This window comes from Pseudazoarcus sp. NS36, assembly GCF_059703705.1.
The window spans coordinates 1-55,658 of sequence record NZ_BAAKJA010000003.1; the positions used below are offsets into that span (position 1 = coordinate 1).

Genomic DNA, 55,658 nt, shown 5'->3' on the forward strand with positions numbered 1-55,658 from the left:
GAGTTTGCCGCCAACTGGCGCGCCGGGAAGCAGCAACAAAAGGAAGAAACACTCATCTCAACCCCAGGGCCTACTAAGTAGGCAGCGGTACTAAAACTGGGGGCAGGTCAAGGGCTGCCCGAGGACTCAAAAACACTTGCGTTTGACCAAATTTGGCCCCAATTGTGCATATCCCATTACAAGGGCGAGGAGACATCTTCGTACGTCATTGAGCGCTCATTGATGCGCCCAAGGAATATGATAAAAATGTTTGCCCACGCAAAGGGTTTCGCAGCCAATCTCGCACACCAGAAAATTCAGGAGTCAGACCTTGAGAAAGGGATTCGCGCATATTCACAGGACTTGTTGGTAGAACTAGATCATGAGTTGACAGATGTATTTCCGGAATCCAAGGACTTGCTTTACCACTTCATCGACGCAAAACCACAATTGAATGCCACTGAATTATCTGAATTGATTTCGAGCGCTGGAATTGATCCTAGTGACGTGCAGAACGTAATCGATTTTCTCCTCTATTACGGAATACTTGGCATTCAAACATCGCCGGATCATGTTCATTACATTTTTAACGTCAACTATGATCTGAAGATTCTCCGCATCAGAGCTTCCCGCGCGGGGAGTGAAGCTACGTACGTGATGAACCCAGCATTCCGTCCAGCGCTGGGGATCCACGAAATCAACTGAGTACGCCAGAGCCTACACCGCCAACTCCTCCCTCACCCCATCCGCATCCATATCCTCCCCCGCCCCACGCATCACGATTTCGCCGCGCTCCATGAGCAGGTAGTGGTCCGATAGGTCGCGGGCGAAGTCGTAGTACTGCTCGACCAGCAGGATGGCCATTTCGCCAGATTCAGCGAGGGTGCGGATGGCGTTGCCGATGTCCTTGATGATGGAGGGCTGGATGCCTTCGGTGGGCTCATCCAGGATGAGCAGCTTGGGGCCGAAGGCCAGGGCGCGGCCGATGGCGAGTTGTTGTTGCTGGCCGCCGGAGAGGTCTCCGCCGCGGCGGTGCATCATCTGCTTGAGCACCGGGAACATGTCGAAGATGCGCTCGGGGATCTTGGTGCTGCCGGAGCAGGTGGCGAGGCCCATGAGCAGGTTCTCTTCGACCGTGAGGCGCGGGAAGATTTCGCGGCCTTGCGGGACGTAGCCGATGCCGGATGACACGCGTTTGTAGGACGGGGCCTTGGTGATGTCGGCGCCGTTGAGGGTGATGGCGCCTTCGGCTGAGGGGACGAGGCCCATCAACGTTTTGAGCAGTGTGGTTTTGCCGACGCCGTTGCGGCCCAGCAGGGTGGTGACTTTGCCGACGGGCACTTCAAACGACAGGCCACGCAGGATGTGGCTGCCACCGCCGTAATACTGGTGGAGGTTTTCTACTTTCAGCATGACCAGTTACCGCCCCAAATAGACTTCAATCACACGTTCATCCGCCTGCACCTCGGCCAGTGGGCCCTCGGCCAGCACGGAGCCTTCGTGCAGCACGGTGACCTTGCCGCCGAGCGCTTCGACGAAGCTCATGTCGTGCTCTACCACCACCAGCGAGTGCTCACCGGCGAGGCTGACAAAAAGCTCGGCGGTGCGTTCGGTCTCGTCATCGGTCATGCCGGCGACGGGCTCGTCGAGCAGCAGCAGCTTGGGTTCCTGCATGAGCAACATGCCGATTTCCAGCCACTGCTTTTGCCCGTGCGAGAGCAGGCCGGCCACGCGGTCTGCGGCGTCATCCAGGCGGATGCGCTTGAGGGTGTCCGCGATGCGGTCTCGCTCGGCGTCGGAGAGGCGGGCGAACAACGCGCGGCGCACCCGCTTGTCGGTTTTCATGGCGAGTTCGAGGTTTTCGAACACCGTGAGCTGCTCGAACACCGTGGGCTTCTGGAACTTGCGGCCGATGCCCATGTGGGCGATCTGTGGCTCGGTGAGCTTGGTGAGGTCGATGGTCTGGCCGAAATAGGCCTTGCCGGAGTCGGGCCGGGTCTTGCCGGTGATGACATCCATCATGGTGGTCTTGCCGGCGCCGTTGGGCCCGATGATGCAGCGCAGCTCGCCCACGTCCACCGCCAGCGACAGCTTGTTGAGCGCGCGGAAGCCGTCGAATGAAACGGTGATGTCGTCCAGGTAGAGGATGACGTTGTGCGAGAGGTCCAGCTCGCCCGGCACCACCACGTGCGGCGAGGGGCCGGTGGAGTGGCCACGCGGCTCGGAGCTGGTGCCCGCGTCGTCGCGGCCACGCAGGAAAAAGTCGGCATTCATGCGCCTGCTCCTTTCACGGCCGGGCCGCTGACGGGTTCGGAAGATTCATCGCGGGTTGCCTCGCGGGCGGCGGGCGTAGATGCCGCCGGCGCTTCAGGCTCGCTCTTGCCCTTGCGGATGCGTGCCCAGAAGCTACGCACCAGACCCACGATGCCGTTGGGCATGAACAGCGTTACCGCAATGAACAGGAAGCCGAGCACGAAGGGCCAGTATTCGGGGAAGGACACGGTGAACCAGGTCTTGGCGAAGTTCACCACGCCGGCGCCCACCACTGCGCCGACCAGCGAGCCGCGCCCGCCCACGGCCACCCACACCGCGATCTCGATGGAATTGGCCGGGCTCATTTCACTCGGGTTGATGATGCCGACCTGCGGCACGTACAGCGCGCCGGCCAGGCCGCACAGCACGGCAGATAGCGTCCAGATGAAGAGCTTGTAGTGCAACGGGTTGTAGCCGATGAACATGACGCGGCTTTCGGCATCGCGAATGGCGGCGAGCACGCGGCCGAAGCGTGAGGTGACCAGATAGCGGCCGAGCAGCAGGCAGAAGATCAGCAGCAGCGCCGACAGCGCGAACAGCACCACGCGGGTTTCCGGCGCGGTAATGGAATGGCCGAGGATGCGTTTGAAGTCGGTGAAGCCGTTGTTGCCGCCAAAGCCCGTTTCGTTGCGGAAGAACAGCAGCATGGCGGCGTAGGTGAGCGCCTGCGTGATGATCGAGAAATACACGCCCTTGATGCGCGAGCGGAAGGCAAACCAGCCGAACACGAAGGCCACCACGCCGGGCAGCGCCATGGCGAGGAAGATGGCCCAGACGAAGGAATCCGAACCCGCCCAGTACCAGGGCAGCTCCTTCCACGCGAGGAAGACCATGAAGTCGGGCAGGTCGGCGCCGTAGCTGCCGTCGCGCCCGATCTGGCGCATCAAATACATGCCGAAGGCGTAGCCGCCGAGCGCAAAGAACATGCCGTGGCCCAGGCTGAGAATGCCCGCGTAGCCCCAGATCAGGTCCATGGCCACGGCCACGACCATGTAGCACAGGATCTTGCCGAGCAGGCTGACCCAGTAGGCCGACAGGTGCAGCGCGTGATCGGCCGGCAGCCCGAGGTGCGCAAAGGGCACCCACAGGAAGGCGACCAGCGCGAACACGGCGAGCGCGATGCGGGCCGAGGCCGGCATGTTGCTGAAGAGACGGATGGTGAAAGGCGTGCGCATTGTCTTCTCTCAGTTGTCGGCGAACCGGCCCTTGAGAGCAAAGATGCCCTGAGGACGCTTCTGGATGAACATGATGATGAAAGCCAGCACCAGGATCTTGGCGATGACCGCGCCGGTCCAGCCTTCGAGCAACTTGGAGAAGATGCCCAGGCCGAAGGCCGCCGACACCGCGCCGGCGAGCTGCCCGACACCGCCGAGCACCACGACCATGAAGGAATCGACGATGTAGCCCTGCCCCATGGCCGGGCCGACGTTGGCGATCTGCGACAGCGCGAGGCCACCGAGGCCGGCCACGCCGGCGCCGATGGCAAAGGCCATGGTGTCGACCCGCGCCGTGGGCACGCCAACGCAGCCGGCCATCGGGCGGTTCTGCGTGACGGCGCGCACGAACATGCCGAGCCGCGTCTTCTGCATCATCAGCCAGATCAGCGCGAGCACGAAGAACGAGAAGCCGAGGATGAAGATGCGGTTCCACGGCAGCGACAGGCCGGCGAAGACTTCCACGCTGCCCGACATCCACGACGGGTTGGTGAGCTCGAGGTTTTGCGGGCCGAAGATCACGCGCGCGGCCTGGATCAGCACCAGCGAGATGCCCCAGGTGGCGAGCAGCGATTCGAGCGGGCGGCCGTACAAATAGCGCAGCACGGTGCGTTCCATGACGATGCCGACCGCCGCCGCGACAAAGAAGGCCACCGGCACGGCCGCCAGCACGTAGTAATCGAAGTACTCGGGAAACTGCGAGCGGAACAGGTTCTGCACCAGGAAGGTGGCGTATGCGCCGACCATCAGCAGCTCGCCGTGCGCCATGTTGATGACACCCATGACGCCGAAGGTGATGGCCAAGCCGAGTGCGGCGAGCAGCAGGATGGAGCCCAGCGACAGGCCGGAGAAGGCGGTGGCGACGTTGGCGGCAAAGGCCACGCGGCGCTCGATGGCGGTGATGGAGTCGGCCGCGGCGGCGCGCACGGCTTCGTCGGGCTCGCTCCAGGCGCCAGCGGCATCGCGCTCGACCAGCGGTGCGAGCAGCGTCAGCACGGCGCGCGAGCTTGAACTGCCCAGCGCTTCGGCCGCGGCCAGACGTTCGGCCGGGTCGGCGGAGGCGAGCTGCACGCGCGCCATGGCCTGGATGATGAGATCACGGATGGCCTCGACCTGCTCGTTTTCGACCACGCGGCGGAACAGCGGCAGCAGCGGCTCGGAAGCGTTGTTGATGAGGGTTTCGGCGGCGGCGAGGCGTTCGGCCTGGCTGCCGGATTCAAGGGTGAGACCCGCCTTGGCGGTCGCGACAGCGCGACGCAGGCGGTTATTCAGACGCAGCGGCGAGACGTCGTCCGCGGCGATTTCCAGCGTTTCTCCGGTGGCCAGATCAATCACGGCACCGTCACGCAGCAGCACGGCACGGCCATCCACGGCCGCGAAGTTGCCGGCTTCCATTGCCTCGACCACCTCGGCCCCGGTCGCACCGCCAATGGCGAGCGCCTCGATGGCGGAAATGCGGGTGGTGAAATCGGCCGAACCCAGGCCCTCGAGCACTTCGGGGGGCAGGTTGGCATGGGCCGGCGCGGCAACAAACGCGCAGACCAGGGCAAGGCGGCACAACAGCGTGCGGAACATGATCGGAACCTCGGAAAAACGGGAACGGCGGGGGACGGCCAGCGGCCGCCGCCCCGCCCGATGCAGGCTTACAGGCCCTGCTTGGACTCGTTACCGGCGATGAACGGGCTCCACGGCTGAGCGCGGATCGGCTTGTCCGTCTGCCACACCACGTCGAACTGGCCGTCTTCCGTGACTTCACCGATCAGCACCGGCTTGTGCAGGTGATGGTTGGTCTTGTCCATGGTCAGCGTGAAGCCGGACGGAGCCTTGAAGGTCTGGCCGCCCATGGCCGCGATGACCTTGTCGGTGTCGGTGGTACCGGCCTTCTCGACGGCCTGCTTCCACATGTGGATGCCGACGTAGGTGGCTTCCATCGGGTCGTTGGTGACCACGGTGTCGGCGTTCGGAACGTTGTTGGCCTTGGCCCATGCCTTGTACTTGGCGATGAAGGCCTTGTTCTCGGCATTCTCGACCGACATGAAGTAGTTCCACGCGGCGAGGTGGCCCAGCAGCGGCTTGGTATCGACGCCGCGCAGTTCCTCTTCACCCACCGAGAACGCCACCACCGGCACGTCGGTCGCCTTCAGGCCGGCGTTGCCCAGCTCGCGGTAGAACGGCACGTTGGAGTCGCCGTTGATGGTCGAGATGACCGCCGTCTTGCCACCCGCCGAGAACTTCTTGATGTTGGCGATGATGGTCTGGTAGTCGCTGTGACCGAACGGGGTGTACTCCTCCATGATGTCCTCGTCCTTCACCCCTTTGCTCTTGAGGAAGGCACGCAGAATCTTGTTGGTGGTGCGCGGATAGACGTAGTCGGTGCCCAGCAGCACGAAGCGCTTGGCGCCACCGCCTTCGGCACTCATCAGGTATTCGGTGGCCGGGATGGCCTGCTGGTTGGGCGCGGCGCCGGTGTAGAACACGTTCTTCTCGAGCTCTTCACCCTCGTACTGCACCGGGTAGAACAGCAGGCTGTTGAGTTCCTTGAACACCGGCAGCACCGACTTGCGGCTCACCGAGGTCCAGCAGCCGAACACCACCGAAACCTTGTCCTGCGAGATCAGCTGACGCGCGCGCTCTGCGAACAGCGGCCAGTTGGAAGCCGGGTCGACCACCACCGGCTCCAGCTTCTTGCCGAGCACGCCACCGGCAGCGTTGATTTCCTCGATGGTCATCAGCGCGACGTTCTTCAGCGCGGTCTCGGAAATAGCCATCGTGCCGGACAGCGAATGCAGCACGCCGACCTTGATGGTGTCAGCTGCAGAAGCCGCGATCGGCATGCCGATGGCGGCGATGGAGGCGGAAAGTACAAGTGCTTTAACGAAGGTACGACGGTTTTGCATGACGGTGTCCCCTGAACGTTGGAAATGGAGTTCGCGTGTTGCAGTGCGAGTTCAGAGTAGGTCTGCGGTGATGCAGCGGGAATACGCAACATGGCGTATGCCGGCGAGCGTGGAACGCGCGGCATGCCAGAATGACATAGTGCTATACACCCAAGTCCGCGCTTGATATATTCGCGCGCCGCCATCGTACGGCTGCCGCAATGAGCCACTGCGCGGCCAGCCACTCCACGTCATCCGCACCCGTTTCGGTTCATGAGGTACATCGAATGTCCAACACCGCCGTATCCGGCAAGAAAATCGCAGCCTTCGTTTTGTTGGCGGCATCACTGCAACTTTTCGGTTGTGCCACAGAGAGTCACCGGACCCTGGAGGTGCCCAAGGTCGCTGCGGCCGCAACGCCTTACACCGGCGAGCGCAGCCTGATCTCGGTCGGCAAGTTCGACAACCGTTCCAACTTCATGCGCGGCGTCTTTTCGGATGGGGTCGACCGCCTGGGCAGTCAGGCCAAGACGGTCCTGATGACGCACTTGCATCAGACCGGCCGTTTCAACGTGCTGGACCGCGACAACATGTCCGAGATCCGGCAGGAAGCGGCGCTCTCCGGCGCCTCGCAGCAACTGAAGGGAGCAACCTACGTCATCACTGGTGACGTAACCGAGTTCGGTCGCAAGGAGGTCGGAGACCAGCAGCTCTTCGGCATTCTCGGCCGCGGGAAGTCGCAGGTCGCCTATGCCAAGGTGAGCCTGCAGGTGGTCAACGTCAGCACCTCTGAAGTGGTGTTTTCCTCCCAGGGCGCCGGCGAGTACAGCCTGGACAACCGGGAGGTGCTCGGTTTCGGCGGGACGGCGAGTTATGACTCGACGCTGAACGGCAAGGTGCTCGACCTCGCCATTCGCGAAGCGGTGGATGGCCTTGTGTCGGGCATCCAGTCCGGCGCGTGGACGCCGGGACGCCCATGACAGCCGCAGCGCAGCAGTCCGTGCGTACGCCGTCGATCTCCCTGACCGCGAAAATGCTCGTCATCGTCGGCGCACTCTCCCTCGGGGCATGTGCGACGGCGCCTGAGCAACTGTATTACTGGGGTGACTATCAGCCGCAGGTTTACGGTCATCTGACGGGGGCCAAAGGCCCGGACGAGCAGATTGCAAACCTGGAGGCAGGGCTCGAGAAAGCCCAGGCGAAGGGCAAGCAACCGCCGCCGGGCTACTTTGCCCATCTGGGCATTCTTTACGGCGAGAAGGGCGACGGCGACAAGATGCTGCGCTATTTCGATGCCGAGAAGCAGCACTACCCGGAAAGCACCGCCTTCATCGACTTTCTGATGAAGTCCAAGAACGGAAGTGTCAATTAAATGCGCCCTTCAATGATGATCCGCTCATTTTGCAGGCGGGCCTGCCTGCTCGCCGCCGTGGCTCTGGTTGCTACGGGCTGTGCGACGCAGGCACCGTATGACTACACGGCCTTCAAACAAAGCCGCCCGACCTCCATTCTGGTGTTACCGCCGCTCAATGCCTCGCTGGACGTTCAGGCCACGAGCAGCGTTCTCTCCCAGCTCACGTACCCCCTCGCCGAATCGGGCTACTACGTGTTCCCGGTCACGCTGGTCAATGAAACATTCCGGCAAAATGGCCTGGCCAACGCAGCGGAAATTCACGACGTTGCGCCCGACAAGCTGCGTGAGATCTTCGGGGCCGATGCAGCCCTGTACATCACCGTGCAACAGTACGGAACCACATACGCCGTCATTGCAAGTGAAAGCCGTGTCACGGCCACGGCCCGCCTGGTTGATTTGCGCTCGGCAAGCGTGATCTGGTCTGGTGCCGCCACCGCTTCCAGTGCCGAAGGGCGCAGTTCCAGCGGGGGGTTGATCGGACTGCTGGTGACGGCCCTGGTGAGCCAGATCATCGAAAGCTCGACCAATCAGGCTCATCCGATTGCCGGGGTGATGAGCAGCCGGCTGCTGACCGCCGGGATGCCGAACGGCCTGCTTTACGGCCCGCGGTCACCGAAACATCTCACGGACGGAAATGTCCGGCCGTAGGCTGAAGTGACGGAGGCGCGACGGTCTGTCGGCATCCTCAGTGCTGCAGTGATTCATTGCTGAGGATTTGCGGAGAGGACTGCTGAAGACCTCCCGGACAGCCGGCCGCGATGACATTCAATCGTCGCCAGCGCCGCGTCAAGAATCTCTGGCTGCGTGGCCTGAAGACGTGAACGCAGTCTCTGCTCAAGCACTGCGAGTCGTTCTTCAACATCATCCTTGACGCACAGGTCGAGCAGAATTTCGCCAGGAGTGAGCGAGCCGGAAAGCGTGTCGGGCGTGAGAGCGCACAGGTCTGCATGGGCGGGAATCCAGCCCGAGGCGTTGGCGTCGTGCAGGCGATGCCGGACCAGCACTTCGGGAACGCAGACACGCTGATCAGCCAGCGTGGCCAGCAGGGCGAACCACAGGTCGTAGGAAAACAAGGCCACGGGCGGCGGCCCCCATTGCAGCAGAAAGTCACGGCGCAAGGCCAGCGTGTGGCCCTTGATGCAGGTGCAGGGGCCGAAGCCCAGTTCGTCGAGGTGGCCGAAGAGCGACGCAATCGCAGTACCGCCGCGGCGCGGCAGGATCTCGATGTCGTGCGAGAACAGGGCCTTGTCGCTGTCGGCAGCAAAACGCTCGATGACTTCGATCTTGTCTGCTCGCCACAGATCGTCCTGGTCACAGAACAGGACGAGGTCGCCAACGGTGAGGGACAAGCCGCCGAGAAAATTGGCGGAATAGCCGACGCGGCTGTGCTGTTCGAAGAGGCGCACTTTCAGCGTGCTGCGCCTGGCGAAACGCTGCAGCAGCTTGCGCGTATCGTCGCTGGAGCCGTCGTCCACGATGATCAATTCATCGGGTTGGCGCGTTTGTTGTTCGAGGCTGTCGAGTTGCGCGCCGATGAAGCGGGCTCCGTTGCGGGTTGCCATCACCACGCTGATGCCTATTTTCACCGGATGCAGCAGACGCGGCACCGCCGTCCGGACGGCCAGCTCCTGCAGCGTAACCTCGGGGCGAAAACGCATCGAGGAGAGCTTCGACTTGTCCTCGTGCGGATCCTGTTCGGTACCCGAGTAGCAGTTGCTGAACTCACGCAGGTCGCGCACATCCAGACCTTCGTGCTTGAGCAGCGTCGGCACGAGAATCTCGCAATGCCCACTCCATCCTGCTTGATGCGCAGCGTCGACGCGTGTCAGGGCACGCTGGCTGAAGCGACACGCGGGCAGGAAAGCCTTCCACTCCGGGATCGCCGCCTTGTCGCCGCGAGGATCGCGCAAGGAATCCCACCAGTACCAGTCCGCCCGCTGCGCGCGCGACTCCACATGACTGGCCAGCAAATCCGCCTCGCACAGCGCGAAGTCGGCAAAGAAGTCATGCCAGGGACGGGCGCACTCGACGTCAAACTCGATCAACCAGTACCACTTGTAACCGCACTTTCTGGCCAGATGCAGCACCGGATAGTGCGCGCCACCCGGCGTCAGCGAGCCGGGCTTGAGCAGGGAATAGCCCAGCTCAACCTCAAGACTCAGAGGGTCGAAGAACTCGACCGCATCGGGTATTTCCGCGCGCTCAAGCAGCTCGAGCCAGGCCTTGCGCACCGGGCCATGATCGTTCTGCAGCAACAACCGGCAGTCGCCAAAGGCGCGCGTCTCGCGGTGAAGGCGCAGGAAACGCGCGCCCAGCGAGGGGCTCCAGAGATGCGTAAGAAACAGGATCAGCGTGGCATTCACCGCCTTTTCCTGAGGTGACGGAAATGGCGCACCCATCACGTCTGAATCTGCCGTCACGCCACACTGGAGGTCTGCTCGACCTCAGCACCGTCGTCTTCGGCTTCGTCGACCAGGAAGCCGCCGCTCTGATGCGCCCAAAGGCGTGCGTAGATGCCGCCTTGCGCAAGCAGACTGCGGTGGTCGCCTTCTTCAACGATGCGACCGTGGTCAAGCACGATGAGACGGTCCATGGCGGCGATGGTGGAGAGACGGTGGGCGATGGCGACCACGGTCTTGCCTTCCATCAGGCGGTAGAGGCTGCCCTGGATGGCGGCTTCCACTTCGGAATCGAGCGCGCTGGTGGCTTCGTCCAGCAACAGGATGGGCGCGTCCTTGAGCATCACGCGGGCAATGGCGATGCGCTGACGCTGGCCGCCGGAGAGCTTCACGCCGCGCTCGCCGACGTGGGCGTCGTAGCCGTGCCGGCCCTGCAGGTCGGAAAGCCCGAGGATGAAGTCGTGCGCTTCGGCGCGTTTGGCGGCGGCGATCATCTCTTCGTCGGTGGCATCCGGGCGCCCGTACAGGATGTTGTCGCGCACCGAACGGTGCAGCAGCGAGGTGTCCTGCGTGACCATGCCGATGTGTTCGCGCAGGGAGATCTGCGTGACTTCGGAGATGTTCTGACCGTCGATCAGGATGCGGCCGGATTCGATGTCGTAGAAGCGCAGCAGCAGGTTCACGATGGTCGACTTGCCGGCGCCGGAGCGGCCGACCAGGCCGATCTTCTCGCCCGGGCGGATGCTCAGCGTCATGTCGTCGATGACCGGCTTCACCTCGGGGCCCGCGCCGTAGGAAAAGCGCACCTGCTCGAAGCGGATTTCGCCGCGCGGCACGGCCAGCGGCATTGCATCGGGCTGATCGACCACACGGCGCGGCAACGACAGGGTGTTGATGCCGTCCTGCACGGTGCCGACCTGCTCGAAGAGCTGCGCCATCTCCCACATGATCCAGTGCGACATGCCGTTGAGCCGCAGCGCCATGGCACCAGCCGCGGCCAGCGCGCCCACACCCACCTGACCCTGCGTCCACAGCCACAGCGCAACGCCGGTGGTGCTCATGATGAGCGTCATCGACAGCACGTGATTGACGATCTCGATGCCCGACACCAGCCGCATCTGCGCATGTACGGTGCTCATGAATTCCTTCATCGCGCCGCGTGCGTAGGCGGCCTCACGGCCGGCGTGCGAGAAGAGTTTGACCGTGGCGATGTTGGTGTAGGCATCGGTGATGCGGCCGGTCATCAGCGAGCGCGCATCGGCCTGCGCACGTGAAACCTTGCCGAGCTTGGGCACGAAGACCCACAAGGCGCACAGATACAGCCCCAGCCACACCAGGAAGGGCACGACCATCCACAGATCGAAGCCGCCGACGACGAAGATCATGGTGACGAAGTAGATCGTCACGAAGACCAGGATGTCGGTCAGGATCAGCACCGTGTCGCGCACCGCCAGCGCGGTCTGCATGACCTTGGCGGACACGCGCCCGGCGAATTCGTCCTGATAGAAGCTCATGCTCTGGTCGAGCATCATGCGGTGGAAATTCCAGCGCAGCCGCATCGGGAAGTTGCCCGCCAGCGCCTGATGCTTGACGGTTGTCTGCAGCGCAACCAGCGCGATGCTGGCAACGATGACGCCACCCAGAATGGCCAGCGTGCTGCCCTCTTCAGCCCACAGACTGGCCGGGTCAACCGTGGCCAGCCAGTCCACCACCTTGCCCAGCATGGCGAACAGCACAGCCTCGAAGGCTCCGATCGAGGCCGTCAGCAGGGTCAGCCCGAGCACAAACGGCCGCAAGCCCTCGGTACCAGCCCACAGGAAAGCGAAGAATCCCTTGGGCGCCGGCGCCGGCACCGTTTCGGGATAGGGATCGACACGATTTTCGAAGAAGCGGAACAAAACTTGGACGCCTTGGGGCTAGCCCGTGTGTAGCTCAGGATGGATCGGCAACTGCTGCTGCGGGCAACTCATAACTGCACACCACACGCACACGGAAATGCGACGGCATGCCGTACATGAACGTGGTGGATTCGTGCCGAATACCACCGACAGCCGGCTTGCTATGGAGTTCGCGCAGCACCTTGCTTACAAGTGCCTCCTGCAAGTTCAAGCTTGCTGATTGTGGCGCCTCCTCGGGAGCCGCACCGACAAGCGAACGCAATGCCCGTCGCAGACGGGCCAGCCGTCTGAGCGTCGGCCGCACCCGCTCCAGCCGGAGCAGGCAGCGACACCGCGCGCCATCACGTCGGGCCGCTGGCAACCACGGACCCAGCTGATCCACGTCGAAAACAATCTCGGGGAGCACGCTGCGAGGGCGTCCTGCCGCACTCTCGAACGCTGCGTCCACCAGACCGCGAAGATGCGCTCTCTGTTCCCGCGACAGATCGCCCGATATGCCCGCAATGGTCATCCAGACGTATTTCGCATAGCGATAGAAATTGTGCAGTCGGCGATTGTCGCGCTTGGACTTCAATGTGGAATAGGCGAAACGCTCATCGTCCGTATGCGCTATGGCGTCGACAAAAGTAGCGGGATACTCGCGCTCGGCGACACCGGCCAGCTGCAGGCGATCGTACAGGTCGGCGTCCTCGCCTCCCCACCCGACAAAGAACTCGTCGTAGCAGCCAATCTGCCGCCAGACCTGCGTCTGCACTACCGCCGTCCCCCAGGTCTCGTACCCCCGCTCGCCATTGATCAGGCCCGCACGGTAGAAACCTCCAGCGCCCAGATTCTCACGCATCCACTTCAGCCACCCAGCCTGGATCAGGATGTCGGCATCGATGAAGCACAGCCACTCCGCCATTACCGCCGCGGCCCCCATGTTCCGGGCTCGCGCGGCGCAGAACCCCGGATCGTCGCTCACCCGCACGAGCTTGACCTGCGGCCAATGGGCTTCGACCCAGTCACCGGTGCCCTGCGGGCAGCCGTAATCGACCACCACGATCTCGTCCACACCTTCGGCTACCCAGCGTGGCAGGGTCTGCTGCAGGTGGTGCAAACGGTTCTTGCAGGTCGTAACGAAAGCAATTCGGCTCATGACTGGGGAAGCAACGTGAATTCACAGCGGATGCGGATGCAATAGGGGCTCGGCAACCGCCCGCCCCGGCCTTCCAGCGACAACCTGACCCCGCCCGCGGGCACGGCCTGCGTGCCGTTGACGAATGGACGGATCTTGGCTTTGATTGCTCCCTCGATGGCATCCAGCGCCCCTTCGGGCACACCGCTCAAACGCGCATACACCCGGCGCCACCGACGCTGCATGCGCTCAGCGAGGCTGCGGCGATCACCGTCGCCACGGGACTTCTTCTCACGTTGCACGGCAATCGTGACCTCGCAACGCGCCCGGTCTGCCAGCGGCCCGTCCAGCCAGTCGAATCGTTCCAGTGCATACGCGATGGACGGATACGCCATCTGGTCGTCCCCGCCCCAGCGCGCGACAGATTGTTCAATCACCTCGCGCCAACGTCTGCGCAGATCGTCCGGCAATTCCCCGGTCGCCGCACCCAGCGTCAGCGCGGTCCGCTTTGCATCAAGGTAGAGCACGTTGGTGCAGACCTCGGCGAGGCGCTCCCGGGTGCTCGTGCTGGCGAAACGCTCGGCGTCGTCGTGCGCAATCGGAGTAACAAACCCGGCTGGATAACGGGCTTGCTGCCAGCCGGCACATTTGAGTCGGTAATAGAGATCGGTATCCTCGGCGCCCCAGCCACGGAAATGGGTGTCGTAGCCCGAGACGGCTTCGAAGGCCCGACTAGGCAGGATCACGGTCCCTGTTGCACTGCCATGCAAGCGTTCTGGGCGATAGAAATGGCCTTCTACCAACATCGAGCGCATCCATGCTCTCCATCCTTTCTGGATCAGGATGTCGGCATCAATGAAGCAGATCCAGTCCGCTTCGGCCACCGACGCGCCGAGGTTGCGCGCTCGTGACCGGCAGAAGCCAGGGTCGTCGGTCACGTGCAGGACCCGCACCTGCGGCCAGTTGGCTTCGACCCAGCCACCGGCACCCTGAGGGCAACCATAGTCAACCACCACGATCTCATCCGGCCCCTCGGCCACCCACAGCGGCAGGGTCTGTTGCAGATGATGCAGGCGGTTCTTGCAGGTCGTGACAAAGGCTATGCGGTTCATCTGTCTCCTCCGAAGGGTCTCTTCGGATTGTGTGCAGGGTCTGCGATACTCGCCTACAAGCCCCCTTGCGACAAGGTCCATGCGTAATTCAATACAACAACATATTCTTATTGCCGGCGCGGCCGGCTTCATCGGCTCTCACCTGAGTGAGCGTTTGCTCGCCGAAGGGCACGCGGTGTTCGGGGTGGACGACTTCTCCACCGGCAACCGGAACAACCTGCAACACCTTGTCGAGCAACCGGATTTCGAGCTGGTCGAGCACGATGTAACACGGCCGCTCGACGTTCATACCACCGCCATCTTCAACCTCGCCTGCCCCGCTGCGCCGGTGCACTATCAACGCAACCCGGTACGTACCACCGTCACCAGCGTGCAGGGTGCAATCAACCTGCTCGAACTGGCCCGTCACAACGGCGCGCGCATCCTGCAGGCCTCGACCAGTGAAGTCTATGGCGACCCACTGGTGCACCCTCAACCCGAGAGCTACTGGGGCCATGCCAATCCGATCGGCCCGCGCGCGTGCTACGACGAAGGCAAGCGCTGCGCCGAAACCCTGTTCTTTGACTACCGCCGGCAGTACGGCCTGCCGATCAAGGTCGCACGCATCTTCAACACCTACGGCCCGCGCATGCATCCCGACGACGGCCGCGTGGTGTGCAACTTCATCGTGCAGGCCCTGCGCGGTGAGCCCATCACGCTGTATGGCGACGGCCTGCAGACGCGCTCGTTCTGCTACGTGGACGATCTGGTCGACGGGCTGATACGGCTGATGGACACGCCGGACGATTTCACTGGCCCCGTGAACCTCGGCAATCCGGTGGAAATGAGCATGCTGGAACTGGCCACGCTGGTGCTCGACCTGACCGGCTCGTCCTCGCCGCTGGCATACCGCCCGCTGCCGCAGGACGACCCGCGTCAGCGCCAGCCCGACATCACGCTGGCCCGAAACGCACTCGGCTGGGAGCCGAAGGTCGAGCTGCGCGAGGGCTTGCGGCGCACGGTCGAGTACTTCGATGCGCTGCTGAGCACTTCACAGGTCTAGGGGCGAAGCTTCCAGCGACCCCGACATCACGCGGGCAGCAACGAAAACTCGCAGCACATACGCAGCCGCAACGGTTGCGGAAGGCGGGCCCCGTCACCCTCGACACGAAGCTTCAGACCGTGAGGACAAGGCGCCGCCTCATCGCCAAACCGCTTGCCGACGGCGCTCACGATCTCCGATTCGATTGCAGGCACAGCCCGCAACGGCACGCCGCGCCAACGTGCGAATGCCTTACGCACATCACGCTGAACACGGTAGCGCAGGTATTTCAACCACCCGTCACGCCTAAGGGGCTGCACTTCGACCACCAACGTCAGGGTGCACTGCGCACGGCTCCGGCAGTTCGCCGGCAGCCAGTTTCCAAGTTCACGCACCTCAAAGCGGATTTCCGGCGGAACGTGCCCGTCGCCAGCCCAGCCGCCAACCGCTTGCTGAACGGCCTGGCTGATCCGCGTGCGCTCTTCCAGTGACAGCTCGGTCTTGACCGATGCGAGGACCATCACCGCATGTTTGGCGCTGACGTAGAGCAGGTTCGCACTGAGCTGTCGCGGTCGGTCAGAAAACTGTGAATAGGTCAGGCGCTCATCATCACCATGGGTGATTGGCGAAATGAAGTCTCCGGGGTAGTCCGCCTCGGCGAGTCCGGATTTGTGCAAACGCAGGTAAAGGTCTGCGTCTTCCGCCCCCCAACCCCGAAACAGCTCGTCATAGCCACCGATACGCCGGAAGGCCTCGCGCTCGACGACGAAGGTTCCCCACAACTCCGCGTGGCGCACACCGCTCGCAGGCTCCACCCGAAAGAAGAACCCGACCCGCAACGCCCCCCGCATCCAGTGCATCCAGCCCGGCGCCACCACAATGTCTGCATCGAGAAAGCAGATCCAGTCTGCTGTCGCCGCCGCCGCGCCGATATTGCGCGCCCTGGACAGCGAAAAACCCGGGTCATCGTCCACGCGCACCACCTTCACCTCGGGGTAGTGCTCATTCACCCACGCGGCCGTGCCTTGCGGACAACCGTAGTCGACGACGATGATCTCGTCGGGCTGCTCTGCAACGAAGCGCGGCAAGGTCTGCTGCAGATGATGGAGACGACCCTTGCAGGTCGTGACGAAAGCCACCCGGTTCATTCAATACGTCTCCCCAATTGCCACCTGAAACAGCCCACCGGAACCCGCCTAACGCAGCAACACCAGCCGGGGCACCGCATCCTCACCGCACAGCACCACACCGTTCTGCCGGTGGCGCCGCCCCAAAGCTTCGACAATGGCGGGCGGACACCCCAGCGCAAGAAAACCCGGCTCCTCCATCCAGCGCCCGGTGGGGTCCACACCGCGCGCAGGCAGTACCAGCGGCGCAAAGCGCTCGAGCTCCGCCCCCAGGGCATTCGTGCGCGTGGTGTTGTCCGCCGCGCCGAGCAACTGACCGTGCGGATTGCAGGCCGTGATGAAGGCCGCAGAAGGCATGGCCTTGTCCGCCATCAGGCCAGCCAGTTCGGCGCTGTGCTGGCCGATATGCAGCACAAAGGCCGGCTCGGCGGCCACGTGGTATTCGGCGGCCTCATAGGCCGCAATCATCTGCGCCGGCACGGCACTCTTGGTCGTCATGTCGATTACTTCACCGGAAAATCAAAGAAGGTCTGCGGATGCGGCTCGTCACGCAAGGTGTAGTGCCACCACTCTTCGGGCAGGTTGTTGAAGCCGTAGCGGTCCATCAGCGCGGCGAACCAAGCGCGATTGTGGCGCACGTGCGTCGGCATGTCCGGGTTGGCGGTATGCGACTGCGGATCGAACAGGTCGAAGGACGAACCCATATCGACTTCGCCTTCCTCTTCCAGCAGCCCTTTCAGCGCCAAGGCAGCGCGTGCCGGATCAGTCACGACCAGCGTCAGATCCACCGTGCTGCCCCGGCTGTGGCCGGACTTCGCGGCGATATAGCCGCGCTCGAACAGCTCGCTCTTGGGCACGCGCGGATAGTAGGTGGTCATGCGCTTCAGATCCTCCAGATCCCGCCCCCAGCGCACGAAGTCATCCACCGCACGCTGCGGCCGGAAGCAGTCGAAGATCTTCAGCGTCAGACCGTTCTCCGCCGCCTCGCGCTGCACCTTTGCCAGCGCATCGGCGGCCGGCTTGCTGAGGATGCAGGTCGCCCGCTCGTAGCCCGCCACCGGTCGGCCGAGGAAGTTCTCGGAGCCGGTATAGCGGATGTCGTAGCGGGCATCAGGGATCACGGTCGGGACATCAACGAAGCCATCGGGCAGCGACGATGCGACTGCCGGAGCAGCGATCAGGCAGCAGGCGAGCAGGACAAAACGGACAGCGAGCATCAACCCTCCCAAGCAGCAGACAGCCGACCGATTATCCCACCCATGCGGCACGCCCAGGCTGATAGGCTGCACGCTGTCGGGGGCAATGCGCTCCGAGGCCACTCGGCCATCCTTCAGACAAGCTGCTGCGCAGCAATCACTCAGAGCCCGGACCAATCAAACCCAATACACGCGTTCTCGTGATCGGCGCCGGATTCGCCGGCAGCGTGGTTGCCCGCGAACTGGCAGACCATGACGTGAGGGTGCGGATCGTCGATGCACGCGAGCATGTCGGCGGTAATGCCTTTGACGAGGCGGATCGCAACGGCGTGCAGATCCATCGCTACGGCCCGCATATCTTCCACACCAACAGTGAGCGCATTTTTGCGTACCTGTCGCAGTTCACGGAATGGCGGCCCTATGAACACCGTGTCCTGAGCGAAGTCGCGGGGGTTCAGTATCCGTTTCCGATCAACCGGACGACGCTCAACAGACTGTACGGACTCGACCTTGACGAGGCGGGGGTCGCTGCGTTTCTCGAGAAGGTCAGGGAGCCACATGATCCGGTGCGGACCAGTGAGGATCTGGTGCTGAACACCGTCGGTCGGGATCTGTACGAGAAGTTCTTCCTGAACTACACCCGCAAGCAATGGGGGCTGGAGCCCTCAGAAATCAGCGCCGGTGTTGCCGCGCGCATCCCGGTGCGACACAACGACGACGACCGCTACTTCACCGACCGTTTCCAGGCCATGCCACGAGATGGCTATACGGCGATGTTCCGGCGCATGCTCGATCACCCGAACATCTCGATGGAACTCGGCGCGGCGCATGATCCCGGACAGGATCGAACCGGATTCGATCACCTCGTCTACACCGGCCCGATCGACGCCTATTTCGGCCATTGCTTTGGCCGCCTGCCCTATCGCTCATTGCGCTTCGAGCACGAACACCTCGCCGGGACACGGCAATTGCAGGCCGTGGCAACCGTGAATTACCCCAACGAACACGCCTACACGCGCATTACCGAGTTCAAGCACCTTACCGGTCAGCAGCACGCCGGTACGTCGATCGTGCGCGAGTACCCGCAGGACGACGGCGACCCTTATTACCCGATCCCGCACCCGGCCAGCGCCGCATTGTTCAAGCGTTACGCGCAGCTGGCCGAACGTGAGTTCGACACCACCTTCGTCGGCCGGCTTGCGCAATATCGCTACTACAACATGGACCAGGTCGTGGCCGCGGCACTCAAGGCTGCAGCCTCGGTGCTTGAGCGGCTCGGGCGCAGCGACTGAAGCCGGATCGCCCGGCGTTCAATTCGCCTGCAGCTTCTGCATCGCCATCCCCGCCGCCGCCGTGCGTGTCTCGACGCCGAGCTTCTCGAAGACGTGCTCCAGGTGCTTGTGCACGGTGCGCGGACTGGTGCCGAGGATGTCGCCGATGTCGCGGTTGGTCTTGCCGCGGATGACCCATTGCAGGACTTCCGCTTCGCGCGCGGTGAGGCCGAAGGCGGACATCAGGCTTTCGACGGCGCTGGCGTCGTCTTCCTCGCGCAGGACGACCAGCCATTCGCCATCGCCGTCGTCATCGCTCTGGTCGTGAAAGGAGCCGAGCAGGCGCTTTTCGCCGTCAGCGGCGATCAGGGGCGGGACTTCGCGGCGCTCGGAACGGGCGCGGCGGGCAACGCCGACCCAGTCAGCGAGGCGCGTAGGGCAGTCTTCATTTGCCGGTTCGAACCACTCGCGCAGCAGCTTGCGCGCCAGCGGGGTCTGCCAGACCAGGCGGCCGTCGCGGGCGCGCACGGCGACGGTGGCCTGGCCAAAGGCATCGAGCGCGGTGCGCGCCTGGCGCATCTCGCGGGCGTTGTGCACGTGAGCGGCAATGCGGGCCAGCACTTCGGCCGGACGGATGGGCTTGGTGACGTAGTCGGCGCCGCCGGCGGCAAACGCGGCGACGACGTGTTCGGTTTCGGTCAGCCCGGTCATGAAGATCAGCGGGATGGCGCGCGTGGCGAAGTCGGCCTTGAGGCGGCGGGCGACCTCGAAGCCGTCCATGCCGGGCATCATCGCGTCGAGCAGCACGACGTCGGGCAGGCTCTGGCGGGCGCGGGCAATGGCGGCCTCGCCGCTGGTGGCGACCAGCACCGTGTAGCCGGACTCATCCAGCGCGTCGTGCAGCAGCGCGAGGTTGTCGGGCACGTCGTCAACGATGAGGACGATGCCTTGTGTTGCGTCATTGCTGAACATCGTTGCCCTCCCGTGGTGTGCCGTCAGCGCGCAGCATGTCGCGCAAGGCGTCAAAACGGAAGGCCCGCGCCATTTCCCGCGCCACGCGCACGAAGGCGCCGCAGTCCGGCTCGGTGTTCTCGATGTCGGCAAGTCGCGTGAGAATGCCGCGCAAATAGCCCAGTTCGATCACCGCGTCGAGGTCGCGCCGCGCCGCGGCCGATGGCAGGCGCAGCGGCTCGGCTACGGGCGGCGCAGGTGGCGGCACGACCGTTTCCGCGGGCATTTCGGCACACACCCATTCGAGCTCCAGACGGCGGCCGATCCAGTCGAGCAGGTCATCTACGCGGATGGGCTTGAGCATGAAATCCTCCGGCCCGATGCCGACATCGTTGTCGAGATTGCGGTCGAAGGCGTTGGCCGAAATGATGGCGGCCGGCACCGTGGCGTGCGGGCCGGCGCGCAGGCGGCGCAACGCCTCCCAACCGTCGATGCCGGCCATGGCCAAATCCATGAACACCAGATGCGGACGCACTTCGCCGATGCGCTCCAGACACTCCTCGCCGCTCGCGGCCTGGGCGACCTCGAAACCCAGCGGTTCGAGCACCGAAATCAGCAGCTCGCGGTCGACGCGTTCGTTGTCCACCACCAGAATGCGCCGCCGCACGCCCTTGTAGCCGATGCGGCGCGCGCGCGGCAGCGCGTCGGCCGCCTGACTGCCATGCAGATGCGGCAGAAACAGGCGCACGCGGAAGGTGCTCCCCTTGCCGGGCACGCTGTCGACGGTGAGTTCGCCGCCCATCAGATTGGTCAGCATGCGGCTGATGGTCAGCCCGATGCCGGTGCCTGCGGTGGCGCCGGCGCTGGCCGAACGGCCGCGCTCGAAGGGCTCGAAGACACGCGCGAGTTCATCCGGCGCGATGCCAGGGCCGCTGTCCTCGACCTCGATGGTGGCCATTTCGTGGCGATACGTCAGCCGCACGCTGACTGCACCGCGGGCGGTGAACTTCACCGCGTTGCCGATGATGTTGATGAGGATCTGGCGCAGGCGTTTTTCGTCGGCCCGCACCACCTCGGGCAGAGTGCCGGCCGGCTCGTAGGTGAAGCGCAGCCCCTTGTCGCGCGCCTGCAACTCGAACATGCCGACGATCTGCTGCATGAAGGCCGGGAAGGCCAACGGACGCACGTCGAGCGTGAGCTTGCCGCCCTCGATGCGCGCGATGTCGAGCGTGCCTTCGATCAGCGACAGCAGGTGGTCGCCACTCTTGCGGATCACCGTCACGGCCTGGCGGCGCTTGGGCGGGATGGCCTCGTCGCCATCGAGAATCTGCGCGTAGCCCAGGATGCTGTTGAGCGGGGTGCGCAGCTCGTGGCTGATCGCGGTGAGATAGCGGCTTTTGGCCGAGTTGGCCTGCTCGGCCACGCGTCGGGCGTTCTGCAACTGCTCGTCGGTGCGCTTGTGCGACTCGATTTCCTGCACCAGCAACTGCGTCTGGCGGTTGGATTCCTCTTGCGCCACGCGCCGGCTCTTGTGCGTCAGCACCATCCACCAGGTGCCGATGCCGGCCACGATGAACAGCGCGACGAAGACCTTCAGGAACACACCATCGAGCGATCCGGCGGCCTCCGCTCCCAGCGCCTGCGCTTCATGCACATAGATCAGCCCGAGCAGCAGGCCGAGGAAGCCCACGATGGCGCCGGTCAGCAGCAGATAGTGGCCCAGCCCGGCATCCAGCACCGGCAACAGGCGGGCCGGCAGACAGCGCCGCAGCAGCGCCGACCACTGCGCGCTGATGCGCGCGTGCGGCTTGCACAGATCGCCACAGCGCGCGTCCAGCGTGCAGCACAGCGAGCAGATGGTGCCGCGGTAGGCCGGACAGAAACTGGTGTCCTCGACCTCGAAATACTCGTTGCAGACGGTGCATTTGCGCTGGCCCTCGACCGGCGGCTCGGGCGGGCGGGCGAGGTAGTAGCGGCCTTGGGTCCACCACGCGATCAGCGGCGAAACCACCAGCGCGGCGATCATCGCCACGAAGGGCGCAAAGGGCTGGATGCCGTCACCGAACAGGCCGACAAAGGTCGCCACCGACAGCACCGAGGCCACCAGCATGGCGCCGACGCCGACCGGATTGATGTCGTACAGGTGGCTGCGTTTGAACTCGATGCCCTTGGGCGACCAGCCCATCGGCTTGTTGATGACCAGATCGGCCACCACCGCCACGATCCACGAGATCGCCACGTTGGAATACAGGCCCAGCACCTGACCCAGCGCGCTGAAGACGTTCATCTCCATCAGCAGCAGCGCGATCAGCACGTTGAACACCACCCACACCACCCGGCCCGGATGGCTGTGCGTGAGGCGCGAGAAGAAGTTGGACCACGCCAGCGAGCCGGCGTAGGCGTTGGTGACGTTGATCTTGAGCTGCGACACGATGACGAACAAGGCCGTCACGCCGACCGCCCACGCGGCAGAATCGAACACCAGCCCGAAGCCCAGTAGATACATCTGATTGGGGTCCACCGCCTTGTCGGCCGGCATGCCCTGCTTGAGCAGCATCCACGCCAGCAGCGCGCCACCGAGCATCTTGATCACGCCCATCACCACCCAGCCCGGCCCGCCCAGCACCACGCCGGTGAGCCAGCGCCCCTTGTTGGCCTGGGTACGCTCCGGCATGAAGCGCAGGTAGTCGGCCTGCTCCCCCATCTGGGTGATCAGTGCGATGCCGACCGTCATGGCGGCACCAAAAAGGTGCCAGTTGAAGCCGCCATCGCCGCCCGAGGCGCCGGGATAGTGCCAGAGCTCCCACAGCACCGAGGCGTCCTGATTGAGCACATACACGAACGGCAGCGCCAGCAGGAACAGCCAGATCGGCTGGGTGAAGGTCTGGATGCGGCTGATCACCGTGATGCCGTGCGTCACCAGCGGAATGACCACCAGCGCGCAGATGAGGTAACCCCAGGCCGGCGGGATATCGAAGGCCAGTTCCAGCGCATAGGCCATGATCGCCGCTTCGAGCGCGAAGAGAATGAAGGTAAAGCTCGCGTACACCAGCGAGGAGATGGTCGAGCCGATATAGCCGAAGCCCGAACCGCGCGTGAGCAAATCCATGTCCACGCCGTAGCGCGCGGCATACAGGCTGATCGGCAAGCCGGTGATGAAGATGATCAGGCCAATCGCGAGGATGGCCCAGAAACTGTTGATGAAGCCGTAGCCGACCAGCATGGTCGCGCCCACCGCTTCGAGCACCAGAAAAGACGCAGAGCCGAAGGCGGTATTGCCCACCCGCAGCGCCGACCAGCGGCGGAAACTGCGCGGCGTGAAACGCAGCGCGTAGTCCTCCATGGTCTCGTTGCCGACCCAGCTGTTGTAGTCGCGCCGCACCTTGACCACGCGTTGCACGGGGTCCGATCCGGCCCCGTCGGCGACGGCCGGCGCAGCGGCGGATGAAACCGGAATCGCGGGGTCTTCGTTCATCGGGCAAGCATACCGCGGCACTTGGCGGGTCTGCGCATGAGGGTGATCACACGCATGAAAAAGCAATCACCATGCCCGTGCGGGTAGCGAGCTTCAATCCGCCGATTCGGGCGCAGGCCCGGCTTCCGGTGCTCTGGACGGGTCCAGGGCAGGCAGGGCGTCCTGAAGCGTCTCGGCCAGTGCCTCCGTCGGCGTCTCGGCGGGCGCTTCCGGGGGCTGCGCCGCGGTAAGCCCTTCGACAACCTCGAAACGCAGCCGTCCGATCATCTGCCCCGCTTCGGTCAGCACCTCGATGCGCCACTGCCCGGCCGCATCCTGCGGGAAGTGCTGCTTGTGCGTCCAGGCGCGATAGCCCTTCTCCCGCCCGCCCTGGATTTCGATCGGAATGCGGTCGACCTCCACGCCGTCGAGCAGCCACACGTGATAAATGCGCTCCTGCAGACCCAGCGGGGCATCAATCGCGGTGTAGGCATAGAGGCCGCCTTGGCGCAGTTGCGTCGTGCTGAGCTGGCGCACCGGCTCACGCGGGGCGCGCTGCTCGCGGTCGACCTGCAGCGCCACCTCCACGTCAGCAAGGCGCAGCGTCGAGGGGGGCACCCAAAAGCGGCCATACCAGCCGACCAGACCCAGCGTGGCGATCAGCAAGACCAGCAGTCCTCCGCGCCAGTAGCTCGGCGCCTTGACCACCACGGCCAGACTCGGAAAGGACAGCACCACCGCCGCCAGCAAGGCATACAGGTAACTCTGCGGCGTCGGGATGTGCAGGATGATGGGGAACACCGTCAGCAGCACCACGAACAGCGCCAGCGTGTGATATCCCAGATACAGCCAGCGGCGCGGCGCCAGCCACTTGTAATAGACGGGGTCGATCACCGAGATCAGCGCGGCGCAGATCAGTGCGCCGGTGAACAAGGCCTGCGCGCTGTTCCACACCGTCGCAAACACCAGAAAGGGCAGCGTGAAGAACAGGCTTTCCTGGTGAATCAGCTGCGTGGCGTAGCGCAGCACCGGTTCCGGCAAACGGAAGCGGAAACGCACATCAAGCCAGTGGCGCAGCACGTTTTCCGTAACCAGCCAGAGCCAGCTCACCAGCATCACCAGCGCAATCACGCGGGCGAAGTCCTCCTGGCGGTCGACCAGCACGAAGCTCGCCACACCCGACAGGAAGCCGAAGATCGCGATGATGCCGCGGTGCCGCCGCAAGATCACGGCAAGCCGCAACATACGTGTCTTCCACTTCCTCACAACCCACCTGCTCCCTGCTGCGAATGAATCAATTCGGCCGCTCCGCCGCCAGCCGGAAGGCCAGCTCGGTGAGCGCGGCATAGGCCTTGCCGCTGTCGGCATCCCAATCGGTCACGGCTGCGCTCTGGATGGCCACCACGTCGCGGTCACCGCGTGCCGCGGGGCCGGTCAGCGCGTCGCGGGCGCCCAGCACGACGACGTTTTCGAGCGCACCGCGCGAGATCGAAGCGAGCATGCGGCCGGCAATTTCGGGCGGCACGCCGGCGTCTGCATAGGCCTTGCGCGCCACGTCGAGGATGACGACCAGGAAGTTCGACGCAAACACCGAGCCAGCGTGATACAGCGGCTTCTTCTCGCCATCGAGCGCAAAGCACTCGGCACCGATGGCCGTGAACAACGTGGCCAGCTCGGCGGCAAGCGAGGCTTCACCTTCGATGCCGCAGGGCGTGCCGGCAAAGCGGCCGGCGGCGAGCGCCGGGTCGGCAAAGCTCATGACCGGATGCACGCTGGCGATGCGGGCACCAAGCTCGGCAAGCGGCGCGAGCGCGGCAGACGGTGTGAAGCCCGAAAGGTGGAACACGCCATCGCCATCGCGCACACAGCCGCTCACCGCCAGTGCCGCGGCAGCCGTGGCAATGTCGCGGTCAGGTACGCCCAGCATCCACCAAGCCGCCGGGCGCATCTCGCCAAAGCCTGCCACGGCGCGCCCCTGGCCAATGAAACTCACGGCGTCCTGCGCGCTGGCCGGTGAGCGCGTGAGCACGTCGCCCACCATGCAGGTCCCGGCGTCGGCCCACAGTTTTGCGACGCTGCGCGCGGCGCGGCCGCAACCGACGATGTTGAGCACGGCAGGATTGGTTGGCGGCATCGCGGGCGCTCTAGTTCTTGACCAGGCCGCCGTCCACGACGAGGTTCTGTCCGGTGACGGCACGCGCCCACGGCGAGGCGAAGAACACCACCGCATCGGCAAACTCGTCCGGGGTGGTGACGCGGCGCAGCGGGGTATGGGCGGCTACCAGATCAAACACGGCTTCCGGCGTGGCGGCCGAGGCATCGGTGGTGCGCAGCAGGCCGCCCGACACCATGTTGACCGTGATGCCGTCCGGCCCCAGATCCTGTGACAGCGTGCGCGTGAGCGACAGCAGCGCAGCCTTGGCGGCGGTGTAGTCGTGATACGGCACGACCGGGTTCTGGAACAGGTTGGTGCCGATGTTGATGATGCGGCCGAACCCGGCCTGCTGCATGCCCGGCAGCGCGATCTGCGTGGTGTTGAGCGCGCCGCGCACACTGCCTTCCATCTGCTGCGCGATGCTCTCCCAGCGCAGCACGTCGGCGTGCTCACGAGCGTCGCCGTTGAAGCTGAAGTCCGGCAGCGCGTTGTTGACGACGGTGGTGATCGGCGCGCCGAAGTGCGTCTGTGCCCGATCGAACATGGCCAGCACCATGGCCGGATCACAGACGTCGGCCTGGGCGGCGATGGCCTGCTCGGGAAACTCATCGACGATGGCGGCCGCGCGCTTCTCGCTGGTCAGGTAGTTGATGACGACGCGCGCACCTTCGCGCAGAAAGGCGCGGCTGATGTGCTCACCCAAGCCGCGCGCGCCACCGGTGACGAGCACGATCTGGTCCGCCAGGGCGGGAGAGGATGGATTGTGATGCATGCGGATACCCCCGGAAGTGGGTCGGACTGACAGCGCAAATGAGAACACAGCCGGGCGCCAGCGCCCAAACGCCGATTCACAACGTTGCAATCTTCTCCGCGCTGTCGGGCTGGGCCAGCCAGCGCTGCAGCAGACGATAGACGTCCAGCGCGAAGCTGCGCGGCGGCAGGGTCGCGCGCAGCGCGGCGAGCGCCTCATCACTGTCGGCGCTGCCCAGATGACACCAGTGGTCGAACACATGATGCGCCAACGCGCCGGTGTGCGCGGAACGTTCGGTCACGATGATCGGCCCGTCCCATGGCCACGGCTTGACGCCCAGCGGCGCCAGCGCGCCGAGCAGGCGCTCGTCGTGGGCTTCGGGCGTTTCGCGTGAGGCGCACACGCCCGCACAGTGCCCGGCCCTGCGCGCCGAACAGGCGCCAACACCTGCCGCCTCCATGCCAAGCCGGCGCGGGCACAGGCCATAGGCGGCGATCAGTTCGCGCAGCACGGCATCGGCTTCCTTCTTGCCACGAAAGGCACCGAACAGGCCTTCCCATTCGGCCGGATCGGTGCCATCGAGCTTGACGCGCTGCAGTTGCGGCGCACTGCGCCGACGCACATTCACCCGCAGCGCGCAGGCCGCCTCGCCGGCGCTCGGCACACGGTTGTGGCGCGGGCGACGAGTACGCACCAGCTCCAGTTCGCGCAGGCTGGCGGCCAATTCGCCGGCGGTCTCGATCCACTCCAGCCGCCGCACGGCACGCGCCAGATCGCCCTCCTTGCCCTTGCGCTCGATGGCCGCGAAATGCTCCATGACGCGGGCGCGCAGACTCGGGCTGCGCCCGACGAACAGCACTTCGTCCTCGTCACCGAAAAACAGGTACACGCCCGCTGCGTCGGGCAGGCCCTCGAGGATGCCGGCCGGCAGCTTGGGCGGGCGGGCCGGAAACTTCATGGCCTTGTCCCACGCCGCTTCGAGCGTGTCAGCCGGAAATGTCTCGCGCGCGAGTTGCAGGAACTGCCACAGCACGTCGGCGTCGCCCATGGCGCGGTGGCGCGCGTCGCACACGAAACCGTGACGTTCGATCAGTGCATCCAGCCCGTGGCGGTGATATTCGGGTTGCAACGCACGTGAGAGCTTCACGGTACACATCACCGGCGCATCGAAATCCTCGCCCAGGCGACCGAACTCGTTGTGGATGAAGCCGTAGTCAAAACGCGCGTTGTGCGCGACAAACACCGCGCCGTCGAGCAGCGCCGCCACACGCGGCGCCAGTTCGGCGAAAGCCGGCGCATCGGCCACCATCTGGTCGGTGATGCCGATGATCTGCTGGATGAAGGGCGGGATGGTCCGGCCCGGATTGACCAGGGTCTCCCAGCGCTCGACGATTTCGCCGCGCTCGACGCGGATTGCGGCAATCTCGGTGATGCGGTCGGAGACCGGATTGGCGCCGGTGGTTTCGAGGTCGATCAGGACGAAAGTATCGGGAAGAGGCATCAGTCAGGCGCTTGGCGGATCATCACGGAAGTGATCAGATTCTACGCAAGCGGCGCAAATGTACGTGCATGTCACATCGGGGCGCGCTGAATCGTCCTTGCTGTGTAATCCCCGAAACTGACCACGGAGTATTCCATGCAAGCCCGACTCGACCCCTTCAAAGCCTCCCCTGACTCCATGCGCGCGATGCTTGCGCTCGAGGAACACGTACGCGAATGCGGGCTGGAATACAGCCTGATCGAACTGGTGAAGACCCGCGCCTCGCAGATCAACGGCTGCGCCTTCTGCGTGCACATGCACACCCGCGACGCGCGCAAGGCCGGAGAGACCGAGGAACGCCTGTACCTGTTGTCGGCCTGGCGCGAATCAACGCTGTACACCGAGCGCGAACGCGCCGCGCTGGAGTGGACCGAGGCGCTCACGCTGATTGCCGACACGCACGCGCCGGATGCAGCCTACGCTGCACTGGAAGCGCAGTTCAACCCGACGGAACGCGTCAAGCTCACGCTGCTGATCACCACGATCAACGCGTGGAACCGCTTTGCCGTCGGCTTCCGTTCGATCCATCCGAACTGACATGGACCCGGCCGCCGTCTTCACGCCCCTGCGCCGCCGCCTGCTGCGCATTGCCTACCGCATGCTCGGCTCGATGGCCGAAGCCGAGGACGTGGTGCAGGACGCGTGGCTGCGGTGGGCCGACACGGACCACGCGACGGTGCGCGACCCGGAGGGCTTTCTGGTGCGCATCGTCACGCGGCTCTGTCTGGACGTGCTCAAGTCGGCGCGCGTATCGCGAGCCGACTACATCGGCCCGTGGCTGCCCGAACCGGTGTTCGACCCGCAAGAGGACGACACTGCCGACGCCATGCCGGCGCTGATGATCGCGCTCGAACGCCTGTCGCCGCTCGAACGCGCGGCCTTCCTGCTGCACGACGTGTTCGGCGCGAGCTTCGACGAGGTCGGCGCAGCCATAGGACGCGACGCGGCAGCGTGCCGCCAGCTTGCCCACCGCGCCCGCGCCCACGTGCGCGCCGACCGGCCGCGCTTCAAGGTGCCGCCACACGATGCCGCGAAGATCGCCGAGGCCTTCTTTCTGGCCTCGCGCAGCGGCGACCACGCGGCACTGCAGACGCTGCTGGCGCAGGACGCGGTGCTCCACTCGGACGGCGGCGGCAAGGTGCGGGCAGCACTGCGCCCCATCCTTGGACGCGACAAGGTCACTCGACTGATGTGCGGGTTGGCGCGCAAGAGCGGCCATGTACGGCCGCCGGTGCTGTGGCGCGGCACGCTCGACGGTCTGCCGGCCTTCATCACGCTGGAAGCCGGCGGCGTGTTGCAGACCACGTCGCTGGCCATTGAAGACGGCTGCATTGCCGAGATCTACGTCGTGCGTAACCCGGACAAGCTCGCGCGTCTGCGTGCGCAGCTGGGCGTGGACTGAGCCTGTTCAGGCCTCGACCGGCTGCTGGCCGGTGAAGCTGGCAAGCATCTGCACGATGTCTTCACGCGGCAGCTTGCGCCCGATGAAGACGATGCGGCTGCGCCGGTCGGCATAGGGGCCCTGTTCCGGCCAGACCGGCAAGGACGACGGCGGATAGACCGCGTGCTGCACACACTGCACGACGCGCGGCAACGGATCACCCGCAACATTGAGCAAGCCTTTCACGCGCAGCACGCGCTCGCCGCAGGCATGCAGCAGCAGGCCTAGGCCGTCGGAAAAGCCGAGCCAGTCGAGCGGCTGATTGAAGGTGAGCACGAAGCTGGAGACATCGCTGTCGTGCTGCGGCACGGCGGCGCGCGCGGCACCAGCCGGCGCATAGCGTGTGGCGCCCAACGTAGCCTGACGGCGCACCGCCTCCTCGCCCAGCCATTGCGCCACATCCGGCTGCTTTCCGGCGGGGTCGTACAGCCCGCAGCTGGCCAGGGCACCTTCCGGAGCCTGTCCGTCGAACACCTCGATCTGCGGCGCACCGGGGTTAAGTTGCGTCAGACGCGCGGCCAGTTCGGCCCGCTGTTCGGGGCCGGACAGATCACATTTGGTGAGCAGCAGACGATCGGCCATGGCGACCTGGCGCACGGCTTCGCGCTCGCTGTCGAGCTGGGTTTGCGCGTGTGTGGTGTCGACGGCGGTGATCACGCCGTCGCAGCGGAAGCGCGCAGCGATGAAGGGCTCTTCCATCAGCGTGTGCACAACGGGCGCCGGATCGGCCAGACCGGTGGTCTCGATCAGCACGCGTTCGAGGGCAATCTCACGCTGCGCGGCGCGCTTGAACAGGCCCTTGAGGGCGCGCACCAGATCGCCCTGCACGCTGCAGCAGATGCAGCCGCCATCGAGTACAAGCAGCGTCTCGTCGATCTTGTCGACGAGGTGGTGATCCACCGCCACATCGCCGAACTCGTTGATGAGCACGGCCGTGCCCGCCAGCTCGGGAGTGCCGAGCGCATGGTTGAGCAGGGTGGTCTTGCCGGCGCCGAGAAAGCCCGTGAGGACGACGACCGGGATGCGGCGCTCGTCCGTCACGGCAGCAGACTGCAGAAGACTCAGGCCTTCTTCGACACGCGCTCGAGCGCTTCGTGGCGCTCCTGCGCTTCCAGGCTGAGCGAAGCGGTCGGGCGGGCCAGCAGACGCGGGATGCCGATCGGCTCGCCGGTTTCGTCGCACCAGCCATAGCTGCCGTCGTCGATGCGACGCAGCGACTGCTCGATCTTCTTGAGCAGCTTGCGCTCGCGGTCGCGCACGCGCAGTTCCAGCGCGTGCTCTTCCTCGACCGTGGCACGGTCGGTCCAGTCGGCGGCGACTTCGTTTTCCTGTTGCAGGTGCTGGGTGGTCTCGCGTGCGGAGTCGACCAGCGTCTGGCGCTCGGCCTGCAGCAAGGCACGGAAAAACTCGAGCTGCGCGTCGGACATGTATTCCTCTTCCGGTGCTGCCAGCAGTTCTTCCTTGGTCAGCGCGCGCGCAGCATCATTCTTGATCGCATTCATCGTTACTTTCCCTGGTGCTTGTCCGGCCTTCCGGACGACTGCCAAAAAGCTTCCGGCGGGGGACGATACACCAAGCGGGGAGGATGCAACAGTCCGAAGGCTGTCCTGCGAGCGCACAGGGGCTATCATGTGCACGCCCATGAGCCACCACGACCACACCTCCTCCTGCTGCGAAGAGCTCACGCTCGACGATGCTGCCGAACGCTGCCGCGCACGCGGCGCCAGCCTCACGCCGATCCGCCGTGCCGTGCTGGGTCTGTTACTGGACGAGCCCGGCGGTATCAAGGCCTATGATCTGCTCGACCGCATGAAGGAAGTTCACCGCTCGGCCACGCCGCCGACGGTGTATCGCGCACTCGACTTCCTGATCGATCAGGGTCTGGCACACCGCATTGCGCGCACCAACCAGTTCGTCGCCTGTCACCACGACGGGCACGACAAGGCAGTGCTGTTTCTGGTGTGCCCGGCCTGCGGCACCATCACCGAACTGCATGATGACGTGGCGCTGGCGGGCCTGATGAAGGGGCTGAAGGCAGCCGGCCATACGCTGGCCAGCCCGGAGATCGAGCTCAGTGCCGTATGCGGCACCTGCGCCGCGAGCAAGGCCAAGCCGTCGTAAAGCCGCTCAGCGCAGCGACGACCGCTCCATCTGGATAAACACGTTGTAGGCATTGAGCCGGTTGGCCTCGCGAAAGGCCGGCAGCTTCTCCCACGCGCTCCAGTCGATGCCGGCATAGGCCTCGTCGAAAGAACTCATCTCTTCCACGGCCTTGCCGAGTTCGGTACGCAGAAAGCGCAGGTAGTCGCGCGTCATCACCAGATCGGCCTGCGGGTTCTTGGACACCGGACCATGGCCGGGGATCAGGATCTTCGCGTCGATCTCCAGCAGACGATCCAGCGCCTTGAGCCAGCCACGCGTATCGGCGTTGCCGACAAAAGGCACGCGGCCCCGGAACAGCAGATCGCCGGCGAACACCACGTCGTCTTCGACCACATGCAGCACCACGTCGTCCGGCGAGTGCGTCGGGCCGACATAGATCACGCGCATGGTGACGCCGCCAAGACGGATTTCCGCCCCGTCATCACCCAGCCAGCGATCCGCCGGGGTCGGCACGGTCTTCTCGTCCACGAAGGGGAACAGGTCGGCACGGCGCTGCTCAAGCCGCGCCTGTGCTTCGTCGGAGTTGAGGATGAGCTCGCCCGCACGATGCGCCCAGATCTCGATGCCGCGCGCCTTGAAGGCCTGCAGACCGTAGTAGTGGTCGGCGTGGTAGTGGCTCACCACGACCAGTCGGATCGGCTTGTCGGTGATCTTCTCGATCTCGCTGATGAGCTGCTCGCCCAGCACCGGCGTGCCGAGCGCATCGAGCACCACCACGCCTTCGTCGGTGACGACGAAACCCGCGTTCGACATGAAGCCCTCGTTCGCAGACGACGCCATGCCGGCCTTGCCCAGCACATACCAGGTATGCGGCGCGACCTGCACCGGGCTCATGTCGATGGCGTGTACCAGCGGCGCTGCCAACAGACACGCGGCAGCCAGCAGACGGGTTGCGAAGGCGCGCATGATCGGTCTCCAATTATCGTTATATCGGCATATGCTAAAACTCGCATCGCCGACTGTCGAGGCAACAAACTTGAAATCGGACTGGCGCCCTTATTTAATCAGAACATCGTTCCAGCCACTCCGCCGGGGCGGTGAATCCGCAAAGCCTTTTCCGGGCAATTCAGGGAGACTCCAATGAGCGCTGCGAAAACACCACTCACCGTCGTGTACGACAGCCGCAATCTGACAAGCAAGCTGGAAGTCGACAAACTCAAGGCCAAGGACACCTCCGGGCTGATGACGCTGGTCGACATCGCGGCCGGCGGCAAGGCCGAGGAGCATGGCTGCACGGAGGATGCCGTGCGCAAGGCCGTCCATGTGCGTGACGCCGAGGGCACGGTGTTTGCCGGCATCGCGGCTATCGGCGCGCTGCACGACGCCGTAGGCCTAGGCGGCTATTTCCGCTTCTGCCGCACACCGGGGCTGACTTCCGGGCCATCTGGCTTCTTTCCGAACAAGAAGGCCGCCTGATTGGCGTGACATGCGGCAGTACCCTCACCTGCGGCATAAGGCGGCCAGCCCCACAGGCACTCTGGCGCCTCCAGTGAAACGCAGCTTGATGCGCTGCTCGTTTTACCAACGGGGCCCCAACATCACGGTTCAACGGATCAAGACGGTACGCGCACTCGAGGACGCCACCACGGGATTCAAGCCCCAGGTAAAGGAGCCATCGGGGGCTGGACAGGCCTCCTACTCAGCGTGCCTGCGCGAGCAGGCGGTCCAGGGCATTGGCAAACTTCTGGCGGTCGGCCTGACCGAAGGCGGCAGGCCCGCCGGTCTGTACACCGGTGCTGCGCAGCGTGTCCATGAAGTTGCGCAGGTCGAGCAGCTCCCGGATGTTTTCCTTGCCATAGCGTTCGCCGCGCGGACTGAGCGCAATCGCGCCCTTCTCGACAATCTGCGCCGCCAGCGGAATGTCAGCCGTGACCACCAGATCACCCGCCGCCGTACGTTCGGCAATCCAGTCGTCGGCGACGTCAAAACCACCCGGGACCTGCACCGCACGGATGTTCGGCCCTGCCGGTACGCGAAGCATCTGATTGGCGACCAGCGTCAATTCGCGCCCCGTGCGTTGCGCCGCACGGAACAGGATGTCCTTTACCGCCACCGGACAGGCATCGGCATCGACCCAGATGTGCATCAGGCGGCGCCGTGGCCCGCGACGCAGCGGGCGCAGATGCAGGCCTTGCCGCGCACCGCTTCAGGAAGGCTGTCGATCAGCGGAGGCGGGATCGGCGTCGTGGTGCACCAGCACGGCACATCGAAACTGCCACTGCCGGCCGGCCCGCAGGCATTGGGGCCGCCGCACAGCGGACATTCGTTGGCTGGAATGGGGATCGGAATCGGGGCGTTCATGCCCCGAGCTTAACCGATCAATCCCAGGCCAGCGTACCCCCGGTCTGATATTCCGTGACACGGGTTTCGAAGAAGTTCTTTTCCTTCTTCAGGTCGATCATCTCGCTCATCCACGGGAAGGGGTTGTCGGCGCCCGGATAGACCTCGTCGACACCGATCTGGCGGCAGCGGCGGTTGGCGACGAAGCGCAGATATTCCTTGAACATCGGCGCGTTCAGACCGAGCACGCCGCGCGGCATGGTGTCTTCGGCGTAGCGGTACTCCAGCGCCACGCCTTTCATGATCAAGCCACGGATTTCCTCGCGGAATTCCGGCGTCCACAGATGCGGATTTTCCTGCTTGATGGTGTTGATCAGATCGACGCCGAAATTGCAGTGCAGTGACTCGTCACGCAGGATGTACTGGTATTGCTCGGCCGCACCGGTCATCTTGTTCTGGCGGCCGAGCGCCAGGATCTGCACGAAGCCCACGTAGAAGAAGATGCCTTCCATGATGCAGGCGAAGACGATCAGCGAGCGCAGCAGCTGCTGGTCGGCCTCGGGCGTGCCGGTGCTGAAGTTGGGGTCGGTCAGCGTGTCGATGAACGGGATCAGGAAGTCGTCCTTGGCGCGGATGCTGTCGACCTCATGGTAGGCGTTGAAGATCTCGCCCTCATCCAGCCCCAGGCTCTCGACGATGTACTGGTAGGCGTGGGTGTGAATGGCCTCCTCGAAGGCCTGACGCAGCAAATACTGGCGGCACTCGGGCGCAGTGATGTGGCGGTAGGTGCCGAGCACGATATTGTTGGCCGCCAGCGAATCGGCCGTGACAAAAAAGCCGAGGTTGCGCTTGACGATCAGACGCTCGTCGGGGGTCAGTGCGTTGGGGTCTTTCCACTGCGCGATATCGCGCTGCATCGAGACTTCCTGCGGCATCCAGTGGTTGGCGCAACCGGCCAGATACTTGTCCCACGCCCAGTGGTACTTGAACGGCACGAGCTGGTTCACGTCGGTGGCGCCGTTGATGGCGCGCTTGTCGGAGGCGCGCACGCGCTGGCTCTCGTGTGCGGCGGTGGCTGTCAGTGCCGGAGTCGGGCTGGGGGCTTGCGGCGTAGCCGGCGCGGCGGCGATGTTGTCTTCAAAATCGAGCATGTCTTGTCCTTGTCTTGTGGCGTGTGCAGAGCGGCTTACTGGCAGGCTTCGCAGTCAGGATCGTCGATGGCGCAGAACTTGGGCTCACCGACCTGGGCGGTAGCGACCGCCGCAACGGTGGCCGCTACGGCGTTCAGCTCCCCACCGCTGCCGGTGGATTTCTCGGCCGAAGTCGCACCCAGCGAACGCAGGTAGTAGGTGGTCTTGAGGCCGCGCGTCCACGCCAGCATGTAGGTGTCGTGCAGCTTCTTGCCCGAGGCGCCGGCCACATAGATGTTCAGCGACTGCGCCTGGTCGATCCACTTCTGGCGGCGCGCGGCGGCTTCCACCATCCACGCGGTGTCGATCTCGAAGGCCGTGGCGTAGAGCACACGCAGGTCTTCGGGTACGCGGTCGATCTTGCCCAGCGCGCCGTCGTAGTACTTGAGGTCGGAGATCATGACCTCGTCCCACAGGCCGCGCGCCTTGAGCTCGGCCACCAGCGATTCATTGACCACCGTGAATTCGCCCGACAGGTTGGATTTCACGTACAGGTTGCGGTACTCCGGCTCGATGCTGGCCGACACGCCGACGATGTTGGCGATGGTCGCGGTCGGGGCAATGGCGATGCAGTTGGAGTTGCGCATGCCGTACTGCGTGATGCGGGCACGCAGACCCTCCCAGTCGAGCGCGCTGGAGCGGTCCAGCTCGACCGGCACACCGCGCTCACGTTCCAGCAGGTCGACCGAATCGAGCGGCAGCACGCCCTTGTCCCACAGGCTGCCGCGGAAGGTCGAATAGGCGCCGCGCTCGCGCGCCAGTTCGTTGGAAGCGCTGTAGGCCTGATAGGCGATGGCCTCCATCGAACGGTCTGCAAAGTCGACCGCTTCCTGCGAGGCGTAGGCAATGCCCAGTTTGTGCAGGCAATCCTGGAAACCCATGATGCCCATGCCGACCGGGCGGTGACGCAGGTTGGAATTGCGCGCCTTGCCGACCGCGTAGAAGTTGATGTCGACGACGTTGTCGAGCATGCGGATGGCGGTCTTGATGGTGCGTGCCAGCTTCTCGTGGTCGAGCTGGCCATCCTTGAGGTGCGCGACCATGTTCACCGAGCCGAGGTTGCACACGGCGATCTCGGTGTCCGAGGTGTTCAGCGTGATTTCCGTGCACAGATTGGAGCTATGCACCACGCCGACGTGCTGCTGCGGCGAGCGCAGGTTGCACGGGTCCTTGAAGGTGATCCACGGGTGGCCGGTCTCGAACAGCATCGACAGCATGCGGCGCCACAGTTGCACGGCCGGCACACGCTTGTGATGGCGGATTTCGCCGGCGTCCGCCTTGGCTTCATAGGCGGTGTAGGCGGCTTCGAATTTCTGCCCGAAAAGGTCGTGCAGGTCGGGCACGTCGGCCGGCGAGAACAGCGTCCATTGGCCGTCTTCGCGCACGCGCTTCATGAAGAGGTCGGGAATCCAGTGCGCGGTGTTCATGTCGTGCGTGCGGCGGCGGTCGTCGCCGGTGTTCTTGCGCAGGTCGAGGAATTCCTCGATGTCGAGGTGCCAGGTCTCGAGATAGCCGCACACCGCGCCCTTGCGCTTGCCGCCCTGGTTCACCGCCACGGCGGTGTCATTGACGACCTTCAGGAACGGGATGACGCCCTGGCTCTTGCCGTTGGTGCCCTTGATGCGGCTCCCCAGTGAGCGCACCGGCGTCCAGTCGTTGCCCAGACCGCCGGCGAACTTCTGCAGCATGGCGTTTTCCTTGATGGCCTGGAAAATGCCGTCGAGGTCGTCGGACACGGTGGTGAGGTAACACGACGACAGTTGCGAGTGCATGGTGCCGGCGTTGAACAACGTCGGCGTGGAGCTCATGAAGTCGAAACGCGACAGCACTTCGTAGAACTCGATGGCGCGCGTTTCACGGTCGATCTCGCTGATTGCCAGACCCATAGCGACCCGCATGAAGAAGCACTGCGGCAGCTCGATGCGGCGCTCGTCGACGTGCAGGAAGTAGCGGTCATACAAGGTCTGCAGACCGAGGTAACCGAACTGCAGGTCGCGTGAAGCGTCCAGCGCGGCCGAGATGCGGGCCAGATCGAACTGTGCCAGTCGCGGATCGAGCAGACCGGCCTCAACGCCGATCTTCACGTAGGCCGGAAAGGCCTCGGCGTAGCGCGCGGCCATGTCACTCTGCGCCACTTCCTCGCCCAGCACTTCGAGACGGATCTGGTGCAGCTGCAGGCGCGCAGTGACGTAGTTGTAGCCCGGCTCGCGTTCGATCAGCGCACGCGCGGCCAGCACCAGCGCCTTGTGCACCTCGCCCAGCGGCATGCCGTCGTATAGATCGCGCATGGCGGCATCCACCACCGGCGCCGCGGTCACATCGGCCAGACCGATGCAGGCCTCCTCGACGATGCGCACCAGGCGCTCACGCTCCAGCGGCTCACGCCGACCGTCGATATCGACATGCAGCTCGGGCGCACTGCGCGGCGCTTCCAGCGCACGCTCGGCGGAGCGCTTCTCGCGGTACAGCACGTAGGCGCGCGCCACTTCCTGCTCACCGCCCCGCATCAGCGCAAGTTCGACCTGATCCTGGATGTCCTCGATGTGGATGGTGCCGCCATCAGGCTTGCGCCGTACCAGCGCGGCGACCACCACCTCGGTGAGCTGACCGACGACATCACGTACGCGCGTCGAGGACGCGCCATGACCGCCCTCGACCGCGAGAAAGGCCTTGCTCATGGCGACGGCGATCTTGCCCGGATTGAAATCCACCACCGAACCATTGCGGCGGATGACCTTGAAGGGTGGCAGGGAGAGGTCTAGCTGAGGGCGGTCCATGGGAGCTCCTGGAGTGTCGTGCGGGGAGCTCCGGACAAACGCGCAGCAACCGCCGGCCTCAAGGCGCGGCGGAATACGGTTGTCGGACGGACAAGAGAGATGGTGTAAGCCATGTCCTCGCCGGGGCACCCCGCCCCGATTGCATTGAAGGAAGTGGCAGCACGGCAGGTCTCCTGACTTCCGGGTCATGATCTGTCGCCGGCCTTCCCGGGGATACACCGAAGTGCAGGGCCCAGTGGCTTGGGGTGGTGACAGACTCGCCGGTTACAGTTGCGGGGGCAGTTCCGGCATTGAACCGGATTCCCTTTTCATGCCCGGCCGTGGAGCCGGGCAACCGTGAAGCTGGATTGGATTCTGGATTCGGAAACGGAGGAGGTCAAGCGCGGTTACACACTACCCCTAGTAGGTTGTGTGCAAAAAACTACTACATGCTGCGGCCGAAGCTACCGTCGCTGCGGGTGCGGCCGATGCGCATCACTTCGGGAACACGACGCACTGCACGCATCACTGTGGCCAGATGCATGCGGTCACGCACCTGGATGGTGATGTTGAGCGCGATGTACACGCCCTGCTCGTTGTCCATCGTGACGTTCTGGATGTTGCAGTCTTCTTCGGCGATCGCGCTGGCAACGCGCGCGAGAACACCGCGACCTTCGCGCGTGATGATCTTGAGCGTGACCTCGAAGGAACGCTCGTGTGCCGGCTCCCACTCGACATCCACCCAGCGGCCTCGGTCGCCGCGCACCTTGGCCACCGCGGTGCAGTCGTGGCGGTGCACTTCCAGCCCCTTGCCCTTGCGGATGACACCGATGATCGGGTCGCCCGGAATCGGCTGGCAGCAGGTGCCGAACTGCACCGCGATGCCTTCGGCACCGCTGATCTGGATCGGCGAGATGGACTTGGGCTTGATGACGTCGGGGCGGCCGGATTCCTGCTCCTGCGCCTGCACCAGACGGCGCGCGACGATGACCGGCAGGCGCTTGCCCAGACCGATCTCGGAATAGACCTCTTTCTTGCTCTTGACCCCGCGATCCTTGAGGAAGCGGTCCCACGCGAAGGTACTGATCTGGCCCAGCGCCAGACCATGCGGGCGCAGGGCCTGATTGAGCAGGCGCTCGCCCAGCGCAACCGACTCTTCATTGTGGGCGTTCTTCAGGAAGTGACGGATCTGCGCACGCGCCTTGCCGGTGCGCACATACGACAGCCAGGCCGGGTTAGGATTGGCGTGCGCGGCGGTGATGATCTCGACCTGATCGCCGTTGTGCAGCTCGGTGCGCAGCGGCATCAGATCGGCGTTGATGCGGCAGGCTACGCAACGGTTGCCGATGTCGGTGTGCACGGCGTAGGCGAAGTCCACCGGCGTCGAGCCGCGCGGCATGGACAGGATCTTGCCCTGCGGCGTGAACACATAGACCTCACCCGGGAACAGGTCGATCTTGACGTGTTCGAGGAACTCGGTGGCCTCGGCCGAGGTGTGCTGCAACTCCAGCAGCGACTGCAGCCAGTTGTGCGTGCGCTGCTCCAACTCGGTGAGGGTCTTCTCGTCGTCCTTGTACAGCCAGTGCGAGGCCACGCCGGCATCGGCGATATGGTGCATCTCGGCGGTGCGCACCTGGATTTCGATGGGCGTGCCGAATGGGCCGATCAGCGTCGTGTGCAGCGACTGATAGCCGTTGGCCTTGGGAATCGCGATGTAGTCCTTGAACTTGCCCGGCACCGGTTTATAGAGCGAATGCAGCGCGCCGATGGCGACATAGCAGGTCTGCACGTCCGGCACGATGACGCGGAAGCCGTAGATGTCGAGCACCTGCGAGAACGACAGGTTCTTCTCGACCATCTTGCGGTAGATCGAGAACAGGTTCTTCTCGCGCCCGAAGATGTCGGCGGCGATGCCCCACTGCGGCAGGCGTTCTTCCAGCGCCTTGAGCACCTTGCCGACGACCTCGCGGCGGTTGCCGCGCGCGGCCCTGACAGCCCGGTCGAGCACACGGAAACGCATCGGGTACTTGTGCTCGAACGACAGCTCCTGCAACTCGCGGTAGAGCGTGTTGAGGCCCAGCCGGTTGGCGATCGGCGCGTAGATGTCGAGCGTTTCGGTGGCGATGCGTCGACGCTTGTCCGGACGTACGTGGTCGAGCGTGCGCATGTTGTGCAGACGGTCGGCCAGCTTGATCAGGATCACCCGCAGATCGTTGGCCATGGCCAGCAGCATCTTGCGGAAGTTCTCGGCCTGCGCTTCCTTGCGCGAGCGGAATTCGACCTTGTCGAGCTTGGACAGGCCATCCACCAGCTCGGCGGAGACCTTGCCGAAACGACCGGCGATCTCCTGCTTGGAAATGTGGGTGTCCTCCATTACGTCATGGAGGAGCGCTGCGATCAGCGCCTGCGCGTCGAGCCGCCAGTCGGCGATGATGTCCGCGACTGCAACCGGGTGCGAGATGTAGGGGTCACCGCTGCTGCGGAACTGGCCCTGATGGGCGTCAGCCGAGAAATGGTAGGCAGCCTCGATGAGGCCGATATCCTCGGACTTCAGATAGGTTTCGAGCTTGGCCTTGAGCCGGCCGAAATCAAGCGACAGCACGCTCGACGAGGGGGGGCTGAACGGTTCCTTGGGCAGCGGGGCCACATCGGTCGCGATAGCCATGAGCCTACCCCCGCTGCAACCAGGGCATACATGCGCACACTGCCGCCTTGCGCCGGCAGTGTCGGTCAACGCTTACGTTCGCATGCCCTGAGTTCAAAAACCCTCCCCGGAGAATCAGGCCTGGCCGCGGTTGAGCACCTCAAGCCCGACCTTGCCGTCGGCGATCTCGCGCAATGCGATGACCGTCGCCTTCTCCTTGCCGTATTTCTCGGCCTCGATCATGGGGCTGGCGCCGACCGTGAGCTGACGCGCACGGAAAGTGGCAGCCAGCGTGAGCTGGAAGCGGTTCGGGATCTGCTTCAGACAATCTTCAACGGTAATACGGGCCATGATCAATCCTGCTCAAGAAATTCAATGTAACGCGAATGCCGCGCCCGCTGCCGCGCACAACGCAGCCGCGAAGCGCGGACGATGGCCACGAGGTCGCCAATGGCGTCCTCGAGGACATCATTGAGTATAACGTAGTCAAACTCTCCCACATGGCGCATCTCGCCACGCGCACCCAGCAAACGCCGGGCAATCACGTCGTCGGGATCCGTGCCACGCCCACGCAGGCGCTGCTCCAGCACCTCGAAGGACGGTGGCAAAACGAACACGCCGACCGCCTCGGGGAAGGCCTTGCGCACCTGCTGCGCGCCCTGCCAGTCGATCTCCAGCAGGATGTCGTCGCCTGATTCAATCTGCTCGCGGATCCAGGCCTTCGAGGTGCCGTAATAGTTGCCGTGCACCTCTGCCCACTCAAGGAATTCCGCGTTATCCCGCATGTTCCGAAAGGTCGAAATATCAACGAAATGGTAGTGCTGCCCATCCACCTCGCCCTCGCGCGGCGCGCGGGTGGTGTACGAGACCGACAGCCTGACGTGCGGGTCGCGCTTGAGCAAACCGCCCACCAGGGTGGTTTTCCCGGCGCCCGAAGGGGCGGTAATAATGATCAGGGTTCCAGGCATCCGCCACTCCTCACTCGATGTTCTGAACCTGTTCGCGCATCTGCTCGATCAGCACCTTCATTTCCATGGCGATGCTGCTGATGTCGCCCGCCGCGGACTTGGAGGCCAGGGTATTGGCTTCGCGGTTGAGTTCCTGCATCAGGAAATCCAGCCGCTTGCCGGCCTGACCACCCGTATCGAGGATACGTTCGACCTCATCAAGGTGGGCAACCAGACGGTTGAGCTCTTCGTCCACGTCGACACGCTGCGCGAACACCGCCACTTCCTGGCGGATACGATCTTCGTCAAGCGCAGCCACCGCATCTCGCAGACGTGCTGTAAGGCGCGCCTGATACTCGGCCACCACTTCCGGGATGCGCGGTTGGGCGCGGGCAACAAGTGCACGCATCGCGGTGGCGCGCTCGCGGATCATGCCCGCAAGCTTCTCGCCCTCGCGCGCACGGCTGGCAACAAAGTCATCAAGTGCCGCGGCCACCAGTTGTGCGACCTGCGGGCGCAGACTTTCTGCTTCGATGCGGTCTTCGGCGAGCATGCCGGGCCAGCGCAGGATTTCGGCGACCGAAAGCTCCTTGGCCTCGGGCATGCGAGTACGTATGGCCGCTTCGGCGTGACGAAGTTGTTCAAGCAGCGCGGAATTGATCGACAGATGCGGGACACCGCCGCCGTCCACCTGCAGACTGAAGCGACACTCGAGCTTGCCGCGCAACAACCTCGCCGACAGGGCTTCACGCAACATCGGCTCGAACAGCCGAAGGTCGTCGCCAATGCGAAAAACAAGGTCAAGAAACCGCGAATTCACGCTGCGCAATTCCAGATGCAGGCTGGCGCGGCCGACTTCGCACTGCTGGACGGAAAAGCCCGTCATGCTACAAATCATCGGTCATTTCTCCGGAAAGTCCGTCCCATCCATTACACTCCTCCACCACAGCCCGCTGTTGGCCACCCACTGACGCCACGACCCGCTCCCGAACATGTCTGCCCTGGCAAACGCTGCCCTTCCTGCCGGATTCGAGATTGACCAGTACCGCATCGAGAAACAGCTCTCGCATGGCGGATTCTCGATCGTTTATCTGGCCCGCGACGAAGCCGGCACGCCGGTGGCGATCAAGGAATATCTGCCGAATTCTCTGGCCCTGCGTCAGCCCGGCGAAACCGCGCCGCACATCTCCTCGCAATACCAGTCCGCCTTTCGCTACGGCATGAAATGCTTTTTTGAGGAAGGCCGCTCACTTGCCAAACTGATGCACCCGAACGTGGTGCGGGTGCTGAACTTCTTCCGCACCAATGGCACGGTGTACATGGTGATGGAGTTCGAAAAGGGTCGTACGCTCAACGAGTATATCCAGAAACACCGGGGCAAAGTGCCGGAGCGCTTCATCCGCGCGGTGTTCAGCCGCACGCTCAACGGCTTGCGCGAGGTGCACGCGCACAAGATGCTGCATCTGGACATCAAGCCTTCGAACATCTATCTGCGCACCAACGGCACGCCCGTGCTGCTCGATTTCGGCGCCGCGCGCCAGACGCTGGCCTCCGAGCAGCCCATGCTCAAGCCGATGTACACGCCGGGCTTCGCCTCGCCCGAGCAGTACGGTGAGCGCGAAAAGCTCGGTCCGTGGAGCGACCTCTACAGCGTCGGTGCCAGCATGTATGCGTGCATCATCGGCAGCGCCCCGCCGCGCGCGGACGAGCGCACACGTATCGAAACCATGATGCCCTTGGCCGAGCGCCGCCCGCAGGGCTATTCTCAGGAACTGCTTGAAACCATTGACTGGTGTCTGCAGTTGGACCCGCTCAAACGGCCCCAAAGCGCCTATTCACTGCAAAAATCCGTGATGCGACGCGAAGAGGGGGACGCACTGCCGGCCGGGCTGTTTGCCGACGCTGGCACCCGGCTGAAGTCATTCATCGGGCGTAGCTGAGGACGCAACGGTAGTGAAGTTCACGATTTTTCAGGACAGCCGCATCGGCAAGCGCAAGACCAATCAGGATCGCATCGCCTATTCGTACTCGCGCGAAGCCTTGCTGATGCTGGTCGCCGACGGCATGGGCGGCCATCTGCATGGCGAGATCGCCGCACAGATCGCTACCGAGATCATCGTCGGCGCCTTTCAGCGTGAGGCGCGCCCGGCGCTCGAAGACCCGACCCGCTTCCTGCGCAATGCGCTGGACGATGCCCACAACGCCATCCTCGACTACGCCTTCGACAAATACCTGCCCGAAGCGCCGCGCACCACCATCGTGGCCTGCATCGTGCAGCAGAGCTCGGCGTGGTGGGCGCACGCCGGCGATTCGCGCCTGTACGTGCTGCGTCACGGCGACATCGTGGCGCAGACGCGCGACCACTCGCGCGTGCAGATGCTGCTCGATCAGGGCCTGATCCAGCCGGAGGAGGCCGACCGCCACCCCGAACGCAACCGCATCTACAGCTGCCTGGGCGGCGACCATCCCCCGCAGATCGACCTCTCACCGCGCATCACGCTGTGGGAAGAAGACGTCGTGGCCCTGTGCTCGGACGGTGTGTGGGGACCGGTCAGCAATGCCGGCATGGTGGCCGGGCTGTCTGACGGAAACATCATGCAGCGCGTACCGGATCTGCTCGACCGCGCCGAGAAGCTCGGTGGCGCAGTCTGCGACAATCTCTCGATTGTCGCCATGCGCTGGCACGGCGGCGGCACCGACGCCGCAGCGGCCATCGAGACCGAAATGCTCGCGCCGGATCATTTCACGACGCACATGGACAGTTTCGATACCACCACACTTGCCAATACCGACGCCGAATTCAGCGACGAAGACATCGAACGCGCGATCACCGAAATCAATTCCACGATCCGCAAGTTCAAGTAAGGAAATCCATGAGACACGATCAGCGACGCCCGGACCAGCTTCGTCCGGTGCGCATCACCCGCCATTTCACCCGCCACGCTGAAGGCTCGGTACTCGTCGAGTTCGGCGACACCCGCGTGCTGTGTACGGCCAGCGTCGAGGAGTCCGTGCCGGGCTTCCTGCGCGGGAAGGGGCAGGGCTGGCTCACCGCCGAGTACGGCATGCTGCCGCGCTCCACCCACACCCGCAGCGGGCGTGAAGCCGCGCGCGGCAAGCAGAGCGGTCGCACGCAGGAGATCCAGCGCCTGATCGGCCGCAGCCTGCGTGCAGTGGTCGATCTGACCGCGCTTGGCGAGCGCCAGATCATCATCGACTGCGACGTGCTGCAGGCCGACGGCGGTACGCGCACGGCGTCCGTCACCGGCGCCTGCGTGGCGGTGTGCGATGCGCTCAACGGTCTGGTTGCCGCCGGCCTGCTCGCACAGAGTCCGCTGCGCGACATGGTCGCCGCGGTGTCGGTCGGCATCGTCAATGGCCAGCCCGTGCTCGATCTGGACTACGTCGAGGATTCTTCCTGCGACACCGACATGAACGTGGTCATGACCGGCTCCGGCGGCATGATCGAGGTGCAGGGCACGGCCGAAGGCGAACCGTTCTCGCGCGCCGAACTCGATGCCTTGCTGGCGCTGGCCGAACACGGCATCGCCCAACTGGTCGAAGCGCAGAAGATCGCCCTCGCACAGGAGTAAGCCATGTTCCAGCGTCTGGTGCTGGCCAGTAACAACGCCAAGAAAGCCGCTGAACTCGATGCCCTGCTCGCACCGCTGGGCATCGAGGTGGTGTCGCAGGGCGAACTCGGCATCCCCGAAGCCGACGAACCCTACGCCACCTTCGTCGAAAACGCGCTGACCAAGGCGCGTCACGCGGCGGCCCATTCCGGTCTGCCGGCCATTGCCGACGATTCCGGCCTGTGTGTGGCGGCGCTGGGCGGCGCGCCGGGCGTACTTTCTGCCCGCTTTGCCGGCGAACCGAAGTCCGACGCACGCAACAACGCCCTGCTGCTCGAACGCCTCGCCGGCGTGGAAGATCGTCGTGCGCATTTCTATTCGGCCATCGTACTGGTGCGCCATGCCGACGACCCCCAGCCACTGATCGCCGACGGCGAATGGCACGGCGTAATTCTGGACGCCCCGCGCGGCGAGGCCGGCTTTGGCTACGACCCGCTGTTCTGGGTGCCCGAACTGGAACAGACCGCCGCCGAACTCGACCCGAAGCTCAAGAACACCCTGAGCCATCGCGGTGCCGCGATGCGCCACCTGCTTGAGCGCCTGGAGCGCTACGGCACGTGAGTCACCCCGTGCATCGCCTCGCGGTGCAGTCGGTCACCCGACCGGCCGTCACGGATGCCCCGACGCCCGCCAGTCCGCCGCCCTTGTCGCTGTACGTGCATTACCCGTGGTGCGTGAAGAAGTGTCCGTACTGCGACTTCAATTCGCACACCGTGCGCGAAGGCCATGACGCTGCCGAACTGGAACGCCGCTACATCGACGCGTTGATTGCCGACCTTGCCGCCGCTGCGCCCGGCGTGGCCGGCCGCAGCATCAGCACCGTGTTCTTCGGCGGCGGCACGCCCAGCCTGATGTCGCCGCACAGCCTTGCACGCGTGATCGACGCCATCGCGCAGCACACCGCGTTGGATCGGGACGCCGAGATCACGCTGGAAGCCAATCCGGGCACCTTCGAGATGGAACGCTTCCGGGGTTTCCGCACAGCCGGCGCCAACCGGCTGTCGATCGGCATCCAGAGCTTCGACGACACGCATCTGCAGGCGCTTGGCCGCATCCACGACAGCACCGAAGCACGTCGCGCCATCGCCATCGCATTGCAGCACTTCGAGCGGGTGAACCTCGACCTGATGTATGCGCTGCCGGGGCAGGATATCGCCGGTGCGCTGGCCGACCTGGAGAACGCGTTGTCCTTCGGCTCCGAACACCTCTCCTGCTACCACCTGACGCTGGAGCCCAACACGCCGTTCTTCCAGCACCCGCCAACGCTGCCGGACGACGACAGCGCGGCCGACATGCAGGAAGCCATCGAAGCAAGACTGGCCGAAGCCGGCTTTGAGCACTACGAAACTTCTGCCTTCGCACAAGCCGGCGCACGCAGCCGACACAATCTGGCCTACTGGACCTTTGCGGATTATCTGGGCATTGGCGCCGGCGCCCACGGCAAGCTCAGCACCCGCGCAGGCATCGTGCGCGAGATGCGCCACAAACACCCGCAACGCTATCTGGAGGCTGCGGCAAATGGCGGCTTCGTGCAGGAGTCACGCAGCGTGACACGGGATGAGCTGCCGTTTGAATTCATGATGAACGCACTGCGCCTGACCGGCGGCGTACCGGCGGCGAGCTTCGAGCAAAGCACCGGCCTGCCGCTGTCCCTCATCGCCACGCAACTGGCCCAGGCGCGCGCGGCCGGCCTGCTCGACACGGACGAGACCGTGCTGCGGCCCACATTGCGTGGTCAGCGCTTTCTCAACGAGTTGCTGGAAATCTTCCTGTAGGTCTGATGCACCAATGGACGCTCCCGCAGGCCCATTGACCTGAGAGCCTTACGGCGCCTCACACAGGCAATGCACGTAGATGTGGCGCGGATCATTCCAGCTCAGCAAGGCCGCCGCTTCACGCTGCAAGGATGCGAACAGGCTTGCGAATGCACCCGGTGCATCCGGGCGGGCATCCGCAGAAACAAACTCGCCGATGCCGCGCATCAGGAGCTCGCGCGGCGAAGCCGCCGGCTCCGGCCACACCACCTCGTAGTCCTCCAGCCCGGCGCGGTCGGCCGCGGCGGCGATGGCGCCGTGCAGGCCACCCAGCGCATCAACCAAGCCCAGCTTGTGCGCGGCCTCGCCGGTCCACACCCGGCCGCGTGCGACACGGTCGACATCCTCGACACTCATTCCACGCGCATCGGCCACCGTCTGCAGAAAGCGGCGGTAACCGAATTCGAGGGAACGCTGCATGACCTCGATGGCTTCCGGCGACAGCGGCCGGCGCGGGTCCGGCACGCCGGCGAAGGGGCCGGTCGCCACGCCATCCACGCCCACGCCAAGGCGGTCGAGCGGGACGGACAGATCGGGAAACAGCGCAAAGATGCCAATGGAGCCGGTCAGCGTCATCGGGTGGGCGTGAATCTCTTCCGCGCCGGTAGCGATCCAGTAACCGCCCGAAGCCGCGGTGGCGCTCATCGAAGCAATCACCGGCTTGCCGGCGCGACGGGTCTGCTCCAGCTCACGGCGGATCTGTTCGGATGCCCAAGCGCTGCCGCCGGGGCTGTCGATGCGTACCACCAGCGCGCTTACCGATGGATCATCGCGCACTTCGCGGATCTGGCGCGCAAAGCTGTCACCGCCAACCGTGCCGGCGGTACCGCTGCCATCCATTATGGCGCCACGTGCCACCAGCACCGCAACGCGCCCCTGCACTTCGCGTTCGGGCTGGCTGGCGAGATAGCGCGCCACGCTGACCGCCTTGCCACCACCAAACCGGCGCTCGACCAAGCCGAAACGCTGGGTCAGCTCGGCACGCCATTCGTCGGCAGTGCTCAGACGATCCACCAGTCCGGCATCCAGCGCAGCCTGCGCCGGACTGCCGTTGGCGGCCTCCAGCGCATCGGCGAAGTAGCGTACCCAGGCGTCAATGGCCGCCGGACCCAGCTTGCGGCTGGCCGCGATATCCTCGCGCAGGGCAGCCCACAAGCCGGTGAGCAGATCGCTCGTGTTCTCGCGGCTCTCGGGCGACATGTCGTCGCGGGTAAAGGTCTCTGCAAAGGACTTGTACTCGCCGACGCGGAACACATGCACCTTCACGCCGAGCTTCTCAAGCGCGCGACCGAAGTAATTGGAATAGCTCGCCAACCCACGCAGCAACAGGAAGCCATCAGGCGACAGGTGCACTTCGTCCGCCACACTGGCGAGGTAGTACTGCCCCTCGGTAAAGCGCTCGCCGCGCGCCAGCACCGGCTTGCCGGCATCACGGAAGGCGGCGATCTCGGCACGCAGCTCGGCCAAGCGGGCGATGCCGCCACCGGCCAGATCATCCGTCTCGATCACCAGCGCCGTGATGCGCTCGTCCTCGCGCGCGGCGCGCACGGCGGCCAACAGGTCGCGCAGTGCCGTCTCGGCAACCATGCCGCTGTCCGGACGGATCAGATCCAGCGGTGAGCTGACCTGCGTCTGCTCGACCAGCATGCCGGACGGCTGCAACACCAGCACCGAACCCTCGTCGATACCGGGCACGGGCTTCCACCAGGCAATGGCGATCACCGCCAGCACGCCGATCAGCACCAGATTGAGCAGCGCACGACGCAGGAAATCGACGCAGCGGAAGAGGAAGCGGAACACCCCGCCGATGAAGCGGAAGACGGCCTTGATCACCTCAGATGCCTCCAGGCTCCGGCGTCAGCGCCGCCGGAACAACAGATCCCACACGCCGTGGCCCAGCTTGAGGCCACGGTTCTCGAATTTCGTGACCGGCCGCCACGCTGGGCGTTCGGCAAAACTGTCAGCGGTATTGGCAAGCTGCGGCTCGGCCGACAGCACTTCCAGCATCCACTCCGCGTATTCCTGCCAATCGGTGGCGCAGTGCAGATAGCCACCGGGCTTGAGCCGCGAGGCAATCAGCGCCACGAACTCGGGCTGGATGATCCGCCGCTTGTGGTGGCGCTTCTTGTGCCACGGGTCCGGAAAATACACATGCACCCCGGCCAGCGTCCCGGGGCCGATCATGTCGCGCAGCACTTCCACCGCATCGTGCTGGCAGATGCGCAGGTTGTCGAGCCCCTGCTCGGCGACCAGTTTGCACAGGTTGCCGACGCCGGGGCCGTGCACTTCCATCGCCAGAAAATCGGTAGCCGGGTCGGCGGCGGCAATGCGCGCGGTGGTCTCGCCCATGCCGAAGCCGATCTCCACGACCTTGGGCGCGTCGCGCCCGAACACAGCGTCCAGATCGGTCGAGGCGATGCGGTAGGGCAGGCCGATCTTCGGCAGCATGTCATCGAGCGCGCGTTGCTGCGCGACCGTCATGCGGCCCTGGCGCAGCACGAAACTGCGGATGCTGCGGCTGGAAAAGCGCGCTTCCGGGTCTTCAGGCAGCGGCTTGCGGTCGGGTGAATCGTTCATCGGAAAATCCGGGCGTTGAATGCAGAAACGGGCCCACACGGGCCCGTCACGGAGTCACTTGCGGCGACCGGCTCAGGAGCCGATCAGGCCACTGGTCGGCGAGCTCGGATCGGCCGAATAGAGCTTGCGCGGCATGCGACCGGCCAGATAGGCCATGCGACCGGCCTCGATGGCCAGACCCATCGCGCGCGCCATCATCACCGGCTTCTGCGCCAGCGCGATGGCGGTGTTCATCAGCACGCCGTCGCAACCCAGTTCCATCGCGATGGCGGCATCCGATGCCGTGCCGACACCGGCGTCCACGATGACCGGCACCTTGCTCTGGTCGATGATCAGGCGCAGGTTCCACGGATTGAGGATGCCCATGCCCGAGCCGATCAGCGAGGCAAGCGGCATGATCGCGGCGCAGCCGATGTCTTCGAGCATGCGCGCCTGGATGGGGTCATCCGAGCAATACACCATCACGTCAAAGCCGTCCTTGACCAGCACCTCAGCCGCTTTCAACGTCTCGGGCATGTTCGGGAACAAGGTCTGCGGATCGCCCAGCACCTCAAGCTTGCACAGCGGGTGGCCGTCGAGCAGCTCACGCGCCAGACGCAGCGTGCGCACCGCATCGTCAGCCGTGTAGCAGCCAGCGGTGTTCGGCAGGATCGTGAATTTCTCGGGCGGCAGCGCGTCGAGCAGGTTGGGCTCGTCCGGGTTCTGACCGATGTTGGTGCGGCGGATCGCGACGGTGACGATCTCGGAGCCGCTGGCATCGATAGCTTCACGCGTTTCGGCGAAGTCCTTGTACTTGCCGGTACCGACGAGCAGGCGCGAGCCATAGGACTTGCCGGCGATGACGAGGGAGTCGTTCATTCTGGATAAAACCCTGGAAAAATTGCTGCGGCGGAATCAGCCGCCACCGACGGCAACCACGATCTCGAGCCGGTCGCCTGCCGCAAGAATGGTCTCGGCGTGCCTGCCCTTGGGCACGATCTCGCCGTTGCGCTCCACCGCGACACGCTTGCCCGCCAGCGCACGCTGCTCAAGCAGCGCCAGCACGGTCAGACCGTCGCGATACTGTTCGGACTTGCCGTTGACGATAAGTTCGCTCATGGACACTTGTATTGCAGGTACTGGTTAGGGGTGGGATTCTATCACGCTGGACCGAACAGGTTCGCCGGCCCCCGCGCCATCGAACTGACCTGAAGCCTGTATTCGCCCAAGCGACCGAGACCATGACCCCTTCCCGGAAGTCTGACCCCGACCGACCTGAAGCGCCGCTCAACGCAGCCATCTTCTGCGGCACCGGGCCGGTCAGCGTCGCGCTGGTACGCGCCTGGCTGGACGCCGGCCACACGGTCTCGGCGATTGTCGTGGGGCATCCCCAGGCCACACTGCGCAGCCGCTGGCAGGCCCTCGTCGACGAAGGTGTGCGGGTGATCGGCACGCGCTACCCGGTGGACTGGGCGGCCATCGAGCACACCCTCGCGCAGGCCCGGCAGGAGCCGCCGGATGTACTGCTGTGCTACGCCTTCATGCGCAGGATTCCGCTGACGCTGTTGCAGCGCTTCCGGCGCGGCGGGCTCAACCTCCACCCTTCGCTGCTGCCGCATTACCACGGCCCCAACCCGATGCGCTGCCTGGTCGCAGACCGGGCGATCCGCGAACATGGCGGCATCACGCTGCACTGCATGACCCAGCAGTACGACGCCGGTGACATCGTCGCGCAGCGGCGCATGACCCCGGCCGAATTCGTCGACTACGACACCTATCGCACCGCGCTGTCAGCGCACATCGCCGATCTCGTCACCACCGCCGTACCGGACTACTGCGCCGGACGCATCACGCCCACCGCGCAGACCGGAGAGGGCATCGAGGCCCGGCACCTGCCGGCTGCCGTCACCATCGACGTATCATCCTGGCTGGCCGACGAAATCGAAGCAGCCTGCGCGCTGCTGTACCGTCAGACACGCCTGGAACTGCGCGCGGGCCCACAGCAGGCACCGTTTCCGATCTGCCAGGTGCTGCAACGCGAGCCCCTCGGCCACGGCGCACCGCCGCGCATCAGCGCGGCGTTTGCGCGCTGCGACTGCGCCGATGCGCGCATCACCCTGCTGCGCGACAACCTCATCGGACGACTGGTGCGCAGCCTGATGCGTCGCCTGCGCCGTTGAAGCTCCGGCCAAAAGACAGAAGGCCGGTTCGCCATGCGAACCGGCCTTCCAGCAAAACTCACCACCCTCAGACCTTCTTGCCGCCGATCTTGCCGCCGATCTTCGCGCTGAGGGCCTGCACACCACCACCGACCTGCTTGGGCTGGATCCGAAAACCCAGCAGTCTGGCCTGATCCAGTTCGATCTCTGCCTTCATCGCTTACTCCTAGAGTGCGTCCCGAAACCGGGATTGCAGTCTTTCATATGCCGGCATCGAACGTCAATCCACTCGATACGCATGCATCAGGCCAGCTCGTGCCCAATCCGCGCAAAAACAAAAAAGCCCGGGACAATAACGCTCCGGGCTGGATGCTGCGCACAACCGCCTTGTTACGGCGGCGGGTTTCCCTTGCCATTGCCGATCTTGCTGCCGAGTTTGGTACCCAACCCGGCTACGCCGCTACCCACCTGCTTGGGCTGGATGCGGAAACCGAGCAGTCTGGACTGATCCAGTTTCACCTGTTGCGTCATGTTGCCTCCTTGGCTTGAATGGCAGGTTTAATCCTGCATGGCCCGGATCGGCCCGTCAATCACCAAGGCCTACGGCCGCTTCGTTGGTCGCCAGGGCAGCGAGCGGATGTAATTGATATCCGCAATGCGCACCGCGGCGCCGGAAGTAGTATCAAGTTCAGCCAGCGCCGTCAGGATGCGTGCGTTCGCATGCGCCATCAGGGGAGCGCGAGGCATTTCAGGGTAGGGGTCATCAAGCGACGCAACACCGAGGGTCGGATTGGTGTTGATCTCGTAGACCTGCACCTTGCCATCGACAATGCCGAAATCCGCTCGCCCGAATTCGATACCGCCGGCCTCGAAGGCAGCCATCAGGCCCAGCGCATCGCCATCGGCAAAGACGAAGTCGCGCTCCTCGATGCGCAGGCGCCGCCAGTGCGCGTCACCCTGAATGCCCTCGCGATTGCCGTACTTCGCCACCCAGCTGTCCTGCCGCACGATGTGATGAGGGATGATCGCGTCGCCGACCCGATAGGCCGCGTACTTGCGCCACAGTCCGTCGTCACCCGGCGCGCCGCGGTACTCGACAACCAGCAGGCTGCTCTCCGGCACGCCGCGTGCGCGGTATTCATCAAGCACCGCCTGCAGTTGTGCAGCATCGTGCAGCAGACGGGCGTCCGGGCTGTGATGGTCATTTTCGAAACGCACGAACACCGGCCAGCGCGAAGGCAGGCGGCGTTCTTCGGCGCGGAAGGTCTCGAAATCATTGATCCCGGCCACGTAAAGACGCCGCTGCAGGGCGTAGCGTCCGGCCGCGCGCAGCGGATGGTTGAGCACGCGTGCGCCTGCCTCCTCCAGCCGACAGGCGATGAGCGACGTGCGCCTGCGCTCGGCGTCACTCAGGCGCTCGATGTCGAGGAAGATCCACGTTCCGCCTGGCAGGCTGCGCGCGCGCAGCACGGACTCATAGCTGATCAGACGGTGACCGAAGTCCGCATGCCCAAAACTGCGCTTGCGCAAACCTCGCAGGGTGTAGCGATGATCGCGCGTGGCGACGAAGTGAATCATCGGCCGCACACCGACCGCATGTAAGCCTCGGCCTCGGCCATCAGCGCACGGCCGGTACCGGTGAGCAGCGCGTGTTCGCGCACCACCCCCAGCCCGGCGAAGAAATTGCGTTCGTCCTCGTCCCGCGCGGTACGCACGAATGCGGTCTCTTCCGCAGAAAGGTCGCCAGACTCCAGCAGCACTGACAGCGACCGGTACATGCGTGCCGAGACGTAGGTAGCGTGATAGATGCCATCCATCGGGCGCGGATCGACGCGCAGTGGCGAGGAGAACAACTCGTCGTCGGCATTGTTTACCAAGGGCTCGTCGTGGCAGAAACCAAACAGCAGACTGTGCGCGCTCTCGTGCGCCAGGGCTTCGATGACCGCAACTTCGCTGGTGTGATGCTCCGCATTGAGAAACAGTGCTCCCCACAAGGTGTAGCTGGAACCACCGGCAAACTGGTAGTCCACACCGGTCTCTCCCACTACAAGGATGAGCTCGCGCACCAGAGCCTCGAACTCGCCGACAAGTACCGGGTCAATGCGGCGCAGGCGCTGCAAGGATGCAGCGACCAGCGTCCGGGCCGATGCAACCAACGGCGCAGGCGGCTCGCTGAAGCCGAAGTGGATGAGCGGATCGTTGTCCATCAGGCGCTGATAGCGCTTCACATTGGCCGGCGCTGCCGCCTCGTCGAGGCTCACGATGCGCAGCGCCGACGAAGTCAACGGCTGCTCCCTCGCCAGTTCAGCCAGCAGGGCGAGCGCCTGCTCTGTATCGCCATCGATCAGGGCCGAGGTAGCCTCGTAGTACAGACCGAAGGTGGACGCCGGATACAGCGCTCCCGCGCGCATCCGACGCACCAGCGCATCCAGCCCGGCGCCCTCGGCCGCCAACTGCTCGCGCAAGGTCTCGGCAAGGTAGGCCAGGCTGTCGGCAAGCCCCGCGCGCATGCGAGCGTCCATGCTCGCAGCACGAATGCCGTCCGGAAAGAAGTTGGGGCTGACATCCATTTACGCTGTCTCAGAAAAGAGAAAGGCCGGCACGAGGCCGGCCTGAGAATAACGGTTAGGCTCGCGGGCCACCATGCTTCACGTTCAGTGGCTTCGAACCGACCTTCGCACCGAGCTTCTGCGCTGCCTGCCCGGCCATCTTCGGTTGAATACGGAAACCCAGCAGCCGCGACTGTTCAAGCATCACTTTCTTCATGGGTAAATCCTCACTTGGATTGACTGAATCAAGGCACTTCGCGGGAAAAGCCCGCGGGATGTGGCCAACTCAATACTAGCGCTGCTGCCTGAGCGTCACAATCCATCTGCATAGACATTCAGATTGCGGCCTATCATCCTTGCAAGAGTGCAAACCCGGACAAGCAAACACCCAGCATGGCCCGTATTGTCGCAATCACCCACAAGTACGACCGCCTGCGTCAGTTCAGCCTGCGCGCACTGCGCTTTCGCGGCCGCTACCTGCTGCACGACATCCTGCTGGAACTGCGCCGCCGCGGCCACACCACCGTGGTACAGCACGGGGTCACCGACCGTCCTCCGTCCGGCGATCTGGCCATCCTGCATGTAGACGCCACCATCACCCCAGCGGAATACGTGGAGCTCGCTGCACAGTATCCTGACTGTCTGAATCTGACCGCCACCGACATCTCCAAGCGCCGCATCAGCGGCGCTCTGCTGCGCCCTGGCGAGAACTGGGACGGTCGCGTGATCGTCAAGTCCAACGCCAATTTCGGCGGCCGGGCCGAAGCGCGGCTCAATCGTCATGCCCGACGCCACAACGAGCCCGAGCCCTTCCCCGGCGCACGCATAGTCGCGGACTACCGCATCTTCGATCACCTCGCAGAGATCCCGCCCGGCAGCTTCGACGACCCCGCACTGGTCGTAGAACGCTTCATCCCCGAGCCCGATCCAGCCGGCTACGCACTGCGCTTCTGGGTGTTCTGCGGTGACGCGGAGCGCTGCAATCGCTATGTGTCGTCGAACCCGCTCCTGAAAAGTTCGAGTGTGAAAAGCTGGCAACCGGTCGAAGTGCCTGAAGAATTGCGCAAACTGCGCCGGGAACTGGGCTTCGACTATGGCAAGTTTGACTTTGTCATGCATGAAGCCAAACCCGTTCTGATCGACGCCAACAAGACCATCGGGCGGCCGCGGCACGTCGACAAATCCTACGCGCTCGAGATTGCACGATTCGCCTCCGGGATCGAATCCCGGCTCGCAAACCCCGTCAACAGTTGAACGACATGCCTCTCTTCCCAAGCTCAGACAACGGCCACCGCATCAACGAATCACAAGGCCAATGGTCGCGCGTAGCTGCGAACTGGCACTTGCTCGGTAGCCCGTTGCGACCGGCGGCGGAAGACGTTGTCGCGATGCAGCGCGTCATCGAGCTATGGTGCCGTGACCATACTGGCCAGGCTCCGCGCGGACTGATTCTCGGGGTAACACCGGAGATTCATGGCCTCGCCTGGCCGGATAGGAATCTGCTGCACGCGGTGGACCGCGATCCTGAAATGGCCCGATTCGTCTGGCCGGGCGAGCCCCAGGCCGTGATCCAGTCGGATTGGCGTGAGCCGTATCTGCCTCCGCAGAGCGTCGATATCGCGTTCTGCGATGGCGGACTGCAGTTGCTGTCCTACCCGCATGACCAGCAGCGGATGATCGACCATCTTGCCCGTATCGTTACTCCCGGCGGCTTTGCGGTATTCAGGCTGTTCACCCCG

At 64.5% G+C, this 55,658-nt stretch carries 56 protein-coding genes and 1 riboswitch (1 of these 57 running past the window's edge); of the genes, 19 read left to right on the forward strand and 37 right to left on the reverse strand.

All coding sequences use genetic code 11. From position 1 onward, the window contains the following. Positions 1-114: 114 nt before the first annotated feature. Positions 115-684, forward strand: coding sequence for a P-loop ATPase, Sll1717 family (locus AC6H0R_RS05225; RefSeq protein WP_497580652.1), 570 nt, complete (start codon positions 115-117; stop codon positions 682-684). Positions 685-696: 12 nt separating this feature from the next. Here AC6H0R_RS05225 and urtE read toward each other — a convergent pair whose 3' ends face one another. The 5 genes from urtE to urtA form a co-directional block, all read right to left on the reverse strand. Continuing rightward, complete coding sequence (urtE, locus tag AC6H0R_RS05230) at positions 697-1,392, reverse strand: urea ABC transporter ATP-binding subunit UrtE (RefSeq protein WP_497580286.1); 696 nt, start codon at positions 1,390-1,392, stop codon at positions 697-699. A 6-nt stretch (positions 1,393-1,398) separates the two neighbouring features. Next, on the reverse strand, positions 1,399-2,253 hold the full coding sequence (gene urtD, locus AC6H0R_RS05235) for an urea ABC transporter ATP-binding protein UrtD (protein WP_497580287.1): 855 nt from the start codon (positions 2,251-2,253) through the stop codon (positions 1,399-1,401). After that, on the reverse strand, positions 2,250-3,467 hold the full coding sequence (urtC, locus tag AC6H0R_RS05240; RefSeq protein WP_497580288.1) for an urea ABC transporter permease subunit UrtC: 1,218 nt from the start codon (positions 3,465-3,467) through the stop codon (positions 2,250-2,252). The genes urtD and urtC overlap by 4 nt, the downstream gene beginning before the upstream one ends. A gap of 9 nt (positions 3,468-3,476) precedes the next feature. After that, positions 3,477-5,081, reverse strand: coding sequence for an urea ABC transporter permease subunit UrtB (gene urtB / locus AC6H0R_RS05245; protein WP_497580289.1), 1,605 nt, complete (start codon positions 5,079-5,081; stop codon positions 3,477-3,479). A 68-nt stretch (positions 5,082-5,149) separates the two neighbouring features. Then, entirely contained in the window at positions 5,150-6,403 is a 1,254-nt protein-coding gene (gene urtA, locus AC6H0R_RS05250) for an urea ABC transporter substrate-binding protein (protein WP_497580290.1), read from the reverse strand. A 266-nt stretch (positions 6,404-6,669) separates the two neighbouring features. Between urtA and AC6H0R_RS05255 the strand changes: the two genes are divergently transcribed. The 3 genes from AC6H0R_RS05255 to AC6H0R_RS05265 are packed head-to-tail and all read left to right on the forward strand — an operon-like array spanning position 6,670 to position 8,444. Continuing rightward, complete coding sequence (locus tag AC6H0R_RS05255) at positions 6,670-7,362, forward strand: CsgG/HfaB family protein (protein WP_497580291.1); 693 nt, start codon at positions 6,670-6,672, stop codon at positions 7,360-7,362. Next, a complete protein-coding gene (locus AC6H0R_RS05260; RefSeq protein WP_497580292.1) occupies positions 7,359-7,754 on the forward strand; it encodes a DUF4810 domain-containing protein in 396 nt (131 codons plus the stop codon). Before AC6H0R_RS05255 ends, AC6H0R_RS05260 begins: the two co-directional genes overlap by 4 nt. 12 nt (positions 7,755-7,766) lie before the next feature. After that, on the forward strand, positions 7,767-8,444 hold the full coding sequence (locus tag AC6H0R_RS05265) for a DUF799 domain-containing protein (protein WP_497580293.1): 678 nt from the start codon (positions 7,767-7,769) through the stop codon (positions 8,442-8,444). 53 nt (positions 8,445-8,497) lie between these two features. On the opposite strand, the gene AC6H0R_RS05270 is transcribed toward AC6H0R_RS05265, so the two are convergent. Genes AC6H0R_RS05270 through AC6H0R_RS05285 form a run of 4 tightly spaced genes read right to left on the reverse strand, consistent with a single transcriptional unit; the run spans position 8,498 to position 14,322 of the window. Beyond that, a complete protein-coding gene (locus AC6H0R_RS05270) occupies positions 8,498-10,159 on the reverse strand; it encodes a glycosyltransferase (RefSeq protein WP_497580294.1) in 1,662 nt (553 codons plus the stop codon). A 53-nt stretch (positions 10,160-10,212) separates the two neighbouring features. After that, positions 10,213-12,093: an ABC transporter ATP-binding protein gene (locus AC6H0R_RS05275; protein WP_497580295.1), complete on the reverse strand. Its 1,881-nt coding sequence runs from the start codon at positions 12,091-12,093 to the stop codon at positions 10,213-10,215. Between the two features lie 34 nt (positions 12,094-12,127). Then, the gene (locus AC6H0R_RS05280) at positions 12,128-13,231 is read right to left on the reverse strand and encodes a glycosyltransferase family 2 protein (protein ID WP_497580296.1); all 1,104 of its coding nucleotides are present in this window, start codon (positions 13,229-13,231) and stop codon (positions 12,128-12,130) included. Then, on the reverse strand, positions 13,228-14,322 hold the full coding sequence (locus AC6H0R_RS05285; protein WP_497580297.1) for a glycosyltransferase family 2 protein: 1,095 nt from the start codon (positions 14,320-14,322) through the stop codon (positions 13,228-13,230). Before AC6H0R_RS05285 ends, AC6H0R_RS05280 begins: the two co-directional genes overlap by 4 nt. Before the next feature lie 79 nt (positions 14,323-14,401). On the opposite strand from AC6H0R_RS05285, the gene AC6H0R_RS05290 reads away from it, so the two are divergent. Then, on the forward strand, positions 14,402-15,364 hold the full coding sequence (locus AC6H0R_RS05290; RefSeq protein ID WP_497580298.1) for a UDP-glucuronic acid decarboxylase family protein: 963 nt from the start codon (positions 14,402-14,404) through the stop codon (positions 15,362-15,364). 26 nt (positions 15,365-15,390) lie between these two features. Here the strand turns inward: AC6H0R_RS05290 and AC6H0R_RS05295 are convergent, their stop codons facing one another. The 3 genes from AC6H0R_RS05295 to AC6H0R_RS05305 are packed head-to-tail and all read right to left on the reverse strand — an operon-like array spanning position 15,391 to position 17,687. Beyond that, a complete protein-coding gene (locus AC6H0R_RS05295; RefSeq protein ID WP_497580299.1) occupies positions 15,391-16,491 on the reverse strand; it encodes a glycosyltransferase family 2 protein in 1,101 nt (366 codons plus the stop codon). Between the two features lie 48 nt (positions 16,492-16,539). Continuing rightward, entirely contained in the window at positions 16,540-16,968 is a 429-nt protein-coding gene (locus tag AC6H0R_RS05300) for a DUF3293 domain-containing protein (protein WP_497580300.1), read from the reverse strand. 5 nt (positions 16,969-16,973) lie between these two features. Then, complete coding sequence (locus AC6H0R_RS05305; protein ID WP_497580301.1) at positions 16,974-17,687, reverse strand: M15 family metallopeptidase; 714 nt, start codon at positions 17,685-17,687, stop codon at positions 16,974-16,976. 179 nt (positions 17,688-17,866) lie between these two features. Here AC6H0R_RS05305 and glf point away from each other — a divergent pair, with 179 nt between their 5' ends. Then, complete coding sequence (gene glf, locus AC6H0R_RS05310) at positions 17,867-18,958, forward strand: UDP-galactopyranose mutase (RefSeq protein ID WP_497580302.1); 1,092 nt, start codon at positions 17,867-17,869, stop codon at positions 18,956-18,958. Between the two features lie 18 nt (positions 18,959-18,976). On the opposite strand, the gene AC6H0R_RS05315 is transcribed toward glf, so the two are convergent. The 6 genes from AC6H0R_RS05315 to AC6H0R_RS05340 all read right to left on the reverse strand — a co-directional run bounded on the left by AC6H0R_RS05315 (position 18,977) and on the right by AC6H0R_RS05340 (position 27,749). Further along, the gene (locus AC6H0R_RS05315) at positions 18,977-19,909 is read right to left on the reverse strand and encodes a response regulator (protein WP_497580303.1); all 933 of its coding nucleotides are present in this window, start codon (positions 19,907-19,909) and stop codon (positions 18,977-18,979) included. Next, positions 19,896-23,363 (reverse strand): hybrid sensor histidine kinase/response regulator, encoded by a 3,468-nt coding sequence (locus AC6H0R_RS05320; protein ID WP_497580304.1) that lies wholly within the window; start codon positions 23,361-23,363, stop codon positions 19,896-19,898. The genes AC6H0R_RS05315 and AC6H0R_RS05320 overlap by 14 nt, the downstream gene beginning before the upstream one ends. Positions 23,364-23,456: 93 nt before the next feature. Next, positions 23,457-24,608 carry a DUF5924 family protein gene (locus AC6H0R_RS05325; protein WP_497580305.1) on the reverse strand — a complete coding sequence of 384 codons (1,152 nt, stop codon included), beginning with the start codon at positions 24,606-24,608 and terminating at the stop codon, positions 23,457-23,459. Between the two features lie 28 nt (positions 24,609-24,636). After that, positions 24,637-25,476: a Rossmann-like and DUF2520 domain-containing protein gene (locus AC6H0R_RS05330; RefSeq protein WP_497580306.1), complete on the reverse strand. Its 840-nt coding sequence runs from the start codon at positions 25,474-25,476 to the stop codon at positions 24,637-24,639. A 10-nt stretch (positions 25,477-25,486) separates the two neighbouring features. Continuing rightward, positions 25,487-26,269 (reverse strand): 3-oxoacyl-ACP reductase, encoded by a 783-nt coding sequence (locus AC6H0R_RS05335; protein WP_497580307.1) that lies wholly within the window; start codon positions 26,267-26,269, stop codon positions 25,487-25,489. 76 nt (positions 26,270-26,345) lie between these two features. Further along, positions 26,346-27,749, reverse strand: a complete 1,404-nt coding sequence (locus tag AC6H0R_RS05340; RefSeq protein WP_497580308.1) for an exonuclease domain-containing protein — start codon at positions 27,747-27,749, stop codon at positions 26,346-26,348. Between the two features lie 135 nt (positions 27,750-27,884). On the opposite strand from AC6H0R_RS05340, the gene AC6H0R_RS05345 reads away from it, so the two are divergent. Beyond that, positions 27,885-28,325 (forward strand): carboxymuconolactone decarboxylase family protein, encoded by a 441-nt coding sequence (locus AC6H0R_RS05345; RefSeq protein ID WP_497580309.1) that lies wholly within the window; start codon positions 27,885-27,887, stop codon positions 28,323-28,325. Position 28,326: 1 nt separating this feature from the next. After that, positions 28,327-29,190 (forward strand): sigma-70 family RNA polymerase sigma factor, encoded by an 864-nt coding sequence (locus AC6H0R_RS05350; RefSeq protein WP_497580310.1) that lies wholly within the window; start codon positions 28,327-28,329, stop codon positions 29,188-29,190. A 6-nt stretch (positions 29,191-29,196) separates the two neighbouring features. Here AC6H0R_RS05350 and AC6H0R_RS05355 read toward each other — a convergent pair whose 3' ends face one another. Next, positions 29,197-30,270: a CobW family GTP-binding protein gene (locus AC6H0R_RS05355; RefSeq protein ID WP_497580311.1), complete on the reverse strand. Its 1,074-nt coding sequence runs from the start codon at positions 30,268-30,270 to the stop codon at positions 29,197-29,199. 20 nt (positions 30,271-30,290) lie between these two features. Beyond that, positions 30,291-30,731 carry an RNA polymerase-binding protein DksA gene (gene dksA / locus AC6H0R_RS05360; RefSeq protein ID WP_497580312.1) on the reverse strand — a complete coding sequence of 147 codons (441 nt, stop codon included), beginning with the start codon at positions 30,729-30,731 and terminating at the stop codon, positions 30,291-30,293. A gap of 139 nt (positions 30,732-30,870) precedes the next feature. Between dksA and AC6H0R_RS05365 the strand changes: the two genes are divergently transcribed. Further along, entirely contained in the window at positions 30,871-31,350 is a 480-nt protein-coding gene (locus AC6H0R_RS05365; protein WP_497580313.1) for a transcriptional repressor, read from the forward strand. 6 nt (positions 31,351-31,356) lie between these two features. Here the strand turns inward: AC6H0R_RS05365 and AC6H0R_RS05370 are convergent, their stop codons facing one another. Next, positions 31,357-32,298, reverse strand: coding sequence for an MBL fold metallo-hydrolase (locus AC6H0R_RS05370; RefSeq protein WP_497580314.1), 942 nt, complete (start codon positions 32,296-32,298; stop codon positions 31,357-31,359). Positions 32,299-32,472: 174 nt separating this feature from the next. Here AC6H0R_RS05370 and AC6H0R_RS05375 point away from each other — a divergent pair, with 174 nt between their 5' ends. Next, positions 32,473-32,808: a hypothetical protein gene (locus tag AC6H0R_RS05375; protein ID WP_497580315.1), complete on the forward strand. Its 336-nt coding sequence runs from the start codon at positions 32,473-32,475 to the stop codon at positions 32,806-32,808. Positions 32,809-33,031: 223 nt separating this feature from the next. Here AC6H0R_RS05375 and AC6H0R_RS05380 read toward each other — a convergent pair whose 3' ends face one another. From AC6H0R_RS05380 to AC6H0R_RS05415, 8 genes are all read right to left on the reverse strand, one after another. Beyond that, complete coding sequence (locus tag AC6H0R_RS05380) at positions 33,032-33,478, reverse strand: YaiI/YqxD family protein (protein ID WP_497580316.1); 447 nt, start codon at positions 33,476-33,478, stop codon at positions 33,032-33,034. Further along, entirely contained in the window at positions 33,478-33,693 is a 216-nt protein-coding gene (locus tag AC6H0R_RS05385; protein WP_497580317.1) for a cysteine-rich CWC family protein, read from the reverse strand. The genes AC6H0R_RS05380 and AC6H0R_RS05385 overlap by 1 nt, the downstream gene beginning before the upstream one ends. A 17-nt stretch (positions 33,694-33,710) precedes the next feature. Beyond that, on the reverse strand, positions 33,711-34,823 hold the full coding sequence (locus tag AC6H0R_RS05390) for a ribonucleotide-diphosphate reductase subunit beta (protein WP_497580318.1): 1,113 nt from the start codon (positions 34,821-34,823) through the stop codon (positions 33,711-33,713). A gap of 35 nt (positions 34,824-34,858) precedes the next feature. Continuing rightward, complete coding sequence (locus AC6H0R_RS05395) at positions 34,859-37,639, reverse strand: ribonucleoside-diphosphate reductase subunit alpha (protein WP_497580319.1); 2,781 nt, start codon at positions 37,637-37,639, stop codon at positions 34,859-34,861. Between the two features lie 146 nt (positions 37,640-37,785). Beyond that, positions 37,786-37,993: riboswitch (cobalamin riboswitch) on the reverse strand. A gap of 70 nt (positions 37,994-38,063) precedes the next feature. Next, complete coding sequence (locus AC6H0R_RS05400; RefSeq protein WP_497580320.1) at positions 38,064-40,283, reverse strand: RelA/SpoT family protein; 2,220 nt, start codon at positions 40,281-40,283, stop codon at positions 38,064-38,066. 114 nt (positions 40,284-40,397) lie between these two features. Further along, positions 40,398-40,613 carry a DNA-directed RNA polymerase subunit omega gene (gene rpoZ, locus AC6H0R_RS05405; RefSeq protein ID WP_497580321.1) on the reverse strand — a complete coding sequence of 72 codons (216 nt, stop codon included), beginning with the start codon at positions 40,611-40,613 and terminating at the stop codon, positions 40,398-40,400. A gap of 2 nt (positions 40,614-40,615) precedes the next feature. Then, entirely contained in the window at positions 40,616-41,230 is a 615-nt protein-coding gene (gene gmk, locus AC6H0R_RS05410; RefSeq protein ID WP_497580322.1) for a guanylate kinase, read from the reverse strand. A gap of 10 nt (positions 41,231-41,240) precedes the next feature. Beyond that, a complete protein-coding gene (locus tag AC6H0R_RS05415; RefSeq protein ID WP_497580323.1) occupies positions 41,241-42,107 on the reverse strand; it encodes a YicC/YloC family endoribonuclease in 867 nt (288 codons plus the stop codon). Between the two features lie 94 nt (positions 42,108-42,201). Between AC6H0R_RS05415 and AC6H0R_RS05420 the strand changes: the two genes are divergently transcribed. Genes AC6H0R_RS05420 through hemW form a run of 5 tightly spaced genes read left to right on the forward strand, consistent with a single transcriptional unit; the run spans position 42,202 to position 46,616 of the window. Then, the gene (locus AC6H0R_RS05420; RefSeq protein ID WP_497580324.1) at positions 42,202-43,149 is read left to right on the forward strand and encodes a serine/threonine protein kinase; all 948 of its coding nucleotides are present in this window, start codon (positions 42,202-42,204) and stop codon (positions 43,147-43,149) included. Between the two features lie 13 nt (positions 43,150-43,162). After that, positions 43,163-44,074: a PP2C family protein-serine/threonine phosphatase gene (locus AC6H0R_RS05425; protein ID WP_497580325.1), complete on the forward strand. Its 912-nt coding sequence runs from the start codon at positions 43,163-43,165 to the stop codon at positions 44,072-44,074. An 8-nt stretch (positions 44,075-44,082) separates the two neighbouring features. Further along, positions 44,083-44,802, forward strand: coding sequence for a ribonuclease PH (gene rph / locus AC6H0R_RS05430; RefSeq protein ID WP_497580326.1), 720 nt, complete (start codon positions 44,083-44,085; stop codon positions 44,800-44,802). Positions 44,803-44,805: 3 nt separating this feature from the next. Then, positions 44,806-45,402 (forward strand): RdgB/HAM1 family non-canonical purine NTP pyrophosphatase, encoded by a 597-nt coding sequence (gene rdgB, locus AC6H0R_RS05435; RefSeq protein ID WP_497580327.1) that lies wholly within the window; start codon positions 44,806-44,808, stop codon positions 45,400-45,402. Between the two features lie 8 nt (positions 45,403-45,410). Then, a complete protein-coding gene (hemW, locus tag AC6H0R_RS05440) occupies positions 45,411-46,616 on the forward strand; it encodes a radical SAM family heme chaperone HemW (protein WP_497580328.1) in 1,206 nt (401 codons plus the stop codon). 48 nt (positions 46,617-46,664) lie between these two features. Here the strand turns inward: hemW and sppA are convergent, their stop codons facing one another. The 4 genes from sppA to thiS all read right to left on the reverse strand — a co-directional run bounded on the left by sppA (position 46,665) and on the right by thiS (position 50,330). After that, positions 46,665-48,488: a signal peptide peptidase SppA gene (sppA, locus tag AC6H0R_RS05445; RefSeq protein ID WP_497580329.1), complete on the reverse strand. Its 1,824-nt coding sequence runs from the start codon at positions 48,486-48,488 to the stop codon at positions 46,665-46,667. Between the two features lie 24 nt (positions 48,489-48,512). Then, positions 48,513-49,232: a tRNA (guanosine(46)-N7)-methyltransferase TrmB gene (gene trmB / locus AC6H0R_RS05450; RefSeq protein ID WP_497580330.1), complete on the reverse strand. Its 720-nt coding sequence runs from the start codon at positions 49,230-49,232 to the stop codon at positions 48,513-48,515. A 72-nt stretch (positions 49,233-49,304) separates the two neighbouring features. After that, a complete protein-coding gene (locus tag AC6H0R_RS05455; RefSeq protein ID WP_497580331.1) occupies positions 49,305-50,090 on the reverse strand; it encodes a thiazole synthase in 786 nt (261 codons plus the stop codon). A gap of 36 nt (positions 50,091-50,126) precedes the next feature. Then, the gene (gene thiS / locus AC6H0R_RS05460; protein WP_497580332.1) at positions 50,127-50,330 is read right to left on the reverse strand and encodes a sulfur carrier protein ThiS; all 204 of its coding nucleotides are present in this window, start codon (positions 50,328-50,330) and stop codon (positions 50,127-50,129) included. A gap of 122 nt (positions 50,331-50,452) precedes the next feature. Here thiS and AC6H0R_RS05465 point away from each other — a divergent pair, with 122 nt between their 5' ends. Further along, a complete protein-coding gene (locus AC6H0R_RS05465) occupies positions 50,453-51,391 on the forward strand; it encodes a formyl transferase (RefSeq protein WP_497580333.1) in 939 nt (312 codons plus the stop codon). 67 nt (positions 51,392-51,458) lie between these two features. Here the strand turns inward: AC6H0R_RS05465 and AC6H0R_RS05470 are convergent, their stop codons facing one another. Then, positions 51,459-51,587: a hypothetical protein gene (locus tag AC6H0R_RS05470; RefSeq protein ID WP_497580334.1), complete on the reverse strand. Its 129-nt coding sequence runs from the start codon at positions 51,585-51,587 to the stop codon at positions 51,459-51,461. A 47-nt stretch (positions 51,588-51,634) separates the two neighbouring features. Between AC6H0R_RS05470 and AC6H0R_RS05475 the strand changes: the two genes are divergently transcribed. After that, positions 51,635-51,919 carry a hypothetical protein gene (locus tag AC6H0R_RS05475; protein WP_497580335.1) on the forward strand — a complete coding sequence of 95 codons (285 nt, stop codon included), beginning with the start codon at positions 51,635-51,637 and terminating at the stop codon, positions 51,917-51,919. 51 nt (positions 51,920-51,970) lie between these two features. Here the strand turns inward: AC6H0R_RS05475 and AC6H0R_RS05480 are convergent, their stop codons facing one another. The 3 genes from AC6H0R_RS05480 to AC6H0R_RS05490 are packed head-to-tail and all read right to left on the reverse strand — an operon-like array spanning position 51,971 to position 54,136. Continuing rightward, positions 51,971-52,948, reverse strand: a complete 978-nt coding sequence (locus AC6H0R_RS05480) for a hypothetical protein (protein WP_497580336.1) — start codon at positions 52,946-52,948, stop codon at positions 51,971-51,973. Further along, a complete protein-coding gene (locus AC6H0R_RS05485) occupies positions 52,945-53,940 on the reverse strand; it encodes an aKG-HExxH-type peptide beta-hydroxylase (protein WP_497580337.1) in 996 nt (331 codons plus the stop codon). Before AC6H0R_RS05485 ends, AC6H0R_RS05480 begins: the two co-directional genes overlap by 4 nt. 55 nt (positions 53,941-53,995) lie before the next feature. After that, positions 53,996-54,136 (reverse strand): hypothetical protein, encoded by a 141-nt coding sequence (locus tag AC6H0R_RS05490; protein WP_497580338.1) that lies wholly within the window; start codon positions 54,134-54,136, stop codon positions 53,996-53,998. A 176-nt stretch (positions 54,137-54,312) separates the two neighbouring features. On the opposite strand from AC6H0R_RS05490, the gene AC6H0R_RS05495 reads away from it, so the two are divergent. Together AC6H0R_RS05495 and AC6H0R_RS05500 are read left to right on the forward strand one after the other, a co-directional pair. Further along, complete coding sequence (locus AC6H0R_RS05495; protein ID WP_497580339.1) at positions 54,313-55,173, forward strand: ATP-grasp domain-containing protein; 861 nt, start codon at positions 54,313-54,315, stop codon at positions 55,171-55,173. Positions 55,174-55,178: 5 nt separating this feature from the next. Beyond that, on the forward strand, positions 55,179-55,658 hold the 5' portion of the coding sequence (locus AC6H0R_RS05500; RefSeq protein WP_497580340.1) for a class I SAM-dependent methyltransferase. It continues 381 nt past the right edge of the window; only the first 480 of its 861 coding nucleotides appear in the window; the start codon lies at positions 55,179-55,181; the stop codon falls past the right edge of the window.

What these genes read in the sequence shown, in the direction of transcription:
- urtE (WP_497580286.1), bottom strand. Translation starts at nt 1,392, where the DNA reads ATGCTGAAAGTAGAAAACCTCCACCAGTATTACGGCGGTGGCAGCCAC.
- urtD (WP_497580287.1), bottom strand. Translation starts at nt 2,253, where the DNA reads ATGAATGCCGACTTTTTCCTGCGTGGCCGCGACGACGCGGGCACCAGC.
- urtC (WP_497580288.1), bottom strand. Translation starts at nt 3,467, where the DNA reads ATGCGCACGCCTTTCACCATCCGTCTCTTCAGCAACATGCCGGCCTCG.
- urtB (WP_497580289.1), bottom strand. Translation starts at nt 5,081, where the DNA reads ATGTTCCGCACGCTGTTGTGCCGCCTTGCCCTGGTCTGCGCGTTTGTT.
- urtA (WP_497580290.1), bottom strand. Translation starts at nt 6,403, where the DNA reads ATGCAAAACCGTCGTACCTTCGTTAAAGCACTTGTACTTTCCGCCTCC.
- AC6H0R_RS05255 (WP_497580291.1), top strand. Translation starts at nt 6,670, where the DNA reads ATGTCCAACACCGCCGTATCCGGCAAGAAAATCGCAGCCTTCGTTTTG.
- AC6H0R_RS05260 (WP_497580292.1), top strand. Translation starts at nt 7,359, where the DNA reads ATGACAGCCGCAGCGCAGCAGTCCGTGCGTACGCCGTCGATCTCCCTG.
- AC6H0R_RS05265 (WP_497580293.1), top strand. Translation starts at nt 7,767, where the DNA reads ATGATGATCCGCTCATTTTGCAGGCGGGCCTGCCTGCTCGCCGCCGTG.
- AC6H0R_RS05280 (WP_497580296.1), bottom strand. Translation starts at nt 13,231, where the DNA reads ATGAGCCGAATTGCTTTCGTTACGACCTGCAAGAACCGTTTGCACCAC.
- AC6H0R_RS05285 (WP_497580297.1), bottom strand. Translation starts at nt 14,322, where the DNA reads ATGAACCGCATAGCCTTTGTCACGACCTGCAAGAACCGCCTGCATCAT.
- AC6H0R_RS05290 (WP_497580298.1), top strand. Translation starts at nt 14,402, where the DNA reads ATGCGTAATTCAATACAACAACATATTCTTATTGCCGGCGCGGCCGGC.
- AC6H0R_RS05295 (WP_497580299.1), bottom strand. Translation starts at nt 16,491, where the DNA reads ATGAACCGGGTGGCTTTCGTCACGACCTGCAAGGGTCGTCTCCATCAT.
- AC6H0R_RS05300 (WP_497580300.1), bottom strand. Translation starts at nt 16,968, where the DNA reads ATGACGACCAAGAGTGCCGTGCCGGCGCAGATGATTGCGGCCTATGAG.
- AC6H0R_RS05305 (WP_497580301.1), bottom strand. Translation starts at nt 17,687, where the DNA reads ATGCTCGCTGTCCGTTTTGTCCTGCTCGCCTGCTGCCTGATCGCTGCT.
- AC6H0R_RS05315 (WP_497580303.1), bottom strand. Translation starts at nt 19,909, where the DNA reads ATGTTCAGCAATGACGCAACACAAGGCATCGTCCTCATCGTTGACGAC.
- AC6H0R_RS05320 (WP_497580304.1), bottom strand. Translation starts at nt 23,363, where the DNA reads ATGAACGAAGACCCCGCGATTCCGGTTTCATCCGCCGCTGCGCCGGCC.
- AC6H0R_RS05330 (WP_497580306.1), bottom strand. Translation starts at nt 25,476, where the DNA reads ATGCCGCCAACCAATCCTGCCGTGCTCAACATCGTCGGTTGCGGCCGC.
- AC6H0R_RS05335 (WP_497580307.1), bottom strand. Translation starts at nt 26,269, where the DNA reads ATGCATCACAATCCATCCTCTCCCGCCCTGGCGGACCAGATCGTGCTC.
- AC6H0R_RS05340 (WP_497580308.1), bottom strand. Translation starts at nt 27,749, where the DNA reads ATGCCTCTTCCCGATACTTTCGTCCTGATCGACCTCGAAACCACCGGC.
- AC6H0R_RS05345 (WP_497580309.1), top strand. Translation starts at nt 27,885, where the DNA reads ATGCAAGCCCGACTCGACCCCTTCAAAGCCTCCCCTGACTCCATGCGC.
- AC6H0R_RS05350 (WP_497580310.1), top strand. Translation starts at nt 28,327, where the DNA reads ATGGACCCGGCCGCCGTCTTCACGCCCCTGCGCCGCCGCCTGCTGCGC.
- dksA (WP_497580312.1), bottom strand. Translation starts at nt 30,731, where the DNA reads ATGAATGCGATCAAGAATGATGCTGCGCGCGCGCTGACCAAGGAAGAA.
- AC6H0R_RS05365 (WP_497580313.1), top strand. Translation starts at nt 30,871, where the DNA reads ATGAGCCACCACGACCACACCTCCTCCTGCTGCGAAGAGCTCACGCTC.
- AC6H0R_RS05370 (WP_497580314.1), bottom strand. Translation starts at nt 32,298, where the DNA reads ATGCGCGCCTTCGCAACCCGTCTGCTGGCTGCCGCGTGTCTGTTGGCA.
- AC6H0R_RS05375 (WP_497580315.1), top strand. Translation starts at nt 32,473, where the DNA reads ATGAGCGCTGCGAAAACACCACTCACCGTCGTGTACGACAGCCGCAAT.
- AC6H0R_RS05380 (WP_497580316.1), bottom strand. Translation starts at nt 33,478, where the DNA reads ATGCACATCTGGGTCGATGCCGATGCCTGTCCGGTGGCGGTAAAGGAC.
- AC6H0R_RS05385 (WP_497580317.1), bottom strand. Translation starts at nt 33,693, where the DNA reads ATGAACGCCCCGATTCCGATCCCCATTCCAGCCAACGAATGTCCGCTG.
- AC6H0R_RS05390 (WP_497580318.1), bottom strand. Translation starts at nt 34,823, where the DNA reads ATGCTCGATTTTGAAGACAACATCGCCGCCGCGCCGGCTACGCCGCAA.
- AC6H0R_RS05395 (WP_497580319.1), bottom strand. Translation starts at nt 37,639, where the DNA reads ATGGACCGCCCTCAGCTAGACCTCTCCCTGCCACCCTTCAAGGTCATC.
- AC6H0R_RS05400 (WP_497580320.1), bottom strand. Translation starts at nt 40,283, where the DNA reads ATGGCTATCGCGACCGATGTGGCCCCGCTGCCCAAGGAACCGTTCAGC.
- rpoZ (WP_497580321.1), bottom strand. Translation starts at nt 40,613, where the DNA reads ATGGCCCGTATTACCGTTGAAGATTGTCTGAAGCAGATCCCGAACCGC.
- gmk (WP_497580322.1), bottom strand. Translation starts at nt 41,230, where the DNA reads ATGCCTGGAACCCTGATCATTATTACCGCCCCTTCGGGCGCCGGGAAA.
- AC6H0R_RS05415 (WP_497580323.1), bottom strand. Translation starts at nt 42,107, where the DNA reads ATGATTTGTAGCATGACGGGCTTTTCCGTCCAGCAGTGCGAAGTCGGC.
- AC6H0R_RS05420 (WP_497580324.1), top strand. Translation starts at nt 42,202, where the DNA reads ATGTCTGCCCTGGCAAACGCTGCCCTTCCTGCCGGATTCGAGATTGAC.
- rph (WP_497580326.1), top strand. Translation starts at nt 44,083, where the DNA reads ATGAGACACGATCAGCGACGCCCGGACCAGCTTCGTCCGGTGCGCATC.
- rdgB (WP_497580327.1), top strand. Translation starts at nt 44,806, where the DNA reads ATGTTCCAGCGTCTGGTGCTGGCCAGTAACAACGCCAAGAAAGCCGCT.
- trmB (WP_497580330.1), bottom strand. Translation starts at nt 49,232, where the DNA reads ATGAACGATTCACCCGACCGCAAGCCGCTGCCTGAAGACCCGGAAGCG.
- AC6H0R_RS05455 (WP_497580331.1), bottom strand. Translation starts at nt 50,090, where the DNA reads ATGAACGACTCCCTCGTCATCGCCGGCAAGTCCTATGGCTCGCGCCTG.
- thiS (WP_497580332.1), bottom strand. Translation starts at nt 50,330, where the DNA reads ATGAGCGAACTTATCGTCAACGGCAAGTCCGAACAGTATCGCGACGGT.
- AC6H0R_RS05465 (WP_497580333.1), top strand. Translation starts at nt 50,453, where the DNA reads ATGACCCCTTCCCGGAAGTCTGACCCCGACCGACCTGAAGCGCCGCTC.
- AC6H0R_RS05470 (WP_497580334.1), bottom strand. Translation starts at nt 51,587, where the DNA reads ATGAAGGCAGAGATCGAACTGGATCAGGCCAGACTGCTGGGTTTTCGG.
- AC6H0R_RS05475 (WP_497580335.1), top strand. Translation starts at nt 51,635, where the DNA reads ATGCCGGCATCGAACGTCAATCCACTCGATACGCATGCATCAGGCCAG.
- AC6H0R_RS05480 (WP_497580336.1), bottom strand. Translation starts at nt 52,948, where the DNA reads ATGATTCACTTCGTCGCCACGCGCGATCATCGCTACACCCTGCGAGGT.
- AC6H0R_RS05485 (WP_497580337.1), bottom strand. Translation starts at nt 53,940, where the DNA reads ATGGATGTCAGCCCCAACTTCTTTCCGGACGGCATTCGTGCTGCGAGC.
- AC6H0R_RS05490 (WP_497580338.1), bottom strand. Translation starts at nt 54,136, where the DNA reads ATGAAGAAAGTGATGCTTGAACAGTCGCGGCTGCTGGGTTTCCGTATT.
- AC6H0R_RS05495 (WP_497580339.1), top strand. Translation starts at nt 54,313, where the DNA reads ATGGCCCGTATTGTCGCAATCACCCACAAGTACGACCGCCTGCGTCAG.